This is a genomic window from Paraburkholderia silviterrae, from assembly GCF_004353915.1.
GTDB classification, from domain to species: domain Bacteria; phylum Pseudomonadota; class Gammaproteobacteria; order Burkholderiales; family Burkholderiaceae; genus Paraburkholderia; species Paraburkholderia silviterrae.
Genome location: NZ_SMRP01000045.1, coordinates 1 through 41532, shown reverse-complemented (window position 1 = coordinate 41532; position 41532 = coordinate 1). Strand labels below are relative to the sequence as shown.

Genomic DNA, 41532 nt, shown 5'->3' with positions numbered 1-41532 from the left:
TCGTCACACGGAGTGACTAAGGGCTCATCCATCCGGCGGCGCTCCGCGCGCCGTGGGGCACAACCAAAACCGGTGGTGCGCACATGTTTTCGTAGGACTCCGGCATATTCATCCGGCAGCACTCCCACGCATTCGCCAGGCAAGACTCTCGCGCATTCGCCCGGCAGCCCGTCCGGTTTTCCTTGCAGCCCCTTCCGCCCGCGCGTAGCGCGCGGCGGGAAGGATGAGCCCCTTGTCACTAAGGCGGAGTGTGCGGGGTGACGGATGCCCCGGAGCCGCTCCGATATACACGGCAGTGGTGGACTGCGTCACACTGGCGGTTTGAGCCGCTTTCTTTTGCCTACTTTTCTTTGCGGCTGCAAAGAAAAGTAGGTGCCGCCCCGCACAGGGGCAACGCAAATAGACCTACATGAAAACAAGGAAAGGCCAAAACCAAAAAAACCCGCACCAAAAATCGAACCACGCCCTGCGCCCAGCAGGCGCTCAACCACAGCAAGGCACGCGAGCGCATGCCAGCGCTCCAAAAAAAGAAACAAGCGAGACAAAAAAACCGATAACTGTCTCGCTGTTTCAGACACAGCATCTACACAGGGATTCGAACCCTACGGCATCGCCGGCCCTACCTCGGGCGCTTTCAAAATAGTCAACGCCGAGGCCATTGTCAATTGAAGGACTTTCATCGCATGCAGTAAAAATCCCCCACCTGAGGCGGGAGCCATATGCGACATAGACGGCAGCGCTTCCATCACGCATCCCAGGTGAGGCAATTCATCTACACACACGCGCCACGCGGCAACCCCCACCCCCACACCAGCGCGGCCACCCGCGCCCCCTTCCCCTGGCATCGAGCTTGCAACCTTGGCACGCGCAGCCCCCTACACTACCTTTCGGCCAGCGCATATGTCGACATTGGACGACGAAATGGTTCGGTGTCTGGAGTTCGAGATCGCTGCCTATCTGACTTCGCATCCGAACGCCGCAGACAGCATCGAAGGGATTCGTTGCTGGTGGCTCGATCCGCGGCACACCAACGCGAGCGAAGAGCACGTGCGGCGCGCACTGGCCGGGCTCGTGAGCCGTGGGGTCGCGCACCGCACCGAGTTGCGCGATGGGCACGTGATCTATCGGGCCGCGCACAGCTAGTCGCGCGCGGCCGGCAGGCGCAAGCCGCGCAATGCGGTTTGCGATCATTGTTAAGCGCCTCTTTGGAGGAAGTCGACACATGCCCGCTACCCTGAACTATCCCGGTGTATACGTCGAAGAGCTGCCGAGCGGCGTGCATGCGATCACGGGCGTGCCAACCTCGATCACCGCCTTCGTCGGCCGCGCGGCCCGCGGTCCGCTCAACTCGCCCACGGTGATCAACAGCTTCTCCGACTTCGGCCGCCAGTTCGGCGGCATCGTAGCGGGCTATCCGCTCGGCTATTCAGTGCGCGACTTCTTCGCAAACGGCGGTGGTCAGGCCGTGATCGTGCGCGTCTGGATGGCCGCGTCTTCGCCATCGAGCAGCAGCACAAGCACCTCGTCGATGTCGAGCGCATCGAGTGCATCGAGTGCATCGAGTGCATCGAGTGCATCGAGTGCATCGAGTGCATCGAGTGCTTCGTCGGCTTCGTCGGCTTCGTCAGTTTCCGGTTCGTCCTCGAGCAGCAGCTCGGCATTCTCGTTGCCGTCGCAAAGCGATGGCGTCGCGCGCATGAACGCGACTGGCCCAGACTCGATCGGCCTCGCGCTGCAGGCGGCAAGCCCGGGCACGTGGGGCAACGCGGTGCAGGTGCACGTCGCGACGAACAAACTCGACGCCACGGTCGCCGCGAGCCTCGGCTATGCAGACCCCGGCGTGTTGTTCGACCTGCTCGTGACCGACACCGGCAGCGGCCTGAGCGAAACGATACGCAACGTCTCGGTCGTGGACGGCACGCGGCGCATCGACCAGGTGCTGCCAATCGAATCGCAGCTGGTGCTGATGCAGCAGAACCCGGACGGCACGCCGGTGCTGCCCAACCCGCTCGTCGCGCCGCCGGCCACGGCGGAGCCGCCGCTGCTTGCGTCGCCGCCGAATCCGCCCAATACGCTCGGCCCCTGGCCGAATCTGAGCGGCGGCGTGGATAGTGCGTTCATCACCGACCCGAAGCTCTACACGCCAGTCGACGGCAGCAAGACCGGCATCTACGCGCTCGAGAACACCGACATCTTCAACCTGCTGTGCATTCCGCCCGACACGAGCACGTGGTCGTCCACGAGTGTGTTCTTCACGACGGTGTATCCGCTCGCGCTCGTGTACTGCAAGTCGCGCCGCGCTGTGCTGCTGGTCGATTCCCCGAGCGACTGGACCACGGTGGCGCAGGCGCAGGCGGGCCCCGCGGGCCTGAATCTCACGGCGGGCGGCGACTACGGCGCGATCTATTTCCCGATGCTGGTCGAGGCCGATCCGCTGCGGCCGGGCCAGCTTGCGAACTTTGCGCCTTCGGGCGCGGTGGCGGGCGTGATCGCGCAGACCGACGCCACGCGCGGTGTGTGGAAGGCGCCCGCGGGCACGGCGGCGGCGCTGGCCGGCGTGCAGGGGCTGAGCGTGCCGATGACCAATGCGGACAACGGGCAGCTCAATCCGGTTGGCGTGAACTGCCTGCGCACCTTCCAGTTCACGGGCAGCGTGGTGTGGGGCGCGCGCACGATGCGCGGCGCCGACGCGCTTACCGACGACTACAAGTACCTGCCTGTGCGGCGGCTCGCGCTCTACATCGAAGAGAGCCTGTATCGCGGCACGCAGTGGGTCGTGTTCGAGCCGAACGACGAGCCACTGTGGTCGCAAATCCGCCTGAACGTGCAGGCGTTCATGCAGTCGCTGTTCCTGCAGCAGGCATTCGCGGGAACGACGCCCAAGGACGCGTACCTCGTGAAGTGCGACAGCGAGACGACTACGCCGTATGACCAGAGCGTCGGCGTGGTGAATATTCTGGTCGGCTTCGCGCCGCTGCGGCCCGCCGAGTTCGTGGTGCTGCAGATCCAGCAGCTCGCCGGCCAGACCGGCTCCTCGTGAGGTGCACGAACATGGCGCAATTCAGTGTCAATCCGAAACGCTTCGATCCGTACAAGAACTTCAAATTCAAGGTGAAGTGGGACGGCCACTACGTCGCGGGCGTGAGCAAGGTGAGCATGCTCAAGCGCACGACCGAGGTCGTCAAGCATCGCGAAGGCGGCGACCCGAGCACGACGCGCAAATCGCCGGGCCGCACCGAGTTCGACGCGGTCACGATCGAGCGCGGCGTCACGCACGACCTCGACTTCGAAGCGTGGGCGAACAAGGTCTGGAATCTCGGCGCGGGGCTCGGCGCGGAGGTGTCGCTCGCCGACTTTCGCAAGGACATCATCATCGAGCTCTACAACGAGGCGGGGCAGAAAGTGATCGCGTACAAGGTGTTCCGCTGCTGGGTTTCGGAGTACCAGGCACAGCCCGATCTCGATGCGAACGCGAACGCCGTGGCGATCCAGCATATCAAGCTCGAAAACGAGGGGTGGGAGCGCGACACTTCGGTGACCGAACCGACCGAGCCCACCCTCAACCCATAGGACGTGCGATGCGCAGCCTGCCGGACAGCCAGACGCTGCTTGCCCTGTGGGAGCGAGGGGAGCGCGAGCATCCGATCGACCGCGCGCTGTCGATCCTCGAGGCGTTCACGGGCGAGCCGCGCGACGCGCTCGCGTGGCTCGCGCTGCGGCGGCGCGACGAGCTGCTGATCGCGAGCCGTGTCGCGGCCTTCGGGCCGCTCGTCGAGGGTGTGGCCGAGTGCGAGGCGTGCGCGTGCAAGCTCGACACGAGCGTCGACTTGTCGGCGCGCGCGAGCGTGAGCGCCGCGGACGGCGAAATCGATCGAGGGACGGTGGAAGTCGCGGGACGCACGATCGCCTTTCGCTTGCCCGATAGCCACGACCTCGCGTCGATTGCCGATTGCGCCGAGCCGCGTGCGGCCGCTCGCACGCTGATCGCGCGCTGCATCGAGCACAGCGGCGCACGGGCCGTCGATGCGGCGCTTGATGGCGCCGCTAGTGACGGCCCCGGCGACGGACCTGGCGACGACCTCCGCGATTCCGTGACCGGCAACCTTAGCGACGCCGTGACCGACGCCGTTGCCGACGCGATCGAGCGGCTGAGCGACGCTTCGTCGATCGAGCTGGCGATGACGTGCCCGGACTGCGGCCACGCGCTGCGCTTCGCAGTCGATATCGGCGAGTTCCTGTGGGACGAATTGAGCGCGCGCGCCCAGCACCTGATCGACGACGTCGATGCGCTCGCGAGCGCGTACGGCTGGTCCGAGGCGGCGATTCTCGCGCTTCCCGACGCACGGCGCAGGCGCTACCTGGAGCGGATACGGTGAGCCGCTATCTCGAACGGATCGCGGCGCTCGCGACGGGGCAGGGGCCGCGGCTGCGTCCCCGGCCGCGCTACCGCTACGGCGACGCGCCCGCGTGGGCGCCAGCCGATGCGCCAGCCCTGGATGCGCAAACGTACGAGACGAGCCGCGAGGGCGCATCGCGGGGCGTGCGCGAGCGCCGCATCACGCAGCTTGACGAGCCGCGCGAGCAGAGCGGGCACGAAGGGCCATGGCCGTACACGCTCGACGCGTCGCCCACTGACCCGCAGCATGAAGCGCGGCGCGCATCACGCGGCGCGGCGCTCACTGGGGCGGCCGCGCCACGTCTCTTACCGTTGCGCACCTCGCTACACGACAACGGCGATGCCGAACGCAATCGGCATTTCACCGGCGATCGCGCGGAGATGGACGGCGCGGTCCCCGCGACGGCCGCACCGCTCCGCGCATGGCCGTCCGATGGGGCACCGCTTGCCGGCATCGAGCGCGCGCATCCCGATGGCGTGCCACGCGAGCCACGCGGCCGCGAGGCGGCGCGCCGCGATGCGCGCCCGAGCGAGCCCCCCACCGTGACGGTGCGCATTGGCCATATCGACGTGCGCGCGGTCGCGGCCCCCGCCACGGCGCCAGCACCGGGCACGAGCGCGCGCGAGCGCGCCGCCGGGCCGCGCCGTCCCTCGCTCGACGCCTACCTGCGCACGCGCGACCGGGAGCGGCAATGAGCACCGCGCTCGCGATTGCCGCGACGTCGCGCGTCATTGCAGCCGTGATCGACGACGCGGTCGCGGCGGCGCGGCTCACGCTCTCGACGCTGCTCGGCGGCGCGACGACCTCGTCCGCGCCGCCCGATCATCTCGTCACCAGCGCCGATGGCGAAGTGACCAATCTGAACCTGTTCCTGTACCACGTCACCTACAACCCGGGCTGGCGCGAGGTGGGCTTGCCCACCCGCGCGAGCGACGGCTCGGTGATCGGCCGCGCGCCGCTCGCGATCGATCTGCATTACCTGCTGACGGCTTATAGCGCCGGCGACTACGAGGCCCAGATCATGCTCGGCATCGGCATGCAGGCGCTCCACGAAGTGCCGGTGCTCTTTCGCGACAAGATCGCCAAGGTGTTCCAGGCGCCGGCCACGCCCATCGACAAGGCGCTCGCGAGCGCGGACCTCGCCAACCAGGTCGAGATGGTCAAGATCGTCCCGCAGCAGATCGGCACCGAGGAGCTTTCGAAGCTGTGGACCGCGTTCCAGAGCAAGTTCCGCGTGTCGGCGGCCTATGCGGTCTCCGTGCTGCTGATCGAAACGAGCAGGCCCGTCATCGCGCCGCTGCCGGTGCTGAGCCGCAATCTCGTGGTGAAGCCGTTCGTCGAGCCTGTCATCGATGCGATCGCCCCGCAGATCGTGCCGTACGCGCCGAACGCGACGCTCATCGTTTCCGGCTCCAACCTCACCGGCGCCAGCACCGTCGTCGTGTTCGGCGGCAATGCGGGGGCGCCGCAAACGCCCACCGTGATCGGCACCGGCGCGGCGGTGAGCGTGACGCTGCCGCCACTGAGCGCGGGCCTGAACACGCTCACGGTCGTGCGCCAGGTCCAGTTCGACGCAACGCCGCCCGTCACGTTCGCCCAGTCGAATGTGGCGACCTTCATGCTGCAGCCGCGCGTGCGCCGCTCGGCCACGCCACCCAACAACTATCTGATCACGCTTGGCGCGCCGGACAACTCGGTCAAGCCGCCCATCGTGCCGGTGACCGTGACGCTCGACCCGGCGCTCGTGGCCACGCAGAAGGTTTCGCTGCTGCTCAACCGGCTCGACCCGCCGGCCGGCACCGCGCCGCAGAGCTACATGTTCGACGCCGCGGCGGACGGCATTGCCTTGCCCGACTCGGTGACGATCAACACGCAGGGCGTGCCGGGCGGCCTGTACCTGGTGCGCGTGCGCGTGGATGGCGTCGACAGCCCGCTCGACCTCGACCCGGGCACGCATGCCTTTGTGAGCCCACAGGTGCAATTTTGAAGCTCGACGATGCCCTGTCCGCGTGGCTCGAAGCCAACCAGTGCGCGCTCGCCGCGGAGATCGCGCGCGTGCGCGCGCTGCTGGAGCGGCACGCGCATGCGGCGGCGGACGCGGGTACGGGCGCGGGGCGCGCTGCGGTGGGCGAGGGCGCAGCGGCGCAAGGCGCGTGGCCGGAACACGCCGAAGCGCCGGATCTGGTGGCACAAGCAGCACAAGCGGCACAAGCAGCACAAGCGGCACAAGCGGCACAAGCCGAACAAGCCGAACAAGCCGAACAAGCCGAACAAGCCGAACAAGCCGAACAAGCCGATCAAGCCGATCAAGCCGATCAAGCCGATCAAGCCGATCAAGCCGGCACTGCCGACGCACCACTCGCCGCCTGCAACAGCGCGCTCGACATCGCGTGCTTGCGCCTCGGCCTCTCGACGTTCGAACGCCGGATCGTCGTGATGTGCGCGGGCATCGAACTCGCGCCCGGTTTCGGCGCGCTATGCGCGTTCGCCCAAGGTGACCCGGCGCGCGATTACCCGAACTTCGGCCTTGCGCTCGCCGCGTTCGACGACGCCCACTGGAGCGCGCTCTCCCCATCGGGCCCGCTGCGTCGCTGGGGGCTCGTGGATTTCCGGCGGGGCGGGCCGCTCACGCTCGCGCCGCTGCGCATCGACGAAGCCTTCCTGCACGAGTTGACCGGCGTAAGCGAGCTCGATGCGCGCATCGACGGCTGCGTGAGCCCCATCGATCCGCCTGCCGCACTCGTGGCCACGCACGCCGCCGTTGCGCGCGAGATTGCCGAGGTGCTCGCGCCGGACCTCGCGCGCGCGACGCAGCCGCTCGTGCTCCTCACCGGCGACGATCGCGGCGGGCAGCAGCAGGTGGCCGCCTATGCGTTCGCTCAGCTCGGGCTGCTCACGTTCGCGCTCGACGCCGCCGTGCTGGGTGCTCGGGCCGACGAGCTGGAAGCCCGTGCGCGCGGCTGGGAGCGCGAGGCGCGTTTGCGCGGCGCGGCGCTTTTCATCGACGCTCACGAACTGCCCGACGCCACCGCGCGCATGAGCCTCGGTCACTTTCTCGAGCGCTTCGCGACGCCGGTCGCGGTGGGCGCGCGGCACCCGGCGCGCTACGGCCGGCGCGCGCTGCACGTCTTCGACGTCGTACGCCCGCTGCGCGCCGAGCAGCGCGAGCTGTGGCGCGCCGCGCTGGGCAGCGGGCTCGCACCGCGCGAGCGCAACAACGACGGCACGAGCGGCGGCATGAGCGGTGGCACGAGCGACGCGCTCGATGAAGCGATCGAGCCCGTGGCCGCGCAATTCGATTTCGATGCCGCGACGATCGAGACGATCGCGCGGCGCGCGCACGCCGAGACGGGCGCGCCCATCGGCACGCGGCTCTGGCGCGCCGCGCGCGCGGGCGGGCGCAACGAGCTTGCCGTGCTCGCGCAGCGGCTCGCGCGGCGCACCGCGTGGTCCGAGCTGGTGCTGCCCGCCGACCAGCTCGACACCCTGCGCGACGTGCTCGCGCACGCGCGCCATCGCGGCCTCGTGCATGACGACTGGGGCATCGCGCGCGGCGACGAGCGCGGGCTCGGGCTCGCCGCGCTCTTCCACGGGCCGAGCGGCACGGGCAAGACCATGGCGGCCGAAGTGCTGGGCACGGCGCTCGACCTCGACGTGTTCCGCGTGGACCTGAGCCAGCTGGTGAGCAAATACATCGGCGAGACCGAGAAGAACCTGTGCCGTGTGTTCGACGCCGCGCAGGCGAGCGGCGCGATCCTGCTGTTCGACGAGTGCGACGCGATCTTCGGGCGGCGCGGCGAAGTGGAGCGAGGCCAGGACCGTTACGCGAATCTCGAAGTGAGCTACCTGCTGCAGCGCATGGAGTCGTATCGCGGCATCTCGATCCTCACCACGAACCTGCGCAACGCGATCGATCCGGCGTTCATGCGGCGGCTGCGCTTCGTGGTGAGCTTCCCGTTCCCCGACTACGCGCAGCGCATGGAGATCTGGCAGCGGCTGTTCGCGAGCGGCGTGCCCGTGGATGGCGTGGACTTCGCGCAGCTCGCGCGGCTGAACGTGGCGGGCGGCAGCATCCGCAATATCGTCATCTACGCGGCCTTTCTCGCCGCCGACGCGGGCTCTGCCGTGTCGATGCGGCATCTGCGCCGCGCCGCGCTGGCCGAGTGCGCGAAGCTCGAACGCCGGCCCAGCGATGTCGAGATGGGAGGCTGGGCATGAAGCCGGCGCGCATCGTCGTGACGATCGACACGCTCACGCTCGAAGGCTTCGACGCGCGCGAGCGGCGCGCGATCGCCGACGCGCTGGCGCAGGCGCTCACGCAGCGCTTCGCCGACGATGCCGCGCGTGGCTATCGCAGCGCGTCGCTCGACGCGTGGCATGCGCTCGACGTGCAGCGCAGCGCGCACAGCACACCGGCGTCGCTCGGCGCGATGCTCGCCGAGCGCGTGTGGCGCGGCGTGACCGGCACGCAGCAAACGCAGCGGCGTTCGCAGCGTCAAACGCAGCCACATACACAGCCACAAGCGCAGCAGCAAACGCAGCCGCAGATGGAGCCACAAACACATCATCAAATGCAGCCGCAGATCGAGTCACAAACACAGCCACAAACCCACCCGCAAACGCCGGCCGCCACACCGCGTCCGGTCCCAGGGAGTCGATGATGCTCAAAGCCGGCATTGTCCTCGTCGATCCCGCGAACGCCGCCGTGCTGCGCGTGATCGCGCTGCAGTACAACCCCGAGACGCTCTCGCGCACGCTGCAGGTGCAGGGCGTGGGCAGCGACAGCGGCCCGCACGTCGACCAGCTGCGCCTGAAGGGCGTGGCGATCGAGACGTTCAAGTTCGACGCCGAGATCGACGCCGCGGACGCGCTCGCCGACCCCGGCAACAACGCGGCCACGGTGAGCAACGGCATCGCGCCGCAGCTTGCCGCGCTGGAGACGATGATCTATCCGAGCACCGCGCAGCTCGCCGCCGCCGACGCGAACGCGCGCCAGGGCGTGCTCGAGATCGCGCCCATGGACGCGCCGCTCGCCCTGTTCGTCTGGAGCCGCAACCGCGTCGTGCCGGTGCGCGTGACCGACTTCAGCATCACCGAGGAAATGTTCGACAGCGCGCTCAATCCGATCCGCGCGAAGGTCTCGCTCGGCCTGCGCGTGCTGAGCATCGACGACCTGCCGTACGCGTCGAGCGGCGGCAGCATCTATCTCGCGTACCAACAGCAAAAGGAACGTCTCGCGCAACTCGCAGCAGGCGGGACGCTGGCCAATCTCGGCATCACGGGGATCCCATGAGCGACATGCTGAGCGCGCTGCTCGCGGCGGGCGCACTGCCCGCGAGCGGCTACGACACTTCGAGCCGCTACTACGGCCTGCCGGTGCTGGAAATGAGCACCGCCGGCGGCGCCGTGATCCGCTATGTGAAGCGGCGCATCATCCCGGCGGCGGCAAGCTTTCCGACGCTCACGATGTATCAGGTGCAGCAGGGCGACCGCATCGACGTGATCGCGGCGCGCTATCTGGGCGATCCGCTCCTGTACTGGCGCATCGCCGACGCGAACCTCGCCGTGCATCCCGCCGACGCGCTGGCGCCAGCGGCGCCCCCGGTGCCGCCCGGCCCGGGCTTGCCCGCGCCGCCGGCAGGCATCGTGAAGGTCAAGATTCCGCTGCCCGCGACCGCGCCAGGGGCATTGACATGAGCCCCCACGCACCCTTCGGTCGCTGCCCCCCCAAGGGGGCGTCAGTACCCTTGGGGCGGCCCGGCGAGTACTGACATGAGCCCCCACGCTCCCTTCGGTAGCGGCTCCCCAACGGGGCGTCGGTACGCCTCGCGCGCTCCGGCGAGCCCCAACGTGACCCGTCCAATGTGAATGCCATGACCAACGCAATCGAACTATCGCTGTGGATCGGGCCGGTCGTCCCGATCAAGGCGACGCAAACCATGATCGACGCGCTGCAGTCGGTGAAGGTCACGGCGCGCGCGGTCGGCACGAGCGGCTTCGAGCTGAACTTCCTCGTGGACGTGGACTCGCCGCTGCAGACGATCTTCCTGCTCGCGGGCGGCGCGATTCCGCCCGTGATGCGCGTGGTGGTCGCCGTGACGTTGAACGGCTCGATGAACGTGCTGATCGACGGCGTGATGACCGACCACCACATCGGCACCGACGTGCAGAACGGCAGGACCACGCTCACGGTGATCGGCGAGGACCTCACGCGCGTGATGGATCTGTTCGACACGAGCGGGCTGCCGCTGCCCGCCATGCCGCCCGAGGCGCAGGTCGCGCTGCTGCTCGTGAAGTACCTGGTGCTGGGCGTCACGCCCATGGTGATCCCGAGCGTGCTGATCGACGTGCCGCTGCCGATCGACCGCATCCCGCGCCAGAAGGGCACGGACCTCAAGCACATCCGGCGCCTCGCCGACCAGGTCGGCTACGTGTTCTATCAGGACCCGGGCCCGCAGCCGGGCCAGAGCATCGCGTACTGGGGGCCGCAGATCAAGGTGGGCCCCGTGCAGCCCGCGCTCGCGCTGGACGCCGACGCGTACACGAACGTCGAGCACTTGCAGTTCACCTTCAAAAACACGCGCAAGGCGCTGCCGATCGTGACCATCCAGGAGCCCATCACGAAGACGCCGATCCCCATCGCGGTGGGCGACATCACGCCGCTCAATCCGCCGCTGGGCGCGATCGAGCCGATCCCGACGCGCATCGACATCACCAAGGGCGCGGCGAAGTGGTCCGCGATGCGCGCGGCGCTGATCGCGATGGCACGCGCCTCGACCAGCGCCGAAGCCGTGAGCGCGAGCGGCACGCTCAACGTGCTGCGCTACGGCCAGGTGCTCAAGCCGCGCTCGCTGGTGGGCTTGCGCGGCGCGGGTCTCGCCTTCGACGGGCTTTACTACGTGAACGGCGTCACGCATCAGATCAAGCGCGGCGAATATAAGCAGGACTTCGAACTGAGCCGCAACGGGCTCGTCTCGACTTTGGGGAGCATCCCGTCATGAGCGACTACGAAGCGTCATCCACGCAAGCGGGCGCCTCGCTCGAGAAGGAAAGCTCGAACGCGTCGCAGCAGTTTTTCGGCAAATATCGCGCGACCGTGATCAACAACGTCGACCCGATGCAAATTTGCCGCATCCAGGTGATCGTGCCCGACGTGTCCACCTTCGTGCCCACCTCGTGGGCGATGCCGTGCGTGCCGGTGGCCGGCATCCAGATGGGCTTCGCGATGGTGCCGCCGATGGGCTCGGGCGTGTGGGTGGAGTTCGAGCAGGGCGACCCCGACTACCCCATCTGGAGCGGCTGCTATTGGGGCGAGGCGGCCGAAGTGCCCGCGCTCCTGCACGCCGCGCCGCCCGAGGTGGCCGCCATCGTGCTGCAAACGACGCTGCAAAACACGCTGATGATCAGCGACGTGCCGGGGCCGACGGGCGGCATCATGCTCAAGAGCACCACCGGCGCGACGCTGATCGTCAACGACACGGGCATCTACATCCAGAACGGCAAGGGCGCGTCGCTCACGCTGATCGGTCCGACCGTGACCGTCAACGAAGGCGCGCTCACCGTGATCTAGAAACCTGTCGGAGTACGAATTGGCGCAATCAGGGAGATGCATATGGCCGGTCCTCTCTATCATGTCGGCGCCGTGGGCATGTGCCCGCACGGCGGGCAAATCGCGGTGCTGCCGGGCAGCCCGCGCGTGCTCGTGAGCGGCATGCCCGTTGCGACGCTCGCCGACCAGTACCTCGTTGCCGGCTGCGCGTTCACGATTCCGCCGCCGCAGCCGTGCCTGCGCGTGACCTGGCTCACGCCCGCCACGCGCGTGCTCGTGAACGGCTCGCCGCCCATCACGCAGGCTTCGACGGGGCTGGCGATGAGCGCGAGCGGCGTGCCGCAGGGGCCGCCGATGATCGTCTCGACCCAGACCCGGGTGGTCGCGCTATGAGCACCCCGAGCACCCCCAGCACCCCCGCGTTCAATGCGCCGGCCAACGTCGGCCCCGCCTTGCCGATCGCGGTGCCTTACCGCATCGACGGGCGCGGCCGCACCGCCGAGGCCGATGCGGTGCGGCACCTGAACGACCTGATCCAGGCCGTGCTGTTCACGACGCCTGGCGAGCGGGTGATGCGCCCGACCTTTGGCAGCGGCGTGCTCGGGCTCGTGTTCGACCCCAACGGCCCGGCGCTCGCGGCCATGACCCAGGTGATGGTGATGGGCGCGCTGCAGACCTGGCTGGGCGGTCTCATCGCCGTCTCGGAGGTGGACGTGCAGGGCGACGACGCCTCGCTGACGATCCGCATCGCCTACACAGACCGGCAAAGCGGCGCCACCGCGACCGCCGTGTTCGGGAGAAGCGTGTGAGCCTGTCCGCACAGGATGTCCGGCGCGAGCTGGTGCGGCGCTCGGGCACCGACCCGCACCTGGCGGCCGTCAACGGCATCGACTTCATCCAGGTCGATCCGTCCAACGAGGCGCGCATCGTCGTGCAGTTCATCTTCGACATCAATACCGATGTCGATCCGCCGCTCGCGAGCGCGATTGGGGCGAAGCTCTCGAAGAGCCTCGTCTGGATCACGGGCGGCGACCGCATTACCTCGATTGAGGTGGTCTCCGCGCAACGCGGCGCGACCAACCAGCTCGTCGTGACCGCGAGCGAAGTGGGCGACTTCTCGACTTACACGCTGGAACTCGGTGCCCCCGCCGCGCCGCTGCCCGCGGCCGAGCCGCCCGATCCGCTCGTGCCGCCGGCCGGCTTCGACCCGGTGCTGTGCAGCGCGAGCTTCGCCTTCCATGTCGAGTGCGCGAAGCAGTTCGACTGCAAGACGTCCATGACGTGCGCGCCCGCCGTGGCGACGCCGCCCGACATCGACTATCTGGCGCGCGACTATCCGGCCTTCGTGCAGGTGATGCTCGACCGTATGTCGCTGCTCGCGCCGCGCTGGAGCGAGCGCAACGCGGCGGATCTCGGCGTGGCCGTGGTGGAGACGCTCGCCTACGTGGCCGACCAGCTCGGCTACCGGCACGACGTGATCGACACGGAGGCGTATCTGGGCACGGCGCGGCTGCGCACCTCGGTGCGGCGCCATGTGCGCCTCGTCGACTACCGGCTCGACGACGGCAGCAATGCGCGCGCGTGGCTCGCGCTGCAGCTCGCGGGCGACCTGCCCGGCGGCGTGCCGGCAGGCACGCGCTGCTGCACGATATTCGACGGCGCGCGAACGCCGGACTTGCCGCGCGATTCGCAGACCTACAACGCGGCGAACGCGGCGGGCGCGGTGTTTTTCGAGGTGCTGGCCGACCGCTACACGAACGCCGGGCAGCCGCAGCCGAACCCGCGCGCGCTGCTCGCCAACAACAGCACCATGCCGCTTTATGCGTGGAGCGCACAGACGCTGTGCCTGCCGGTGGGCGCAACCACGGCGACGCTGGCGGGCACGTACAAGCTTGCGCGCGGCGACATTCTGATCCTGGCCGAGGCGATGGGGCCCAACACCGGCAAGGCTGCGGACGCCGACCCCGCGAAGCGCTGCGCGGTGCGCCTCGTGCGCGACGGCGTGAACAGCATCGACCCGCTCACGCTCACGCCGCTCACGCGCATCGTCTGGCACGACGCGGACGCGCTGACCTTTCCACTGTGCCTCGCGAGCATCACGGACGCGGCGCACCAGAGCCAGCAGCTCTCCGAAGTGAGCGTGGCGTACGGCTGCGTCGTGCTTGCCGACCAGGGGCGCACGCTGGGCGCCCCGCTCGAAACGATGCCCGAGCCGCTTGCGGCGCTCCCGGCGTATGGCCGCTACCGGCCGGCGCTGTCGCAGCCGGGCGTGACGATCGCGGCGGCCAACCCGTATGTGGGCGACCAGCCGGCCGATGACACGCAGCCGATCCAGAGCGCCGCGCAGGCCGCGATCTGGAGCGCCGCCGACACCGTGCCGGCGGTCACGCTGGAGGGCGGCGGCGTCGCGGGGAACCCGCCCGACTGGTACGCGGTGGGCGATCTGCTCGGCGTGGGGATCGGCGGCGACGCGCCCGCCTTCGAAACGGAAATCGAGAACGACGGCACGACGTATCTGCGTTTCGGCGACGGCGTGAACGGCCTTGCGGTCGAGACCGGCATGACGTTCGGCGCGCAGTACCGCGTGGGCAACGGCGCGGCGGGCAACGTCGGCGCCGATTCGATCACGCTGATCGACCGTGCGTTCCCCGGCGGCGGCTATATCGTGAGCGTGACGAATCCGCTGCCCGCATTCGGCGGACGCGATCCGGAGACGATCGAGCACGCGCGGCAGAACGCGCCCGTGGCGTTCCGCCAGCAGGAGCGCGCGGTCACCGCGCAGGACTACGTGGACCGCACGATGCAGTTCGCGGGCGTGCTGCGCGCGTCGGCGAGCCTGCGCTGGACCGGTTCCTGGACGACGGTGTTCGTCACGGTCGAGCGCACCGGCGGCGTGGCCGTCGACACGGCGTTCAAGACGAGCCTCGAAGCGTATCTGGCGGCCTACCGGATGGCGGGCCACGACCTCGAAGTCGAGGACGCCGTGCGCGTGCCGCTGAACATGGCCATGCATGTATGTGTCGCGCCCGGCTATGTGGCCGCGGATCTCGCGCAACTGCTGCTCGCGATCTTCACGAGCGGCCTGCAGCCCGACGGCACGCCGGGGCTCTTCAACGCGCAGCGCTTCCTGATGGGCGAGCCGTTCTACCTGAGCCCGCTCATCACCGCCGCGCAGCAGCTGGCGGGCGTGGCTTCGGTGACGGTCACGCGCTTCGAGCGCGCGCAGGCGCCGGATGCCGCCGGCCTCGCCAGCGGCGTGTTGCAGCCGGGCGCGACCGAACTATTCGAGCTTGCGAACGATCCGGACTTCCCGGATCGCGGCCAGTTCGAGTTGAGCGTCGATGGTGGGATATGAACGCGAATATGAACGCGAACTGCGACTGCAACTGCTGCACCGGCGTCGGCAACGAGACGCCGGCCAGCGTAGCCAACCGGCCGGGGCTCCCGGCGCTCGCATACCGCGTGGGTACGTGGGCGCAGTTCCGCGCGAGCATGGTCGACGCGATGTCGAGCACCGGCGGCCTTGTCACGCTGAAGACGCGCAGCGACGACGACTTCACGATCGCGCTAGTCGACGCGTTCGCGGTGGTGTGCGACATCCTCACGTTCTATAGCGAGCGCAGCGCGAACGAACACTATCTGGGCACCGCGACCGATCCGGTTTCCGTGCAGGAGCTGGCGAAGCTGGTGGGCTACCGGCTCGCGCCGGGCGTGGCCGCGAGCGTGCCGCTCGCACTGACGCTGCAGACGCCGCCACCGGCGGTGCCAGGCGCGGCGCCGTCGGGCCAGCAGGCCGTGCTCACGCCGCCGTGCGTGCAGGTCGCCGCCGGCCTGCAGGCGCAGAGCGTGCCCGCCGCCGGCGGGCAGCCCGTCACCTACGAGACGATCGCGCCCATCGAGGCGCGCGCGAGCTGGAACGCGCTGAAGGTGCGCACGCGCCGCGCTCTCGCCAGCACGGCGGCGAACGCGGGCGTGGGGCATCTGCGGCTGGCCGGGCTCGTGGGCGCCGTGCAGGCGGGCGACTGGCTGCTCGTGGTCGTGACCGACGCAAGTGGCCAGCAGACGGGCGGCGTGAGCCGCGTCGCGCAGGTGAGCCTCGATACGGCCACGCAGACCACCGTGGTGCAGTTCGACAACGGCGGCCCCGCGCCCGTGCTCGCGTCCGACCCGAGCGCGGCGGCACCGGCGCTCACCGGCACGCTCGGCGATGCGGCGCTGTCAACGGCGGTGAAGGGCGTCGTGTGGAGCGACCAGGCGGATCTGGTGGCGCAGGCGCGCAAGCTCCAATGGCCGATCCAGCAGCTCGAGGACAACATCAACGCACTGAATGCGGCCACGGACCCCGCAGCCGGCATCCAGGTCTTCCGGCTGGGCGTGCGCGCCGCGCTGTTCGGCAACAATGCGCCGGCCTACGCAACGCTGCCGAACTTCACGCCCATCGGCAGCACCAGCGGCGGGGCCACCAGCGTGCTGCCGAACTGGGACAAGCCTGCCGCGACCGTCCAGAGCGACCTGGGCCTGTGGAACGGCCCGTCGGGCTGGCTCTCGCTCGATCAGGTGTATCCGGCGCTCGTGGTGGGCGGCTGGGTGGTGCTGCAGGCGCCGGAGCTGAGCGGGCCCGTCGCGGTGCAGATCGCCGCGAGCGCGCAGCGCTCGCGCACCGGCTACATGCTGGCCTCGAAAGTCACGCTGATCCAGTTGGGCAACGCCATTACGACGGTCGGCAGCAACGCAGCATCGACGCTCGGCGGTGTCGCGTCGATATTCGGCGGCGTCGTATCGGCGAGCGCGGGACTCGCACTACGTTCGTACATCAGCTACTTTGTGCCAGCGAAGGCCTCCCAGATCCAGCTGGAACAAGCCGCGTCGCCATACGGGAACCTCGCATTGCGCACGGCCACCGTGCTCGGCTCGACCGATAGCTACGGCGTCGCGGCCGAAGTGGCCGCCGAGGCGCTCTCGGGCGCGTCGATCACGCTCGCCTGCGCGCAGCTCGGCCTCCAGGTGGGCCAGCAGATCGCGCTCACGGGCGCGGCGTCGGACCAGTCGGGGCGCATCGTCAGCGAGGTGCGCACGATCGCCTCGCTCGCGCTCGTGGACGGCTACACCCAGATCGGCCTCGATCTCCAGCTCACGCATTCGTACGCCCCCGCCACGGTCGCGATCAACGCGAACGTTGCGAGCGCAACCGAAGGGGCGACGAAGAGCGAGATTCTCGGCAGCGGCAGCGGCGCGGCGACGTGGCAGCGCTTCACGCTCAAGCAGCCGCCGCTGACTTACGTGAGCGCGTCCACGCCCTCGGGCACCGCTTCCACGCTCACCGTGCGCGTGAACGGCGCTGCGTGGAGCGAGGTGCCCTGGCTCGTCGAGCAAGGATCGGCCGCGCGCGTGTTCACGACCTTCATCGACGCGTCCGGCAATACCGTGGTCGAGTTCGGCGATGGCGTCGACGGCGGCGCCCGGCTGCCGAGCGGCACGAACAACGTGACGGCCACCTATCGCCAGGGAATCGGCAGCGAGGGCAACGTGGCGGCGGGGCGCATCTCCACGCTGCTCACGCGGCCCGCGGGCCTGCAGTCGGTGATCAATCCGGTGGCCGCCGCGGGCGGCGGCGACCCTGAAACGCTGGACTCGGCGCGCCTGAATGCGCCCATCCGGGTGCGCGCGCTCGATCGCATCGTGACGCTCGAAGACGTGGGCGACTTCGCGCGCGCGAGCGCCGCCATCGCGAAGGCGCAGGCCGTGTGGGCGTGGGACGGCCGCCGCCAGGTGGCCTGCGTGACGGTGGCGGGCGCGCAGGGCGCGGCGCTCGATCCCGCGTCCACGCCGTTTGCGAACCTGCTGGCGGCGATGCTGGCCGCCTCGGACGGCACCTTCCCCATCGCGCTGTGCGCCTACGTGCCGCGCGTGTTCACGGTGGGCGCGACGCTGAGCGTCGATCCCTCGCTCGACGCCGACGCGGTAGTCGCGGCCGCCAGGAGCGCGCTGCGCGCGGCCTTCGGCTTCGACGCGCGCAGCTTCATGCAGCCGGTCCACGCGAGCGAGGTGATTGCGGTGCTGCAAAACGTGCCCGGCGTGATTGCGCTGACGCTCGACGCGCTCGACACCCCGGGCTCGGCCAGCGTGAGCGCGACTTCGCCATCGGCCGGCGATGCGCTGATCGCCAGGCCGCCGCAGTTGACGGGCGGCGCGCTCGCGGGCGCCGAGCTGCTGATGATCGACACCGGACCCTTGCCTGCGGTGGTGCACACATGAACCCGCTCGACGTCGATTCGATCTACGGGCTGCTGCCCGTCACGGTGCGCACCAGCGATGCGGCGGCGGGCTGCACGCTGCGCGCGCTGATCAAGGTGCTCACGCAACAGGCGCAGATCATCGACGCCGATCTCGAACAGCTCTACGACGACCTGTTCATCCAGACCTGCGCGCCGTGGGTGATTCCCTATATCGGCGAGCTGATCGGCTATCGGGCGCTGCGGCCGATTCCGCCCGCGAACTCGACCGCGCGCGCCGACGTCGCGGACACGATTGGCTACCGGCGCCGCAAGGGCACCGTTGCGGTGCTCGACCAGCTCGGCTTCGACGTGACCGGCTGGCCGAGCGTGGCGGTGGAGTTCTTCCAGCTGCTGGCGGTGTCGCAGTACGTGCGCAATCACGTGCGGCCCGGCAACGCGTGCGTCGACGTGCACGGCTTCCAGAGCGCCGCCGACTTCGATTCGGCATTCGACACGATGACGCGCAGCGCCGACGTGCGCCGCATCGCGAGCGCGCGCGGGCGCTACAACATTCCGAATGTCGGGCTTTTCGTCTGGCGGCTGCTGGCGTACGGCGGCGCGATGCTGGCCGTGCGCGGCAGCTCCACGGGCACGTCCGGCATGACAGGCGCGCTCGGCCCGCAGGCGTTCAGCACGGCGCGCGAGGTGGGACCGAACCGCTATACGTTCGATCCGTTCGGCCGCGATGTCGCGCTCGTGAATCCGGCCCAGCCGCTCGCGCAGAGCTTCACCATCGCGCAGCGCGCGAATGTGCCGTTTGCGCTGCGCCGCGACGCGCTCTATGTCGACCTGGAAGCGCTGCGCGCGACGCCCGGTTATCAGTCGCCGTTCTTCGGCGCGCCGCCGGTGCTGGCCGTGCTCGACGCGAGCGGCACGGCCGTCGACGCCAAGGCGATCTGCTGCTGCAATCTCGCCCAGTGGAGCGCACCCTCCGATCCGGCGATTCGCGTCTCGATCGATCCGGAGCTGGGGCGGCTGATGTTCAACGGCGCGCCGCCGCAACCGGTGCGCGTCGCCTGTGCCTATGTGTTCGGCGGGCCTTATGGCGGTGGTCTGTACTACCAGGCATCCGGTGCCGGGGAGGGGGCCGCGCAGGTCGTGAGCGCGTTTGCGTCGGCGGTGCCGGCGTCGATGCGGCACGGTCTGTTCGAGATTGGCGACAGCGGCGCATTCGCGGGCGATTTCGCGTTGACGCCGGACGCGGCGCCGCTCGTCGTGCGCGCCGGCGCCGACACGCGACCCGTCGTGCTCGGGCGCATTCTGATCGACGCCGTTGCGGGCGGCAGCGTGACACTGCGCGGGCTGGGCGCACTCGGCGGGATCGTCGTGCGCGACGGCCCGGGGAGCGGGGCGAGTTCATCGAGCTCGGCCAGTGCATCGAGTGCATCGAGCGGCGCGCTCGCCGCCACCGACAGCGCGTTCACGCTGATCGTCGAGCACTGCACGCTGTGCGGCCCGCTGGTCTGGTCCTACGACGGCGGCGGCACGCTCACGATTGCGAACGCGCTATGCGCCGCGCTGCAGGTGGACGAGCGCGTGACGATCTCGGTGACGGACAGCGCGCTCGACGGCGGCGCCGATACCGCCCCTGCGATTGCCGGCGCGGATGGCACGAGCCCGTGTGGGGAGGTGGATCTCGCCGCGACGACGGTGCTTGGCACGATCGCCGCGCGCGAGACGAGCCTGATCGAGAACAGCATCGTCACGGGCGTGGCGAGCTTCGAGCGGACCCAGGGCGGGTGCGTGCGCTACAGCTACGTGCCGCCGGGCTCGCTCACGCCGCAGCGCTTTCGCTGCCAGCCCGATCTCGCGATCGCGGCGGCGCTTGCCGGCGCGGCCTCGGCGGCGCCGCTCGACAGCGCGGCCCAGCAGGCGATTGCCGCACAGGAGGCGCTGCGCGTCGAGCCGGTCTTCGTGAGCCGCCAGGCTGGCGCGGGCGCTTATCTGCAACTCGCGGACAGCGGTCCCGCCGAACTGGCCCAGGGGGCCGAAAGCGGCGACGAAATGGGGCTCTTCCACGGCATGTACAACGTGCGGCGCGAAGCGAACCTGAGGTTCCGTCTGAGCGAGTATCTGCGGATTGGCCTCGAGGCCGGGGTGATCCATGCAAGCTAGGGCTTGTTGTTAATTAGTGTGGGCAGTCCCAGGTCAACAGTGACGAGGAGAGCGCCATGAAGGCCGACCGGAGTCGCGACACGTTCGATGCGCGCAAGCACTACCGCCGCGTGCTGCATCAGCAGGGCCGCGTCGTGCTGGACGCAGACGAGAACGAGCAGGTCTCGATCGATCTCGCCACCAGCGAGCGGACCCTGTCCGATGTGATCGGCCCCGCCGGCGTGCCGGAAACATCGCTGGCCGCGGGCTACACCGGCGGCTTTGCGATAGGCATTGCCGCTTCGACGAGTTCGAGCAGCCTCGGGAGCTTCAGCAGTTTCAGCAGCGTGAGCAGCTTAAGCAGTTTGAGTAGCTTGAGTAGTTTGGGCAGCTTGAGCAGCTTGAGCGGCACGTCGTCGGCGAGCGGCCAGTCCAGCAGCAGTGCGTCCGGCTATACGCCGCTGCCCGGCAACGACCTCACGATTGCGCACGGGCGCATCTATGTCGACGGCATCCTCGTCGTCAACGACGCGGACACGACGCTGCTCACGCAGCCCTGCTTGCCGCTCGCGGGCGACGCCGGCCCCACCGGGCTGGCGGGCGCGGGCGTCTACGCCGTGTATCTCGACGTGTGGGAGCGCGTCATCACGCCCATCGACGATCCATCGATTCAGGAGATCGCGCTGGGCGGGCCGGACACGTGCCTGCGCACGCAGGTGGTCTGGCAGGTGCGGCTAGGCATGATCGACACGGGCCACTATGGCATGTCGCCCGCATGCGCCGCGATCCCGCCGCCGTGGCCGCAGCGCACGAATCAGGGCATGCTGAGCGCGCAAACGGCCGCGCCGCCGACTGCCCCCGCGCCGTGCACGCTGCCGCCCGAGAGCGGCTACCGGAGCCTCGAAAACCAGCTGTATCGCGTCGAGATCGAAACGGCTGGCGGCTATGGCACCGCGACCTTCAAGTGGTCGCGCGAGAACGGCTCGGTGGTGTTCGGCGTGATGCCGGCGCCGGGCCAGAGCGCGACGGGCACCGTGAGCGGCAAGACCCTCTACGTGAGCTCGACCGGGCGCGATGCGTCGCTGGGCCTCGCGCCCGGCGACTGGGTCGAGTTGACGGACGACCGCGCGGAATTCCTCTACGGCCACGGCGAGCTGTTGCAGGTCGCGACCACCAGCGACGCGCAGATGACCGTCACGCTGCAGAACGCGCCCTCACAGCCGGTGCACCTCTCGCTGCATCCCAAGCTGCGGCGCTGGGACCAGACGCAGAACGCAGGGGCGACGGGCGTCGCGATTGCCGACGGCACGCCCATCGATCTGGAAAACGGCGTGCAGGTGCAGTTCTCGAACGGCGCATTCGCGGTGGGCGACTACTGGGTCGTGCCGGCGCGCACGGCCACGGCGCAGCAGGCGGCTGGCACCATCGAGTGGCCCGCCGATGCGTCGGGCAATCCCGTGCCGCAGCCGCCGCGCGGCATCGTTCACCACTACTGCAAGCTCGGCATCGTCGCATACGATGGCTACCTGTTCCAGCCGCCGCAGGGCGCGAGCGCCGTGGTCGACTGCCGGCTGTTCTTCCCGCCGCTGACCGGGCTCGACCTCTCGCAATGTCCCTGCACCATCACGCTGGAGCCCAACGCGAACTGGACCGCCCAGCTTGCCGCACTGTTCGCGAACCAGCCGGCTGCCGACGCGGAAATCTGCTTCGCGGCCGGCGAGTTCGACACCTCGCAGACGGTTGTGATCGCAACGACTGGCAACGTGAAGGTGACAGGCGCGGGAGCGGGCACGAAGATCGTCGGACAGAAGCTCGAAGCGGTGCTGCGCTTCGCGAACTGCGCGAGCGTGAGCGTGCGCGACCTGAGCGTCACCGCCACGCGCGCGGACACGCCGGTCGACGCCACGACGAAGCACATTGGCGGCGCACTCGAATTCGACGACTGCGGCGAGGTGAACGTCGAGACGGTGACGCTTGCCTGCGCGGGGGCGCTCAGCTCGGGCGCGGCGTGCCTCACGGTGCGCAACACGATCACGGCGGCCAACGCCGCGACCGGCGCGGGCACCGTGCGCGTGATGAACTCGCGCTTCACGGTCGGGCAGATGCAGTACGGGATCATGCTCGTGCACGTGCAGAAGGCGTTCGTGGAGGGCAATGAGTTGATCGGCAGTAGCACGAAGCCGCCGACGTTCCAGATCGCGCTGCAGAATCCCTTGTACCGCAAGCTCGTCGAGCGCGTGCTGATAGGCGGTGCGGCGACTGCCGCGGCGAAGGCGGTGGCGGTTGCGCCGGGTGCTGCTGCGGCACCTGCAGTTGCGCTTGCGCCTGCTGCTGCGGCTATGCCTGCAGTTGCGCCTGCACCCGCCGCTGCGCCTGCACCTGCCGCTGCGCCTGGACCTGCCGCTGCGCCCGCGCCTGCCGCCGCACCCGCTGCTCCAGCTGCTCCTGCCGCTCCTGCCGCTCCTGCCGCTCTTGCCGCTCCGGCTGCACCCGTCGCGCCGGCGGCGCGGCCCCTCGCTGCAGACCTCGCCGCGCCGCACGTGTCCCTTCCAGGGCTCGCGGCGGGAGCTGCCCCGGCGGCCCCGGCCGCGCCTGCCACCCCGGCCGCCACGCCCGCGCCCGCTACCGCCGCGGGGCCCCTCGCTGCCGATGTCTCCGCGCCGCACGTGTCCCTCCCGGGGCTTGCGGCCGGTGCTACCTCGGCGGCCCCGGCAGCGCCCGTGACGCCAGCCGCACCCGTTAGACCCGTCGCGCCAACCGTACCCGTATCGACAGCCGCGGCCGCCGCATCGATCGCCTCCACAGCGTCGATTCCGGTCAGCGTCACAACGACGGCTGTGGCCGGCGCGGTGGCGGCCGCCGCATCGGCAGCCGCCGGATCCTCATCCTCGTCGGCGGCCCCCGCAACGGCAGCCGCCGGGTCCTCGTCCTCATCGGCCGCCGCCGCGCCGCCCGTGCGCACCATCGCGCGGCTACCCAACACACAGGTGAGCGTCGGCAAGACGACGATCAGCTTCAACACGCCCGCACAGTTGAAGAACGTCTGGCAGACCTACGTCGATACCAACGCGCCGAAGGAATTCGCCTCGAACAGCGATCTGCTCAAGTACGTCAAGGCGGCCGCCTCGACGCTGCTCACGAATGCCACAGCACAAGCCCAATTCTCGGGATTCCAGAATATCTTGCGCTACTTCGAGAACACCCAGGTCTCGTCGGCGCGCGCAGGCATCGTCGTCGGCGGCCGTGCGTGCAGCGATTTGAACGTGAGCCGCAATACGATCGACGGCTTCATGCAGGGCGTCGCGGTGGGCTTGAGCCACCGCGAGACCAAGCCTGCGACGCCAGCCGATACGGCCAGCGCCGTGACGATCCGCGACAACGAGATCCAGGTGCTGATCGATCCCGTGCTCGGCCATGCGGCCGCGCGCTACGCGGTCTTCGTCGGCAATGCGGCCTCGCTGCTGATCGAGAACAATCGCGCGACATTCACGGTCGCTGCGCAGTCGGACATCGAGGCCGACGGCATCCGCGTGTTCGGCTATGCGGGCAAGCGGCTCATCGTTCGCCACAATCATTTGACGCACTTTCAGACCGGCGTGCGCGTTACCGTCGTGGCCTCGCCGGGGCATTACAACACGGTCGCGGGGCCCGAGCCGCAGATGTACCTGCTGCCGGTGCGGCGCCCAACGCAGTGGCTCGTGGCCGACAACGTGCTCGAGGCGACCCAGGTTCCCGTCGAGGCGCCGTCATGTTTGCTGATCGGAAACGTCCAGGCGTAAGCGAGGCACGACGCCCCGCGTACGCCGCCGGACCCTCGCGCGGCGAGAAGCGCGACGATGCGCTTGAAGCGCAAGCCGAGCGCATCGCGGCACACGCGATGTCCGGGCCTGGCTACACGGGCGAGCCGGCGCAGCCCGTCTCGCGTGCGGGGCCGCGCGACGGCGAGTCCTCGATCTCACACGCGGCGCATGCGGAAGATGCGGCACATGCGGCGCTCGATCCCGCGCTCGCCGGCACCGGCGCGCCGCTCGCGGCTGGCGTGCGTGCGGACATGGAGCGGCGCATCGGCTTCGACTTCTCCGCCGTGCGCATCCACAACGGCGCGGCCGCCGCACGGAGCGCGCAGGGCCTGAGCGCACAGGCGTACACCTTCGGCCCGAACATCGTGTTCGGCGCGGGGCAGTTCGCGCCGCATACGGCGCAGGGGCGGCATTTGCTTGCGCACGAGCTCGTTCACGTCGCACAGCAGGCGGGGTCTCCTCGCGTGCAGCGCAAGCCGACCGACCCCGACGAGCTGGCCGAAATCAGTCAGGAGGACGCCGCCGTGGCCGCGATGGCCAAGCGCGCGCTCGCATCGGGCAAACCCGAGTTCGGCGTGCACGAGGTGATGTGGAGAATCGTGAACAGCCGCCACCTCGACATGCACTTCGAGCTGAGCGGCAGTCACTACGACAAGTCGATCAAGGGCGTATCGGTGCAACTGGAGGGCAAGGGGACGCATGCGAGCGGCACCCTCGTTGCGGGCGACGATGCGCTCAAGCAAGTCGCGCAAGGCAAGGTCGAGCAGGTCGCGGCCGAGCTCGAAAAGCAGATTGGCCTTGTCGCCACCGCGCGAGGCGGCATCGACATCGTGTTCATCATGGGCGAGGACGACAACCAATCGAACCAGTTCTTCAAGGAGGCCAAAATATTTTTCAAGAAGGAGTATCCCAAGGCCACGATGTTCGATGATGTGCGCAGCTTCGAAGGCATCATCGAGCACGTCAACAGCGTCGGCAAGCCGGTCGCGAATCTGATTATCGTGTCGCACGCGAATGCGGACGGCACGCTCCAGTTCGTGATGACCGAAGACGAGGTGAGGGAACGCATCGCGACCAAAGATCCGAATAGACCCTTGCTGCCGTACTCGGAGCTCAAGGGCGCCAATGCCAGAGACCCTGGCGACAAGGGCGCGCTCCCGAGAGCCGACAAGGAGCTTGTCGGCGCCTGGACCAATGTGCTGATACGCGGCTGCAATCTGGGCCGCAGCGTTGAGATGCTCGGCGAAGTGCAAAAGGCGCTGGGCGGCAACGTGCGCGTGATTGCGCCAACCCATGCCCAGCACTACGGCGGCGGCGTCGAGTCGCTCGCCGATCCGTACTACGAAGAACCCGGCAAGAGCAAATTGGCCGACAAGGAGGCGCTCAAGCGCATCGAGGCGAAGCCCGAGTATGGCTTCGTGACCGACTGGAAGCGCATGGAGCCAGGGCTCGAGCGCGTCGACGACAAGGTCACCGAGATCATCGTCGACAACGTCATTCCGGCGCCCGGCCAGGAAATGGCGTACCTGAAACAGACGCAGCCCGACATGCCGGCCAAGGACTTCAAGTTCGACAAGTCGCACGTCGAGGGCAACAAGACGGCCTTCGGATACGTGCCCATCAACAAGTCCAAGGGCACGCCATTCGAGCTTCTGGCGGAAAATCCGCCGACCGAAGCCGACGCTATTGCAGAAGCGCGCAAGCGGACCCCGCGCCCGGACGCGTTCACGTACAAGATGCGCCGCGTGCGCAACGGATTGACGCTGAGGACCGTGGTCGACGTCGAGCGCACCGAGTGGCGGCTGCATCACAAGGACATCCGCAAGCGCGGCCAGCCGTTCAACCCGAGCCTCGGCAGGAAGCCGTGGTACGGCGACACCGACAACTGACGCGCGCGATGCACCACGGCGTCGAACGGGGTCCTTCATGAGAAAACTCATCCTGCGCAACTTCCAGTCGCCGGGCGACATCGTGATGCTGACGGCCGCCGTGCGCGATCTGCACGCCGCCTATCCGGGCGAATTCGCCATCGACGTGCGCACGCCATGCCCCGCGCTCTGGGAGCACAACCCGCACATCACACCGCTTGGCGAGCAAGAGCGCGATGTCGAAGTGCTCGACTGCCACTATCCGCTGATTCACCAGAGCAACCACACGCCGTATCACTTTCTGCATGGCTTTATCGACTACCTCAACGCGAGGCTTGGCCTTGCGATTCGCCCGACGCGCTTTTGCGGCGACATTCACCTTGCGCCGCGCGAAAAGCAGTGGATCTCGCAGGTCGAGGAGATCGTGCATTGGCCCATGCCGTTCTGGATCGTCGTGGCGGGCGGCAAGCGCGACTTCACCATCAAGTGGTGGGCGCATGAGCGCTATCAGGCGGTGGTCGATCACTTCGCCGGCAAGATCGCGTTCGTCCAGGTGGGCGAGGGCGGCCACGAGCATCCGTTGCTGCGCAATGTGATCGACTTGCGGGGCAAGACGGATTTGCGCCAACTGGTGCGACTCGTGCATCACGCCCAGGGCGTGCTGTGTCCCGTCACGCTGCTGATGCATCTCGCGGCGGCCGTCGAGGTGCGGCCGGGCATGCCGAAGAACCGGCCATGCGTGGTCGTCGCGGGAGGGCGCGAGCCGCCGCACTGGGAGGCGTATCCGCATCACCAGTTCCTGCATCGCGCGGGCGCCCTGCGATGCTGCGACGACGGCGGCTGCTGGAAGTCGCGCGTGCGCGCGCTCGGCGACGGCTCGCCGCAAGACCGCGTCGAGCATCTGTGCGTCGACACGGTGGGCGCTCTGCCGCGCTGCATGGACATGATCAGCATCGGCGACGTGATTCGCGCGATCGAGCTGTATTTTGCCGGCGGAGCGATCGATGCCTTGCCGCAGCGCGCGGAAAAGCCGGTGTATGCATAGCGATCCTAAGGAGCGGTGCGATGGCCTCTGCAAACGAACGCGAGCTTTCCGTGGCGATCTACCTGTGCGGCGGATTGGGCGACGTGATCGTGTCTGGCCGGTTCGTGCAGCAACTCTTCATTGCGGCGGGGTATCCGCGCATCGACGTGTACTACCACACGCCGGACGTGGCGCGCTTCGTCTTCAACGCTGCGCGCTTCGTGAAGGGCGTCTATGCCGATTCCGCGCTGCGCGACGCGCGCCATGCCTATCACGCGGTGATCTTCGTCGCGCAGTTCGTGCGCTATGAAATCCTGAAGCGCGACGAGGTCGAACGCCTGAGCCCCGCGCTCCTGAATATCGCCGACGAAGCGGACAAGCGCCTCGCGCAATACCGCGGCTTGTTCGACCGCCACCCGCTGCTCGACGGCCTCTGGGGGCGCTTGTCCGCGCAGGCCGGGCGCAACGTCGTCGCCAATCTGGGCTTTCTTGGAAATTTGCCGATCGACGCGTCCACTGCCACGTTCCTCGCGCCCGACCCCAACCGCATCGCGCTCGCCGACAAGCTGCTGGCGGGGGCAGGCACGCCCTACGTTACCCTGCACGACGGCTTCGACAACCTGCAAGGCCCGGCGCCCGGCCAGGCCACCAAATGCTGGCCGCTCGAACACTGGGCGCGCCTGGTCGACTGCCTGCGGGCGAGCGTGCCGGACCTGCGTCTCGTTCAGGTGGGCGGCAACAAGAGCCGGCATATACCCGGGACCGACGTCGATCTCGTGCAGCGTACCGATCTGCATGAAGTGGCGTGGGTCATCAAGCATGCGCTATTGCACATCGACACCGATTCGGGCCTCGTGCATATGGCGAGCGCGCTGCACACGCAATCCGTCGCGCTGTTCGGGCCGACGCTCGGGTCCTATTTCGGTTATCCGGGCAATATCAACTTGTCGGCGGGATCGTGCGGCGGCTGCTGGTGGTCGACCCCCGAATGGCTCGCGCAATGTCCGCGCGGCCTCGCGCAACCGGCCTGCATGGCGGCGGTGGCGCCGGAGTACGTCGAGCGCTGCGCGCTGCCCGCGCTCACGGCACGCCGGGCCGAGCGGCCGCGCCACACGCTCGTCGACGCGCGGCTCTACGACAGCGCGCTGCACACGCAGCGCGCCGCAGTGCTCGACCAGCTCTTCACGCAACTCGACATCGCGCCGGTGCCGATCACCGCGCATGCGCGGCGCGAGGACGTCGGCCTCTACATTCATGCGTCCAAGCAGTGGGAGTATCTCTACGTCGAGCGGCGCATCGAGGAGCGCTTCGGCGCGAACCGCTGCAATCTCGCGATCGCCGACATCGGCGGCGGGCGCGGCGCGCTCACGCCGTATCTCGCGGCGCGCGGGCATCGCGTTCATCTCTACGATATCGACTACCTGTGGGACGCCGGCGGCGACGAGCGCGTCGAGCGGCGGTTTCTCGCGTGGGCGGCGCGCGAGCGGATTGGCGCGCAGTTCGCGTCGCTCTACAACCTGCCCGCCGAGGACGCGAGCTTCGACGTGGTGCTGAGCGTGTCGGTCGTCGAGCACATCGTCTACAAGCAATACGCGCTGAAGGAGGCGCTGCGCGTGCTCAAGCCAGGCGGCCTGCTGATTCTCACCTTCGACTACGCGGCCGGACCGGACCGCTTCGAGGACGGCATGCGCCGCGAGATCTTCGACGCAAAGCGCCTGAACGATGCGCTAGCCGCGCTGGGGCTGAGCGGTGCAGGCTTTGGCGAGGCTGCGCTCGAGCGCAGCCTCAGGGATATCCGTCGCGACGGCGTGCTAGGTATTCCGGATGGCATGACGGTTGGAGGGATCGCCATCGTCAAGGAGGCCGTGTAGCGCGAGGGGTTTGCCTGTCGACGCAATTATCCGGACCTTCGCGAAGTACGCGGCAGATCGCCATGATGCAGCGGACGTTGCCCGTTGCATGGCCCTGGGCGGCGTTGACAGGCCCGTCTATTGCACCGTTTGCTGGCGCTGGTACTCGTTCTTCTTCATCTGCAGATACTCCGACCGATCCAGCTCATGCAACTGTCGTGGGTACTGCTCCGTTGCATCGAACCATGTCGCAAAGCGCTGATCGGCGCGTTTGTCGGCGGGAACGGCGAGCGAACCCAGAAAGGCGTCGATGGAGAGGTAATAACGCATGGTATTGCGCTCGACGAGGCCGCGCACACCGCCGATGTAATCGCCGTCCGGCGCCTTCGTGAAGCCCACTTTCGCGCTGCCTATGGTCGCGAGATAGGTTTTCATCGCAATGCGTCCTGCCGTGCCGAATCCATACGAATACGTCAGGTGCAGGAACGTGCGCCCTTTGCCGATATCGACGGCTTCGAGCACGATGCGGTAGTCCTTCGTGCTGAGCGGTCCCTTCGCCGCGCTCAGGTCGACCTCGAAGTAGCCAGGACTCGTGGTCACCGAGCGGTAATTGAACTGCACGCGGAACGTGTCACCGAGTTCCTGTTCCGTTTTCCTGCCGACGTTCATGCTGATGATCGCGCCGTTGCTGCCTGTCGTGGCATGGCAGTACTTCGTGTTCAGATGCAGGATCAGCACTTCGCACCAGTTCGCGGGCCCTTGTTTGGGGTCGTTGAATGCGCTGTTGACGGTTGCGAACGGGTAATCGACGACGGCGTAAATATCCCCCTTGAGCGTGTTCTGCGATTCTTCCGAGTCCAGATGGATCGGGCGCTGGAATACATTCGAATTGAGCTGTGGCACGAGCGTATCGTACGTGGCCCTGAGCGCGGCCGCGTTATCGTCGGCCCATGCCGGCACGCCGAACGAGAGGCCCAACAGCGCGAGCGCCATGAGTGAGAGCCATATGGAGAGATTCCTGATCCGCTGTGCGCTCATGACAGCACGCTCCCGCTGGGTTGGGCAATTTACGCGCTAATATAGCAGGGTCGTCAGCGGACATAGCTAGCTTGCTTTGGTGCGGGGTTTGGGGTGTTGGCCTTTGCTTGTATTCGCGTCGGTCTATTAGTGCCGCCCCGCACAGGGGCAACGCTAATAGACCGACATGAAAACAAGGAAAAGCCAACACCCCATGAGCCACGACAAAAAACCCTGATCGCCCCACCAAAACACTCACTCAGAACTTATGCCTGAGCCCGACACGAACGACTGCCTGCTTCTCGTCGGCGGACGCCGAGGGCCCGTTGATTGCCGCCACGGCGGCATGCCCTGTCGAATCCGTCCCTGAAGCCTTCTGATAGACCCCAATCAGATACACATCGGTACGCTTCGAAAGAAGATAATCGACCCCCGTAGCGAACTGGTTATACGACGCGCCGCCTTGCCCGCCCGTCGAGCCGCCGCGGGTATAGTCGTACGCGGCCCCCCAAAGGAGCGCCGGTGTGAACTGATAACGGAAATTGACTTCGACATTATTGAAGGTCGCCGTTCCATTCAGACCACGTGGATTAGGCCCCGACGAAAGATCGCCCAGATCGCGAAAGCGCGTATTCGAGTAAACGACGCCCAGCGTCGCCGAGCTGATCGTATAGGCCGCCGCCGCGTCGGCCACCGCCAGCGATTTCGCGGACGCATAACCCGAATAGACAGGCGAGACCATATTGCTGCCAGGCACGCCGTTGACAACGGCCGCGGGACTCCCGCCGCTGCCGAAGAACGAGGTGTTCGGGTTCTCGACGTCCAGATAGCCTGCCCCGAGTGCAAGCGAGCCGTTCGCGTATCCCGCCGTCACCGACCAGATCCGGTTGCGCGCGAAGTCGCCCGCGACGCCGCCGGGACTGAACATGCCCTCGACCGTGACGCCCGCATAAGTGTTGCTCGTGAACTTGATGGCGTTGTTGGTCGAGTTGGTGTTGTTGATGTTATCGAGGTCGCCCGGATGCGCGACCATATAGCCGCCCCATTGGCCACCGGCTTCCATCGTGCCGAGAATATCGACATTGGTGTCGTACTGCCGGCCGAGCGTGATCGTTCCGTACGGCGAAGCAATCCCCACATAGGCCTTCTTGCCGAACAGCAAGCCGCCCTGGCCCAGCTTGCCGGTGCTCGCGTCGAAGCCGTTCTCGAGCACGAAGATCGTCTTGAAGCCGCCGCCCAGGTCTTCGGAGCCTCGCAGCCCCCAGCGGCTTTGCTGCATCACGCCGCTCAAAAGACGCACTGCGCTGTGCCCGGAGACGCCGCCGCCGGGATTGGCCGTGGCCGCGTTGCTGAAGTAGCTGATGCCCTCGTCGATGATGCCGTACAGCGTGACGGAGCTTTGTGCGTGCACGCATGCGGGCGCGGCCATGGCGGCACAAACTGCGAGTAGCGCTTTTTTCATGTGGTCTGACGCTCAGGTTGGAGTTGCGAGAAGCGAGGGCGCACCGCGCAGCGCGGGCGCAAGGGGCCAGGCGGCCGTGTGAGGGCCGCCGGCGGTAATGCGGGGGATGCCGATGTCGCCAGAAGGGCGCGACAGCGCGCGGCAAGCTCAGGCGCCGATCACGCTCGGGCGCGCTTGGCGATGTGCTGCCGCCTTCTCATAGGCATGGCCGAGTTGCAGCACGCCCCAGTCGTCGCGAAAGCGCCCGGCGATCTGCATGCCGATGGGCAGGCCCGTCGCGCTGAATCCGCAGGGCACGGCGAGCACGGGCGATTCGGTCGAGGACAGATACCAGCAGATGCGCATCCAGTCGATATACGACGTATGGGTCTGCCCCATGAACGACTGGGGCCAGCGCAAACCGGCGTCGAACGGCAGCATTTGCGTGGCGGGCAGCACGTAGAACGGGTGCTGGTTCATGAACTCGCGCATGCGCTGGAAGAGCGCGGTCTTGCGCACGAACATCTGGCCGAGGTCCGCGCCGCTCAGCGAGCGGTGCAGCCGGCATTCGTCCTCGATCTCGGGCTTGAGCAGCGCCTGACACTGTGGGTCGAGCTGCTGCACGAGCGTGCCGATCATCCAGGCGCGCTCGATTCTGAAAACGTCTTCGGCATCGGCGAGATCGGGGTCGGCAAACACGACCTCGCAGCCGAGCGACTCGAAAACGCTCGCCTGGGCCTGGACGGTGCGCTGGATCTCCGGGTCCACGGGCACGCCGGCAAGTCCGGAGGAAAACGCCACGCGCATACCGCGGAAATCGCGCTGCAAGGGGCGTGAGAACAGCGCGCCCGGCTCGCCGAGCTCGGTGGCCGTCTCTGCGCTCGGCCCGGCAATCGCGCTCAGCAGCAGCGCGGTGTCCTCGACGTTGCGCGCCATCGGGCCATCGACGCCTAGCGTCGTCCATGCGTTGAGGTCCGGCGCGCGCGGCACGCGTCCTGGCGACGGCCGCAGGCCCACGACGCCATTCCACGCCGCCGGATTGCGCAGCGAGCCGCCCATGTCGCTGCCGCAGGCGAGCGGATTCATGCCGCACGCAACGGACGCGGCCGCGCCGCCGCTGCTGCCGCCCGCGGACTTGCTCAAATCCCACGGGTTGCGCGTCGTGCCGAATACCTCGTTGAACGTATGCGAGCCCGCGCCGAATTCAGGCGTATTCGATTTGCCGATCATGAGCGCGCCCGCCGCGTCGCAGCGCCGGACGATCAGCGCGCTGTGCTCGGGCACGTGGTGCTCGAACGCTTTCGATCCGAACGTCGTGCGCACGCCGCCTGTGGCCGTCAGGTCCTTCTGCGATACGGGCAGACCGTGCAGCGGGCCTTGCCATTCGCCTTGCGCCCAGCGCGCATCGATCGCGCGCGCACGCTCGCGCAGGCTCTCGGTGTCCGGAATCGTCACGAGCGCGTTCACGCGTGGATTGACGGCCTCGATGCGCGCGAGATGGGCGTCCAGTATCTCGGCGGCGCTGACTTCGCGTTTGCGCTGCAGGTCCAGCAGCGTCACCGCAGAAGCTTCGCATAACGAATCGGATGAAACGGCGGGGGGGAAGATCGGCGACGTGTCGTACATGGTAGGGCGTTCAGATTAAAGGTTATACAGGTGCGAAGCTAATCGAATCGGCGAGCGCGATATCGTTGCTTTAACAATTAGATTTCCTCGCGGGTGCGATCCGCGATGAACGCGAGCGGGACCAGCGAAATCACTCCGCACACGATCACGTACCACGCGGGTGCGTTCGGGTTGCCGGTCGCGCCAATGAGCCAGGTCACGAAGAATTGCGCGAAGCCGCCGAAGATCGACACGCCCGCCGCATACGAAAGCGAAAGCCCCGTGGCGCGCGTGCTGCGCGGAAACAGCTCGGGGAGCAACGGGCCCGTGGCGCCCGCGTTGATGGAGTGCAGCGCCGCGAGTGCGCAAACGACGAGATAGAGCGTCGCGACCGAGCCCGCGTGACTGATCGCGAGGAAACCCGGCAGTATCAGCAGCGTCAACGCGGCTCGCGAGTAGCCGGTCACGCGTTTGCGGCCGAAGCGGTCCGACATGAGGCCGCCGATGGGCGAGACGACCAGCATCACGGCGCCCGAGAGAATGCCGCACCACATGGCGGTGTCCATCGGCAGGTGCAGGAACTTGATCGCGTACGTGGACATGTAATAGAGGACGATGAAGCGCGCGGAGGTCCCGCCGATCACGAGCATGAGCGCGAAGAGCAACTGCATCGCGTCGCGCGTGAGCACGGTGCGCAGCACGCCTTGCTGCTTGTGGGCCCCGTGGCCGGCCCGCGCATGGACGTTGGCGCCGGACTCCTCGTGGCCGATGCGCGCGCGCAAATAGAGGCCGAGCGGCGCGATCAGCACGCCGGCGAGGAACGGCAGGCGCCAGCCCCAGCTTTCGAGCGCGGCCGTGTCGAGAAAGTGCGAAAGCAGGAAGCCGACGAACGAGCCGGCGAGAGCCGCGGCGCCCTGGCTCGCGAATTGCCAGCTCGTGATGAAGCCACGCCGGCTCGCGCTCGCGCGCTCCGCAAGCAGCGTCGTGGCCACGCCAACTTCGCCGCCCGCGGAAAAGCCTTGCAGCAGTCGGGCGGCCAGAACAAGAATGGGCGCCGCGATGCCGATGCTTGCGTAGGTGGGCGTGAGGCCGATCAGTGCGGTGCCGAGCGCCATCGTGAGCAGCGTCAGGTTCATCGCGACCACGCGCCCGAAGCGGTCCGCGAGCAGGCCGAACATCACGCCGCCCAAAGGCCGCGCGACGAAGCCCACACCGAATGTGCCGACCGAGAGCAGCAATTGCTGCTGCGCCGAGGCGAGCGGGAAGAACAGCTTGCCGAGCAGCACGGCAAAGAAGCTATAGACCGTGAGATCGAAGAATTCGAAGGCGTTGCCGATCGTCGTGGCGACGATCAGGCCGCGCGTCGAGATGGCGGTTGGCGCGGCAAGCGTGCCGGGTGCAGCGGTGCTGATTGACGTTGACTTCATGAACGGCATCCCTGTCTTGAGTGAAACGTTCGTCTGGACGGCACTGCGCCGCCATTGGCGCGATGTCGCGAGATTGGCGCAGGCGCGCTTCACGACAGGAAGAGTCTAGGGAGACAAAATAAAGGCACCGAGTTGCTTTTTCTTATTGTGATAACACCGGGTTATCGCAGGACCGTCGCCTGCCCGCGGCGATCCGGGCTAAGCCTCATGGCCATGCGGGTTCACCCGATGTAGCATCGCCCGGCATCTGCCACTCACCAGACGAACGCGGGGGCCCGCCCTTGAAACACAACCAGCTGCGCGCACTCGTTGCGATTGCCGAACACGGCAGCCTGCGTGCTGCCGCCAAAACGCTGTGCCTGTCGCAACCGGCGCTCACGAAGGCCATACGGGAGTTCGAGCAGGATCTCGGCGTGCCGCTCGTCGCGCGCAATGCGCGCGGCGCGCAGCTCACGCCATTCGGCCGGGCCATCTACGCGCGCGCGAAGCTGATCCTCGCGGAGATGCAGCATGCGCGCGAGGACGTCTACCGCCTGTCGGGCATGGAGGGCGGGGTGGTGTCGTGCGCGGTCACGCCGCTGATGTCGCTGAAGTATCTGCCGCGCGCGATCCGCACGTTCAGGCAGCGCATGTCGACGACGCGTCTCTCGGTGCAGGAGGGGTTCCTGACACAGGCCATGGCGGGCGTGCGCGACGGCACACTCGACTTCGCCATCGCGATCGTCGACGAGGAGAAGATCACCGGCGAATTCCAGTTCCGGCCGCTCCTCGAAGCGGAGCTGATTATCTCGGCGCGCAAGGGGCATCCGCTCGCGCAGGCGCGCTCCATCTTCGATCTGGCCGGCGCCGAGTGGATGCTCAATACGACGCCGGAGAGCCTCGGGCGCGTATTGCAGGACTATTTCGTGAGCGCGGGCGCCGCGGCGCCGCGCGTGGTGATCGAATGCAGCTCGTTTAGCGCGAGCTTTTCGCTGTCGTCCAATAGCGATCTGCTCTCGTGCTGCCCAAAGAGCTTTCTCGAAGCCGCATGGTTCAACGATCGCGTCGTCGCCTTGCCGGTGGAGGAGCGCTTGCCGCGCGTCTCGGTCGGCATCATCTCGCGGCGCGATGCGCTCAACACCGCGGCCTGTGACTATCTGATCGACTGCTTCGCGGAGGCCGTCGCTTGCGCGCCGCCTTTCTAGAGCCGGGGGGCGAACGAGATGGCTGGGGCCGCCGAAGGCGCGCGGCTTGTCATCCTTCTGGTCGATGCCGCGCGCGAGGCTGTCTTCGTAGAGTGAGGGACGCGCCGCCTTCGCCCATGGCGAACGGCGTGGCGTGCCCGTTCAACGAGCCAGTCAGGAGTCCAGCCCATCATGTCCGAACCCGTATTCATTCAGGTCGGCGCGCTTGCCGAAGGCTTTGCGCCGGCGAGCCATATTCTTCAACCCGTGAGCGACCTCGAAGGCCGCACGTTCGCGCTGCACTACGCGGACGGCACCGCGGACACGCTGTATTTCGCGGGAGCCCAGAGCGTCGAAGTCGAGCGTGCGCTCGCGGGCGCGGCTGAATCAACCAGCTCGGCCAGCTCGGCCAGCTCGGCCAGCTCGGCCAGGTTGGGCAGGTCGGCCAACCCGGCACAGCCGCGCGAGCGGCATGCGTGCCGCGTGACCTCGGTGCGCGACGGCATTTATTTCGTCGACTACCTGGGCGCCGATGAGCGTCTGCTCGACGACGAAGGCAAGCCGCGCGCGGCCGCCACGAGCTATGTGCTCGACTTGAACAGGCAATTGTGCACGGCCGTGATCGGCACCTTGCCGAGCGAAGCGCAAACGCGTATCGACGCCTTCACGCGCGTCGAGCACGGTATGGAGCTCACGGGCGTGCAGGTCCAGCTGCGCCACGGCCGCATCGGCGCGCAGGGCACGGCGCAAGCGCCGCTTCATGCACCCACGCGCGAGCTCATCGGCATGCGCAACCTCTACACCTATAGCGCGACCGAACGCTACGAGCACATCTATCTGAACGAGAACTTCTACGCGTGGCAATGCCTCTCGGGTGTGGAAGCGGGGCTCGCCGACGTGGACCGTTGCCACATGATCGGCATCGACGCGAAGCTCTATCTGTTCGTGTGGCGCGAGAAGATCGTGCCCACGCTTGGCGTGGTGATGATCGACCTCGAACGCATGAAGACCGACGGCAAGATATTCGGCTACCAGGGCAGCCGCTTCGATGCGCTCTCGAATTTCCCGGTGGGTGCACATGCACAGGTGCTCAACGTGACGCGGCATCCGTCATGACAGGCGCGCCGCATTTGTCGGGCGATTTCCCGCGCGATTTCCCGGCCGATTTCGCAGGCCGCACGGTGCTCGTGACGGGCGGCGCGCAGGGCATCGGGCGCGGCATCGTCGAGGCGTTTGCGCGGCGCGGTGCGAACGTGGCCGTTGCCGACCTCCACGCGCAAGCCGCGCGCGAATGGCTCGTGCACGAACGCTTGCCTGCCGCGCCAGCCGGGCAAGCGGAGGCGGTGCATCGTGCCTACGACGTCGATCTTGCGGAACACGACGCCGCCGTGGACCTGGTCCGGCGCGTGGAGGCCGACTTCGGCCGGCTCGACGTGCTCGTGCACAACGCCGCGTACTTTCCGCTCACGCCGTTCGATGCGATCACGCCGGCCGTGCTGGCGCGCACGCTCGCCGTCAATCTGGCTGCGCTCTTCTGGCTCGCGCAGGCCGCCACGCCCGCGTTCGTGCGCCGCGGCGGCGGGCGCGTGCTCGTCACGTCGTCCGTGACGGGGCCGCGCGTGGCGTACCCGGGGCTCGCCCATTACGCGGCGTCCAAGGCTGGCGTGAACGGCTTTATCCGCGCGGCGGCGCTCGAACTGGCGCCGCACCGGATCACGGTCAACGGCGTCGAGCCCGGCATGATCCGCACCCCCGCGATGAACAAGCTCGGCGACGCGGCGCTGAGCGCGCGCATCGCCAATGCGGTGCCGCTCGGGCGCCTTGGCGAGCCGCACGATATCGCCGGCGCGATGCTGTATCTGGCGTCGGAGCATGCCGCCTATGTGACGGGGCAGACGATCGTGGTGGACGGCGGCGCGACGCTGCCCGAGGCGTCGGCCGCGTTCGCGTGAAGTGATCCGGTGCTTGCGCGGCGGGCACGCCGCCTGAAAGGGAGAGGGCGGCCCGCAGGCCGCCTTCTGACGCTCTCTAGTGCCCTCTAGTGCTCTCCAGCGCTCTCCGGCGTTCTCCGGCGTTCTCCGGCGCTTTCCGCCGCTACCCGGTGCCTTAGATCCGGTCGAAGGCCAGCGTGGGGACATCGACGATCGACGAGCCGCCGTCCGCGACGATGGTCGCCCCGGTCACGATCGATGCAGCGGGCGAGGCGAGAAACGCGCAGACGCTGGCGATTTCGTCGGCACGCGCGGCGCGCCGCAACGGCACATCGGCGCAGACGCGCGCATAGGCTTCGTCGAGCGTGTCGCCGTGGTGCGCGATGAGCGGCTGCATCTCTTCGTCGGCCATCGGTGTGCGGACCCAGCCGGGGCAGACGGCATTCACGCGCACGCCGTGCGGACCGTAGTCGCGCGCAAGCGAGCGCGTGAGGCCGATGAGCGCGTGCTTGGCCGTCGTGTAGCCGCACACGGCTGGCCCCGCCGCGAGCGATGCGATCGACGCGACCAGCACGATCGCGCCGCGGCGCGCGATCAGTTGCGGCAGGCACGCGCGCGCGCTCACGAACGCGGTGTCCAGGTTCGCGCGCATCGCGGCGGCCCATGCGGAGTCGTCGGTCTCGGTGGCGCGGCCGGCGCCGAGACCGCCCGCGCAGGCGATCAGGGCGCCGATGCCGCCTTGCGCGTCCAGTTGCGCCGCGATGCGCGCCCAGTCGGCGGGGCTCGCGGCATCGCCTTCGAGCACGAGGCCGCCGGTCTCGGCGGCGACGCGCTCGAGCGGCGCGCGCCGCCGTCCGATCAGCGCGACGCGCGCGCCCTGGGCTGCGAACAGGCGCGCGCAGGCTTCGCCAATGCCGGTGCCGGCGCCGGTGATGACGACGTGGCCTGTGCCTCGGTGGCCTGCGTCGGGCTGGCCCATTTCGGGCAGGCCCATTCGGAGCTGGCCCATGCCGCGCGTGGAGTTGGGGGTCATGCCGGTGCCTCCTGAGTGTCTCGGTGAACGTGGGGCGAGCATAGGCAACGCGCGCGCGGCGGCCTATCGGGCAAAAGGATGACAAGGCGCGACGACGAGCCGTGATGACACGGCGTGCGGCATTTGCCGATTAGGGCTCACGCGCTGCGAAGGTTCGTGCGTAGCATCGAACGACTGTCGACACGCAACTGGAGGTCCGGCCATGCATACGGATACGGAAAGCCGCGCCGCGCTCGAGACGGCTGTCGCCACGCTGGCGGGCTTCTTGCGCCCGGGCGCGACGGTCTTCTACCGCATCGGCGCCAACCATGAGCCGTCGGGCTTCGAGTTGTTCGGCCTTGCGGAGACGATGCACCGGACATGGCTGCAACGCTATTGCGTGCTCGACCCCATGCATCCGTCGCGCTGCGCGCAGCAGCACGGCAACGTGCTGACGCTCGGCGGCGAGCTGCCGGAGACACTGCGCGACGCATCGGTCTACTGGAGGCGCTTTCTGAAGCCTTACAGCGTGATCGACGTGATGGAAGTGCTGCTGCGCGAGCAGGGCCGCGTGGCCGCCGCGTTCTCGCTGCTGCGCTTTGCACCCGACGCGCCGTTCAGCGAAGCCGAGATCGCGCACGCGAACCGGCTCCAGCCGCTGCTCGAGTTGGCACTGGCGCCCACGTGGCGCCGCGAGCCCGCGCTGCACGCCGCGCCATCTGCAACCCACGCAACCCACGCTCCGCCGCACGCTGCGTGCGCCGCGCCGCGTCTCACGCAGCGCGAGGAGCAGATCGCGCGGCTGGTGCGAAACGGCCTGTCCAACAAGGCGATTGCGCGCGACCTCGAACTGTCCCAGCCCACGGTCAAGACCCACTTGCTGCGGATGTTCCGCAAGCTCGGGGTCTCGAGCCGCACCGAGCTGATCGGTGCGTTGTTTCTGTAACGAGCCATTTTGCCGGGCTGGAACGGCGTGGCGATCGGTGTGACCTGCCTGATGCGGATCGGCGTCGCGCTGCGGCTGGATTCGCAATACGACGAAGGCATGGCAATCGGTGCAGACACCCACCGCGGCTGCACATGAACACGATGTGAGTACCAAATCATGATGGATTTGCCTCCTGCATCGGCATCACATCTGATCATCGAGCGACCAGACTGGCAGACCCGGCGTCAGCGTGTGGCGTATGGCTCTTTTTCTGCGCTGTTCCGGGCGTTCTGGGGCGATCTGTGGCTGCCGCTCCTGACCGCAGTGGGCTGGCGGGCTCACCTTGCTTGCGTGAGGCGAGCGCGTGGCTGGCCCGGGTTACTATGTGTGCCCGACGGTTATCGCGGATGTGCCCGCGGATGCCTCGATCGTTCGCGAAGAAGTGTTCGGACCGGTGCTGGCACTCGTGCCGTTCGACGACGCCGAACATGCGCTGCGGCTTGCCAACGATTCGCCATACGGTCTCGCGGCCAGCTTGTGGACGAACGACCTGCGCGCCGCCATGAACCTCGTGCGCGAGATCGACGCCGGCACCGTGTGGGTGAATCCCCACGTGCCGCTCGATCCGGGCATGCCCTTCGGCGGCATGAAGCAATCGGGCATGGGCCGAGAATTCGGCAATGGCGCGGTCGAAAACTTCACGGAGACGAAGTCCGTTTGCATTGCGCATTAGGGCCTGTTATTGGCGGGAGCAGGCGCTCAATTCAATCTCGCTCGCGCGAAACAGGAAAGTTAGAATAAAAACACGGCATGGCGCGTTTCTGGGCGACGCTTGCCGGCAGGCGCGAATCGGGCGGGCGGAGATTGGAAAAGATGGAATTCAGGGTTCGGTCGATGTCCGATGTGCATGACCATTCGCTGGCGGTGAATGGGTGGGAGCAGGTCTATAGCCAGCTCACTCCGGGCCGCTTCGAAAGCACGGTCATGCAGGCACAGACGCCCGATTTCCTGTTCTTCCGCGAAACGACGAACCGCAGTGTCGCGCAATCCGGTGTTGCACCCGTTGGGTTTTCTTCGCTCGCGTTGCCTTTCCAGCGCCCGGTATCGGGGACCTTCCAGGGATGCAGGCTCGACGGCTACGCGCTCTGGCTGCTCGGCTCGGCCGAGGAGTTTCGCTTCTACACGCCTGAAACGCTGCATTATCTGGGCGTCAGCATTCCCGCCGCCGACATGCACACCCACGCTGCCGCCATACTGGGCGACAAGGCCGAGGCGCTGCTCGCGCGCAATGTCGTGCCGGTCGCCTGTGGGGAGGGCGAACGCGTGGCGGTCGAACTGGCCCGCTTCCTCGATGCTTTTCAACAGCAGCCTGAAGCATTCGAAAACCCCGTGGCCAGCAAGCGTTTCAGGGACGAAATCCTCAGCATGCTGCTTGAGCTCTTCGATCGCGATAGTGCGGGAAAGCGCGATGTCACGCACTCGACCTACGCGGAAATCGTCCGGCGCAGCGAGCGCATGCTTAGTGAGCGCGCAGAGGAACCGCAGACCGTTCTCGATCTTTGCGTGGCGCTGCGTTGCAGCCGCCGCACGCTGCAGACCAGCTTTCAGCGCGTGGCGAACGTCACGCCTGTCGAATATCTGCGGGCGATGCGCCTGAACGGCGTGCGTCGTCTCCTGCGCTCGACGAGCCAGGACGAGCTCATGGTGGGAGATGCCGCCGCGCAATGGGGCTTTACCCATCCCAGCTACTTCGCCCGCGAGTATCGGGACCTGTTTGGCGAGCTTCCGTCACAGACGCCGCGCAGGGGCTGAACCGCGCGTCATTCGTTGGGTGCCACTTCTTCAGTAGGTAACCGTCACATTCAGCGTAGCGACCCCAGAAATAAATATTTCAAAATCCCTTGACGGGTCGTTCTGGGGTCTTCATAATTCGCCTCCTTCGCTGATCGCTGCGAACGAAAACGAAGCGATTAAGACGAATTGCTCTTTAAAAATTTACAGCCGATAAGTGTGGGCGCTTGATGGATTCAGCGGCCTGACCGGTTCTTCGGAACGGGTTGGGAGTAGCGAAAGTATCAAGAGTCTCACACGAAAGTAAGTCAGGTTTTTGAATTTATTCAAATTCCTGTCAGCTTTGAGTGAGCGACCGGT

General features: G+C 67.8%; 32 protein-coding genes and 1 pseudogene. 28 read left to right on the top strand and 5 right to left on the bottom strand.

What is annotated here, in order from left to right; all coding sequences use genetic code 11:
* Window positions 1–921 precede the first annotated feature (921 nt).
* The 21 genes from EYW47_RS38080 (at window position 922) to EYW47_RS37980 (ending at window position 28878) form a co-directional block, all read left to right on the top strand.
* Window positions 922–1143, top strand: a complete 222-nt coding sequence (locus tag EYW47_RS38080) for a hypothetical protein (RefSeq protein ID WP_133199964.1) — start codon at window positions 922–924, stop codon at window positions 1141–1143.
* A gap of 79 nt (window positions 1144–1222) precedes the next feature.
* Complete coding sequence (locus tag EYW47_RS38075; RefSeq protein WP_133199963.1) at window positions 1223–3040, top strand: phage tail sheath subtilisin-like domain-containing protein; 1818 nt, start codon at window positions 1223–1225, stop codon at window positions 3038–3040.
* Between the two features lie 11 nt (window positions 3041–3051).
* Window positions 3052–3570, top strand: coding sequence for a phage tail protein (locus EYW47_RS38070; RefSeq protein ID WP_133199962.1), 519 nt, complete (start codon window positions 3052–3054; stop codon window positions 3568–3570).
* Between the two features lie 8 nt (window positions 3571–3578).
* On the top strand, window positions 3579–4376 hold the full coding sequence (locus tag EYW47_RS38065) for a hypothetical protein (protein WP_133199961.1): 798 nt from the start codon (window positions 3579–3581) through the stop codon (window positions 4374–4376).
* Window positions 4373–5092: a hypothetical protein gene (locus EYW47_RS41210; RefSeq protein ID WP_165976801.1), complete on the top strand. Its 720-nt coding sequence runs from the start codon at window positions 4373–4375 to the stop codon at window positions 5090–5092. Before EYW47_RS38065 ends, EYW47_RS41210 begins: the two co-directional genes overlap by 4 nt.
* Window positions 5089–6384 (top strand): Pvc16 family protein, encoded by a 1296-nt coding sequence (locus tag EYW47_RS38060; RefSeq protein WP_165976800.1) that lies wholly within the window; start codon window positions 5089–5091, stop codon window positions 6382–6384. Before EYW47_RS41210 ends, EYW47_RS38060 begins: the two co-directional genes overlap by 4 nt.
* Window positions 6381–8615: an AAA family ATPase gene (locus EYW47_RS38055; protein WP_133199959.1), complete on the top strand. Its 2235-nt coding sequence runs from the start codon at window positions 6381–6383 to the stop codon at window positions 8613–8615. The genes EYW47_RS38060 and EYW47_RS38055 overlap by 4 nt, the downstream gene beginning before the upstream one ends.
* Complete coding sequence (locus EYW47_RS38050; RefSeq protein WP_133199958.1) at window positions 8612–9058, top strand: hypothetical protein; 447 nt, start codon at window positions 8612–8614, stop codon at window positions 9056–9058. Before EYW47_RS38055 ends, EYW47_RS38050 begins: the two co-directional genes overlap by 4 nt.
* Window positions 9055–9690 (top strand): hypothetical protein, encoded by a 636-nt coding sequence (locus tag EYW47_RS38045; protein ID WP_133199957.1) that lies wholly within the window; start codon window positions 9055–9057, stop codon window positions 9688–9690. Before EYW47_RS38050 ends, EYW47_RS38045 begins: the two co-directional genes overlap by 4 nt.
* Window positions 9687–10094 (top strand): LysM peptidoglycan-binding domain-containing protein, encoded by a 408-nt coding sequence (locus tag EYW47_RS38040; RefSeq protein ID WP_133199956.1) that lies wholly within the window; start codon window positions 9687–9689, stop codon window positions 10092–10094. The genes EYW47_RS38045 and EYW47_RS38040 overlap by 4 nt, the downstream gene beginning before the upstream one ends.
* 176 nt (window positions 10095–10270) lie before the next feature.
* On the top strand, window positions 10271–11398 hold the full coding sequence (locus EYW47_RS38035) for a hypothetical protein (RefSeq protein ID WP_133199955.1): 1128 nt from the start codon (window positions 10271–10273) through the stop codon (window positions 11396–11398).
* Entirely contained in the window at window positions 11395–11967 is a 573-nt protein-coding gene (locus EYW47_RS38030) for a phage baseplate assembly protein V (protein ID WP_240764100.1), read from the top strand. The genes EYW47_RS38035 and EYW47_RS38030 overlap by 4 nt, the downstream gene beginning before the upstream one ends.
* Window positions 11968–12009: 42 nt before the next feature.
* Window positions 12010–12339 carry a hypothetical protein gene (locus EYW47_RS38025; RefSeq protein ID WP_133199954.1) on the top strand — a complete coding sequence of 110 codons (330 nt, stop codon included), beginning with the start codon at window positions 12010–12012 and terminating at the stop codon, window positions 12337–12339.
* Window positions 12336–12755 (top strand): GPW/gp25 family protein, encoded by a 420-nt coding sequence (locus EYW47_RS38020; RefSeq protein ID WP_133199953.1) that lies wholly within the window; start codon window positions 12336–12338, stop codon window positions 12753–12755. Before EYW47_RS38025 ends, EYW47_RS38020 begins: the two co-directional genes overlap by 4 nt.
* Window positions 12752–15301 carry a baseplate J/gp47 family protein gene (locus tag EYW47_RS38015; RefSeq protein WP_133199952.1) on the top strand — a complete coding sequence of 850 codons (2550 nt, stop codon included), beginning with the start codon at window positions 12752–12754 and terminating at the stop codon, window positions 15299–15301. Before EYW47_RS38020 ends, EYW47_RS38015 begins: the two co-directional genes overlap by 4 nt.
* Complete coding sequence (locus EYW47_RS38010) at window positions 15298–18201, top strand: putative baseplate assembly protein (protein WP_133199951.1); 2904 nt, start codon at window positions 15298–15300, stop codon at window positions 18199–18201. Before EYW47_RS38015 ends, EYW47_RS38010 begins: the two co-directional genes overlap by 4 nt.
* On the top strand, window positions 18198–20336 hold the full coding sequence (locus EYW47_RS38005) for a hypothetical protein (RefSeq protein ID WP_133199950.1): 2139 nt from the start codon (window positions 18198–18200) through the stop codon (window positions 20334–20336). Before EYW47_RS38010 ends, EYW47_RS38005 begins: the two co-directional genes overlap by 4 nt.
* 56 nt (window positions 20337–20392) lie before the next feature.
* Window positions 20393–24094 carry a DUF6519 domain-containing protein gene (locus EYW47_RS37995; protein WP_165976799.1) on the top strand — a complete coding sequence of 1234 codons (3702 nt, stop codon included), beginning with the start codon at window positions 20393–20395 and terminating at the stop codon, window positions 24092–24094.
* Window positions 24064–26004 carry an eCIS core domain-containing protein gene (locus EYW47_RS37990; RefSeq protein WP_205710229.1) on the top strand — a complete coding sequence of 647 codons (1941 nt, stop codon included), beginning with the start codon at window positions 24064–24066 and terminating at the stop codon, window positions 26002–26004. The genes EYW47_RS37995 and EYW47_RS37990 overlap by 31 nt, the downstream gene beginning before the upstream one ends.
* Before the next feature lie 37 nt (window positions 26005–26041).
* Window positions 26042–27028: a glycosyltransferase family 9 protein gene (locus tag EYW47_RS37985; RefSeq protein ID WP_133199948.1), complete on the top strand. Its 987-nt coding sequence runs from the start codon at window positions 26042–26044 to the stop codon at window positions 27026–27028.
* Between the two features lie 20 nt (window positions 27029–27048).
* Window positions 27049–28878, top strand: a complete 1830-nt coding sequence (locus EYW47_RS37980) for a methyltransferase domain-containing protein (protein WP_133199947.1) — start codon at window positions 27049–27051, stop codon at window positions 28876–28878.
* Between the two features lie 117 nt (window positions 28879–28995).
* Here the strand turns inward: EYW47_RS37980 and EYW47_RS37975 are convergent, their stop codons facing one another.
* The 4 genes from EYW47_RS37975 to EYW47_RS37960 all read right to left on the bottom strand — a co-directional run bounded on the left by EYW47_RS37975 (window position 28996) and on the right by EYW47_RS37960 (window position 34347).
* The gene (locus tag EYW47_RS37975) at window positions 28996–29895 is read right to left on the bottom strand and encodes a hypothetical protein (RefSeq protein WP_133199946.1); all 900 of its coding nucleotides are present in this window, start codon (window positions 29893–29895) and stop codon (window positions 28996–28998) included.
* A 238-nt stretch (window positions 29896–30133) separates the two neighbouring features.
* Window positions 30134–31336: a porin gene (locus tag EYW47_RS37970; RefSeq protein ID WP_133199945.1), complete on the bottom strand. Its 1203-nt coding sequence runs from the start codon at window positions 31334–31336 to the stop codon at window positions 30134–30136.
* Between the two features lie 147 nt (window positions 31337–31483).
* A complete protein-coding gene (locus EYW47_RS37965) occupies window positions 31484–32941 on the bottom strand; it encodes an amidase (protein WP_133199944.1) in 1458 nt (485 codons plus the stop codon).
* 77 nt (window positions 32942–33018) lie between these two features.
* On the bottom strand, window positions 33019–34347 hold the full coding sequence (locus EYW47_RS37960; RefSeq protein WP_133199943.1) for an MFS transporter: 1329 nt from the start codon (window positions 34345–34347) through the stop codon (window positions 33019–33021).
* Window positions 34348–34628: 281 nt separating this feature from the next.
* On the opposite strand from EYW47_RS37960, the gene EYW47_RS37955 reads away from it, so the two are divergent.
* The 3 genes from EYW47_RS37955 to EYW47_RS37945 all read left to right on the top strand — a co-directional run bounded on the left by EYW47_RS37955 (window position 34629) and on the right by EYW47_RS37945 (window position 37462).
* Window positions 34629–35531, top strand: a complete 903-nt coding sequence (locus EYW47_RS37955; protein WP_133199942.1) for a LysR substrate-binding domain-containing protein — start codon at window positions 34629–34631, stop codon at window positions 35529–35531.
* Window positions 35532–35699: 168 nt separating this feature from the next.
* Window positions 35700–36626 (top strand): MoaF C-terminal domain-containing protein, encoded by a 927-nt coding sequence (locus EYW47_RS37950; protein ID WP_133199941.1) that lies wholly within the window; start codon window positions 35700–35702, stop codon window positions 36624–36626.
* Window positions 36623–37462: an SDR family oxidoreductase gene (locus EYW47_RS37945; RefSeq protein ID WP_133199940.1), complete on the top strand. Its 840-nt coding sequence runs from the start codon at window positions 36623–36625 to the stop codon at window positions 37460–37462. The genes EYW47_RS37950 and EYW47_RS37945 overlap by 4 nt, the downstream gene beginning before the upstream one ends.
* Before the next feature lie 154 nt (window positions 37463–37616).
* Here EYW47_RS37945 and EYW47_RS37940 read toward each other — a convergent pair whose 3' ends face one another.
* A complete protein-coding gene (locus EYW47_RS37940) occupies window positions 37617–38420 on the bottom strand; it encodes an SDR family NAD(P)-dependent oxidoreductase (RefSeq protein WP_133199969.1) in 804 nt (267 codons plus the stop codon).
* A 256-nt stretch (window positions 38421–38676) separates the two neighbouring features.
* On the opposite strand from EYW47_RS37940, the gene EYW47_RS37935 reads away from it, so the two are divergent.
* The 4 genes and pseudogenes from EYW47_RS37935 (at window position 38677) to EYW47_RS37925 (ending at window position 41193) form a co-directional block, all read left to right on the top strand.
* Window positions 38677–39399: a helix-turn-helix transcriptional regulator gene (locus EYW47_RS37935; RefSeq protein WP_133199939.1), complete on the top strand. Its 723-nt coding sequence runs from the start codon at window positions 38677–38679 to the stop codon at window positions 39397–39399.
* Between the two features lie 9 nt (window positions 39400–39408).
* A complete protein-coding gene (locus tag EYW47_RS42535; protein ID WP_276322982.1) occupies window positions 39409–39537 on the top strand; it encodes a hypothetical protein in 129 nt (42 codons plus the stop codon).
* Between the two features lie 217 nt (window positions 39538–39754).
* Window positions 39755–40114, top strand: a pseudogene (locus tag EYW47_RS37930) (aldehyde dehydrogenase family protein); the annotation flags it as partial.
* 140 nt (window positions 40115–40254) lie between these two features.
* Complete coding sequence (locus EYW47_RS37925) at window positions 40255–41193, top strand: helix-turn-helix domain-containing protein (protein ID WP_133199938.1); 939 nt, start codon at window positions 40255–40257, stop codon at window positions 41191–41193.
* The last annotated feature ends 339 nt before the right edge of the window (window positions 41194–41532 follow it).

Coding starts and splice junctions, on each gene's coding strand:
- EYW47_RS37980 (WP_133199947.1), top strand. CDS start 27,049: ATGGCCTCTGCAAACGAACGCGAGCTTTCCGTGGCGATCTACCTGTGC.
- EYW47_RS38030 (WP_240764100.1), top strand. CDS start 11,395: ATGAGCGACTACGAAGCGTCATCCACGCAAGCGGGCGCCTCGCTCGAG.
- EYW47_RS38080 (WP_133199964.1), top strand. CDS start 922: ATGGTTCGGTGTCTGGAGTTCGAGATCGCTGCCTATCTGACTTCGCAT.
- EYW47_RS38020 (WP_133199953.1), top strand. CDS start 12,336: ATGAGCACCCCGAGCACCCCCAGCACCCCCGCGTTCAATGCGCCGGCC.
- EYW47_RS38050 (WP_133199958.1), top strand. CDS start 8,612: ATGAAGCCGGCGCGCATCGTCGTGACGATCGACACGCTCACGCTCGAA.
- EYW47_RS38040 (WP_133199956.1), top strand. CDS start 9,687: ATGAGCGACATGCTGAGCGCGCTGCTCGCGGCGGGCGCACTGCCCGCG.
- EYW47_RS37995 (WP_165976799.1), top strand. CDS start 20,393: ATGAAGGCCGACCGGAGTCGCGACACGTTCGATGCGCGCAAGCACTAC.
- EYW47_RS38035 (WP_133199955.1), top strand. CDS start 10,271: ATGACCAACGCAATCGAACTATCGCTGTGGATCGGGCCGGTCGTCCCG.
- EYW47_RS37965 (WP_133199944.1), bottom strand. CDS start 32,941: ATGTACGACACGTCGCCGATCTTCCCCCCCGCCGTTTCATCCGATTCG.
- EYW47_RS37975 (WP_133199946.1), bottom strand. CDS start 29,895: ATGAGCGCACAGCGGATCAGGAATCTCTCCATATGGCTCTCACTCATG.
- EYW47_RS37940 (WP_133199969.1), bottom strand. CDS start 38,420: ATGGGCCAGCCCGACGCAGGCCACCGAGGCACAGGCCACGTCGTCATC.
- EYW47_RS37935 (WP_133199939.1), top strand. CDS start 38,677: ATGCATACGGATACGGAAAGCCGCGCCGCGCTCGAGACGGCTGTCGCC.
- EYW47_RS38060 (WP_165976800.1), top strand. CDS start 5,089: ATGAGCACCGCGCTCGCGATTGCCGCGACGTCGCGCGTCATTGCAGCC.
- EYW47_RS37945 (WP_133199940.1), top strand. CDS start 36,623: ATGACAGGCGCGCCGCATTTGTCGGGCGATTTCCCGCGCGATTTCCCG.
- EYW47_RS37960 (WP_133199943.1), bottom strand. CDS start 34,347: ATGAAGTCAACGTCAATCAGCACCGCTGCACCCGGCACGCTTGCCGCG.
- EYW47_RS37925 (WP_133199938.1), top strand. CDS start 40,255: ATGGAATTCAGGGTTCGGTCGATGTCCGATGTGCATGACCATTCGCTG.
- EYW47_RS37990 (WP_205710229.1), top strand. CDS start 24,064: ATGTTTGCTGATCGGAAACGTCCAGGCGTAAGCGAGGCACGACGCCCC.
- EYW47_RS38010 (WP_133199951.1), top strand. CDS start 15,298: ATGAACGCGAATATGAACGCGAACTGCGACTGCAACTGCTGCACCGGC.
- EYW47_RS38075 (WP_133199963.1), top strand. CDS start 1,223: ATGCCCGCTACCCTGAACTATCCCGGTGTATACGTCGAAGAGCTGCCG.
- EYW47_RS38005 (WP_133199950.1), top strand. CDS start 18,198: ATGAACCCGCTCGACGTCGATTCGATCTACGGGCTGCTGCCCGTCACG.
- EYW47_RS38025 (WP_133199954.1), top strand. CDS start 12,010: ATGGCCGGTCCTCTCTATCATGTCGGCGCCGTGGGCATGTGCCCGCAC.
- EYW47_RS38045 (WP_133199957.1), top strand. CDS start 9,055: ATGATGCTCAAAGCCGGCATTGTCCTCGTCGATCCCGCGAACGCCGCC.
- EYW47_RS38065 (WP_133199961.1), top strand. CDS start 3,579: ATGCGCAGCCTGCCGGACAGCCAGACGCTGCTTGCCCTGTGGGAGCGA.
- EYW47_RS38070 (WP_133199962.1), top strand. CDS start 3,052: ATGGCGCAATTCAGTGTCAATCCGAAACGCTTCGATCCGTACAAGAAC.
- EYW47_RS37985 (WP_133199948.1), top strand. CDS start 26,042: ATGAGAAAACTCATCCTGCGCAACTTCCAGTCGCCGGGCGACATCGTG.
- EYW47_RS37970 (WP_133199945.1), bottom strand. CDS start 31,336: ATGAAAAAAGCGCTACTCGCAGTTTGTGCCGCCATGGCCGCGCCCGCA.